The sequence below is a fragment of the Marinobacter sp. L-46 genome, from assembly GCF_056859535.1.
In genome coordinates this window covers 1-53,200 of record NZ_JBSXOP010000025.1, presented here as the reverse complement: position 1 = coordinate 53,200, position 53,200 = coordinate 1, and the positions used below count along the sequence as shown (strand labels likewise).

Below are 53,200 nucleotides of genomic sequence, written 5' to 3'. Positions count from 1 at the left end.
GATGCCTGCCAGTCTTCGATACGTTGCTGCCAGAGCCGTCTGCGTTCGATGTGTGTCATACTGATTTCTCCTGGGTTGACGAGGAAATCAGTGTGGGCAATCTTGGTAACCGAAAGTAGGTGCTGGTTTATTGGCGCTTACCCTTGCTTACCTGCTACTCTGAAGTTCAGGTTCATTCACCGCAATTTTGGCGGTGGTTTTAATCACAGTGCATCAGCGGTAGCTGGTGCCAGGGGGCGTCGGTGCAGGCTGTCATGTTTGGTTGCCAAAGGTCGGGTTTCATTCCGGTTCGGTTGTTCGCAGCTAACAAGGCGCATCAATACGCGGCCTGTGGCCGCCGGACGCCCTTTTCATTGCGGCTGCGCCTCCATTACAAGGGCGCCGTTGTGCGCTGGCGTTAGCTGGTAGTGCCTTTGTCGTTTTTGGTGGCTGGGTGCCATCGGGCCTTGGCCGCAAACGGGTAGCAAAATCGGAAAGTTTTGTGGTTCGCCAAGGCCGTCAGAATCCGTGGTCAGATTGGCAGCTCAATCTGGTTCCGGTGTTGGTATAAAAGTCGGTGCTTGCCTTGTGGGGTCGTTCACCGAAAATTGGGTCTGGGTCGGCTAGTCTGAAGTTCAGGTTCATTCACCGCATCGTTGGCGGTGGTTTCAATCACAGTGCATCGGCGGTTTTCGGTGCCAGGGCAGCGGTGCATGCCGTCTTGTTGGTTGCCAGGTATCGGGCTTCACAGTTACCCCCAGCTAACCAGTCGCTGTAGTTCGCGGCCGATGGCCGCCGGACGCCCGTTTCATTGCGGCGTCGCCTCCATTACAAGGGCGCCGCTAAGCTAAGCGTTAGCTGTGTAGTGCGCTGTTCCTTTTGGGTTGTTCGGTGCCAGTGGCCTTGGCCGTAAGCGGGCAGCAAAACCGGCAATGTTGGTGGCTCGCCAAGGCCGTCGAAATCCGTCGTCAGATTGGCAGCTCAGTCGGTCAGCGGTGATGGTAAAAGCTTGGGTGTTTACCTTGCGGGGCTGTCCGGCGAAACCTGGTTCCTTGCTTACCTGCTACTCTGAAGTTCAGGTTCATTCGCCGCATCATCGGCGGTGGTTTTAATCAAGGTGCATTGGCCAGAGCTTGTGCCCCAAAGAAACGGAGCAGGCTGTCATGCTGGTTGCCAAAGATCGGGTTTCATTCCGGTTCGGTTGTTCGCAGCTAACAAAGCCATCAAATTCGCTCCCTACGGTCGCCGGACGCCCTTGTCAGGGCGCCGTTTATGGCCGGCGTTAAAAGGTAAGGATAGACCCCATGGGTGAGTTGTTAGTTGTAGTGCTGGATGCCTTAGTCGGCGGCGTGGTTTTGTGGCTTGCCGCAAAGATTACCCTTGTCGACTTAGCATTGAGTGAGACTGTCATTGCGGCGGGTGGGGCCGCTGCCGTTGCTTTGGTGCCTACGATTGGCTGGTTATTGTCGCTTGTCGTGCTTTTTGTTCTGCTCAAAAAATTCAGCAGAGCAAATATCTGGCCGGATATAATTCTGATGGTTATCGTTAGCAGGTTGGTATCGTTCGTTGCTCTCATGGCCTTGGGTGGCCTGCGATAGCTTTTAACAAGTCGCTGTAGTACGCGGCCGATGGCCGCCGGACGCCCTTTTCATTGCGGCTACGCCTCCATTACAAGGTCGCCGCTAAGCTCATTCGTTAACTGTCACGGAAGATCTCAGTGAAATTTGAAGTATCGAGCAATCTTAAAATCAGTCCCGAAGATGTTGCTGGGCTACTCACCATGAAGGGCGTAAATAGGGAATTGAGCCCTCTCATCCGTATGACGGCTCCCTCAGAATGGTCAAGCAAACCGATCTTCGAATGGCCCTCCGGTAGGGTGCTCTTTTCGAGCTGGATACTCCTTTTCGGTATCCTTCCCATTGATCGGCACACGTTCTTTTTTCAATCCATTGATCGCCAACGGGGTTTTGTGGAGGTGTCCAGTACTTTAACCAATAAGCTGTGGCACCATCGGCGGGACATCAATCGGAACGGGGCATTATGCTGGGTCACCGATACCGTCGAGTTCCAGTGTAGGTTGCCAGTGTTGGCAGACGTTCTGGCACCTGTCTACCGACTCATCTTCAAGCACCGTCATCAGGTGCTAAGGTCATACTATGGTGGCAGCGCCAGTTAACCAGTCAATTAAGTTCGTTCCGGCCTGCGGCCTCCACCGGACGCCCCTGTCGGGCCGCCGCTTATTTCAGCGTTAACCCTTGTGACCAGCATCTTGCAAAACTCCGTCAATGACGTATATTGACTGTCATGTTTACCATCATCGAAACCCCTACATTTGAAGCAGATGCCAGAAAAATCTGGACTGAGGAAGAGCGAAGCGCTTTCTTTGCCTGGCTTGCGGCAAGTCCGGAAATTGGTGACCCCATTCCGGGTAGCGGCGGATGTAGAAAGGTTCGTTGGTCGGTAGCGGGTTCAGGGAAGCGCGGTGGGGTGCGAGTCATTTACTTCACCAAGTTGGCAAATGGTGAGATCTGGTTATTGGTGATCTACAAGAAAGCCGTCAGGGGCAATATACCCGCTCATATCCTGAAGTCGATTCGTGAGGTATTGGAAAATGAGTGACGAGACACTAAGTGCTGAGGAGCTTGGCAACAAGTTGCTTCAGTCTGTTAAAGAAATGAAAGCGGGCAAAACTGCACGAGTCAGTCGTGTTGAGCCTAACGAGGTGGCAGAGGCTCGAGGCAAAACCGGACTGACTCAGGTCGAGTTTGCTGAGGTACTGCATATTTCCGCGCGAACCCTGCAGGAGTGGGAGCAAGGTCGACGTGAACCCTCTGGTCCAGCAAAAGCGCTCATTGAGATTGCTTCCCGTCATCCCGAGGTCATTCGAGAAGGCCTCGAGCTACGGGGTTAACAAGCGGCTGTTGTCGGACGCGCCTACGCTGCGCTCCGGCACGCCGCAAAGCCGGGCGTTAGAGCACGAAACCAAGGGTAGGTAAATGACTCAGCTCGTCACTTTACAGAACATCGCTAGAGAACGGATGAATAAGTGCTCTGATGTGCTTTCACGAAAATTTTTGCGCTCTGTAAGACCCATATATGGAAGTACGGAGCGTGGTGAGCCGGAGCATATCGGTAGCTGTGTTTTGGTGGATTTTGCAGGGAAGAAATACCTTGTTACGGCTGCGCACGTAATTGATAACAATGAACAGACGACTCTTTATGTTGGTGGCGAAAGAAATTTGGTTGAAGTGGTAGGTGAATTTCTCATTACTGCGCCTCCAAAAGGCCAGAGAAGTAACGACAAACTGGACTTCGCAATCCATGAAGTGAAAGATGAGTTTGAAGCGTCACTTGGGAACTTGGATTTTATCAACGAAAGCGAATGTCTTATTCAGCCTCAGGAAGAACCCCCAAAATTCTGCTTAGCGCTTGGCTATCCCAACTCGAAAAATAAGAAATTTAATAGGAACGCAAAAACCGTAAAAGAGGTTCCTTTCGTCTATTCATCATCCCTCAAGCACGAGGGCGATATTTTTTCGACTGTTGGCGCAAGTGTTTGGCACCATTTTCTCCTAGACTTCTGTGGGAGATATTCTAAAAACGAGAAGGGCGAGAAAGTCCACTCGTGGTCACCGATCGGGGTCAGTGGGGGTGGCCTTTTCTCAATTAAGGGACTAGATCTCAATAGTGTCCTTGATGACAGTGATTGCCATGGTGAGCTAATCGGCATTTTTATTGAGTTCCACAAGTCTCAGAAAGTTTTGCTAGCCATTAAATTTTCCACAATTTATGCAGCTCTAACAAATGCAGGCAAGGGATGCTCCTGACGTCGCGCCCCTGCTGCAAGCGTTATGCAAGGAAGACATAGTTTTGAGAAATCTGTTTGAGGAACAGCTCTACGTTAAGGTTTCACGGAATCGCTTCGAAATAGCGAGAGTGACCGGTGATCCCTCGGCCGAAATTGTTTCTTCACCGGAGCCTTTCAGTACCGCTCGTCTGCTTGTTGGAGAGTTTTCACGAGCAGAACACGAGCTGAGAAAGGGCATAAGGAAGGTGCTGCCTAAAACTTTTATCAAAAGAAGCGCTGCGGTTCTGATTCACCCTTTGGAAATGACTGAAAACGGCCTCTGCCGAGTGGAAGTCAAGATATTGCGTGAGCTAGCACTTGGTGCTGGCGCATACAAAGTAGAGGTATGGGAGGGGGAAGAGCTAACTCCCTCGCAAGTCGTTGAAAAATTAAAAAATGCATAACAAGGCGCATCAGTACGCGGCCGATGGCCGCCGGACGCCACTGTCGTGGCGCCGGTTACCTCAGCGTTATGTGTGAGGAGTATGGATGAGTCCTACAGTATTCCGAGAAAAAGGATATCGTTTCTTTTTCTTCTCGCGAGAGGAGTCTCGCATGCATGTTCATGTAGTATCGGGTGATGGCGAGGCAAAATTCTGGCTTGAACCAGATCTTGAGCTGTCCAAAAATTACGGATACAACCGGCAGCAACTGAAAGAAATCGAATTATTGGTGGAGGATCACCGAGATGAGCTTGTCAGCGCTTGGAAACAGCACTTCGGCAGTTGAGGTGACGAACATTTCTGCGCATGGCGTGTGGCTTCTGGCGCACGACCGAGAGTTTTTCATGCCCTACAACAGTTTTCCCTGGTTTAAGGAGCAGCCGGTCAGCGCAATTGTGAACGTTGAGGAACAATCTCCAGGCCACTTCTATTGGCCTGACCTTGATGTCGACCTGACGGAAGAAATTATAGAGCATCCCGAGAGGTTCCCGAACGTCGCTCACTGCACATAACCATCGCAGGCACGGCGACGTCTTTTCCATTGCGGCTTCGCCTCCATTCCAAAGCCGCGCATGCAGCTGGCTGCTCTGGATACGGCGACTTCAGTGGAAGATATGGATATCCCTGGCTTTCGGCTTCACCCATTGAAGAGAAAAGACAAGGGGCGGTGGTCGATTCGGGTTAACGGAAATTGGCGCATGACGTTCGAATTTCAGGACGGCAATGCCTACATTCTTGATTATGAGGATTATCACTAATGACTATGCATAATCCGCCGCATCCTGGTGAATTCATTCGCGAGGTTTACCTGGAGCCCTTCGGTATCAGCTCTCGTCAGCTTGCTTCCAGTCTGGGCGTTTCACCTTCTACATTGTCGCGGCTGCTCAAAGGAGATAGTGGTATTAGCCCGGAAATGTCATTGCGGCTATCCAAGGTTCTCGGGCGCACTCCTGAGAGCTGGTTGGCAATGCAGGACATGTACGATCTTTGGGTGGCCCGCAATACGGTCAATCTGGATGGCATTCATCCCTTGGACTTCGAAGCAGCTTAACCAGTGGCTGTTGTCGGACGCGCCTGCGCTGGCGCTCCGGCACGCCGTTTATTGCGGGCGTCATGCAATACGTTCGTCTTGACGTACGTACCCAGAGGCGTACACTTTGGTGAAAAGATAAACACACAAGAGGTGCGTCATGACCGGAATCACAGCAACTGAGGCGCGCAGCAACCTATATCGGTTGATTGACGAGACCGCCGAGTCCCACCAACCAATCGTCATCATGGGTAAGCGGAACAAAGCCGTCCTGGTTTCCGAGGAAGACTGGTCTGCAATTCAGGAAACACTTTACCTGCTCTCCGTACCAGGTATGCGGGAGTCTATTCGTGAGGGGATGGATACCCCCGTGGATGAATGTGACGAGGAGCTGGACTGGTGACATGGAAGTTGGTTTACACCAAGCAAGCCCAGAAAGATGCAAAGAAGTTGGCCTCCAGCGGCCTTAAACCAAAAGCCCAGGAACTGTTAGCGCTGATAGCGGAAGATCCATACCGCAAGCCGCCTCCGATTGAGAAGCTCATTGGTGATCTTTCAGGGGCCTATTCACGCCGCATCAATATTCAGCATCGTCTGGTCTACCAAGTACTCGAGGAGGAGCGAGTGGTGAAAGTTCTCAGGCTCTGGAGTCACTACGAATAAGGCATAGCCAGGCGCTGTTGCCGGACAAATTTTCCACCGCTTCGCGGCTCCAAAATTGGCGCAAAGCTTCGCGTTTTAGCTGTGATTGTCTCACTCGAAAAGTGATACTATAGTGTCACTATTAATTTGGATCAGGGTGGGCCCATGAAAGTTGAGCTGGTTACGAACCTCAAGCGCCAAGCCACAAAGATTCTGGCAGATCTGCACCTGACTAAAGAGCCGATACTGATCACGGAGCACGGTCAGCCATCCGCATACCTTGTTGATGTGCAAGATTACGAGTTTATGCAGCGCCGACTTGAGCTGCTTGAGGGGCTCTCACGAGGAGAGCTGGCTGTACTTGAGGGAAGAACGTACAGTCAAAGTGAGGCCAGGGAGAAAATGAGTAAATGGCTGAAGTAATCTGGACGGAGCCCGCCCTTCAAGAACTGGATGCGATCGCTGAGTACATTGCTCTAGATAATCCTGCAGCCGCAAGTCACCTGGTCCAAGAAGTTTTCGATAAGACCGGGTGTTTGGAAGATTTCCCCCAATCCGGACGGATTCCTCCAGAGCTCCCTTCTCCGCTTCGCTAGGTCAAAGTCACCGGTGCGCCAGCACACTGCTGAGCCAGGCGCTTTCAGCGCCCCTTAAACAAAGACCCCAACAACCCCCGCAAAATACTCCGGGTCATCTCCCGCCCTGCGGTGCGGGCTACGCTTTTTGCCATGGTTTCAAAAACGCCCTGGCGCGACGATGTTCTTGCTCGCGCCGGGGCTTTTCGTTTGCTGGTTGGCGCTTTGTACATCTGGCTGTCATCAAGCGCTGCCTGTTCGGCTTCCCTGGCAGCTTGTTCGGCTCGTTCTTTCAGTTTCCCGTAGGCCGATTCGCGGTCAATGGTGGTGTTGTACCTTGGGCCAAACTCGCTGGCATTGATGATTTGCCTGCGTTCTTCGGCCGTGGCCGGGCCCAGGCGGGAGGAGGGCGGCCGGATCAGGGTCTGGTCCACTATCGATGGCATGCCTTTGGCGTCCAGTGTGGATACCAGGGCTTCGCCGATACCCAGTTCGGTGATGACCTTTTCAGTATTAAGGTTAGGGTTTTGCCGGAAGGTGGAGGCGGCAGAACGAACGGCTTTCTGGTCTCGGGGGGTAAAGGCTCTGAGTGCGTGTTGTACCCGGTTGCCCAGCTGGCCCAGCACGGTGTCCGGGATGTCTGTGGGGTTTTGGGAGACAAAATAAACGCCTACTCCCTTGGAGCGGATCAGCCGAACAACCTGTTCAACCTTCTGCAGGAGAGCTTTCGGGGCATCATCAAACAGCAGGTGCGCTTCGTCGAAAAAGAACACGAGTTTGGGTTTGTCGGGGTCGCCGACTTCCGGTAACTCTTCAAACAGTTCGGCAAGCAACCAGAGCAGGATGGTGGCGTAGAGCCGTGGGCGTTGAATCAACTGGTCTGCTGCCAGCAGGTTAATGTGTCCGTGCCCTGCAGTGTCGCAGCGCATGAGGTCGGCAAGCTCCAGTGCGGGCTCACCGAAAAACCGGTCTCCGCCTTCTTGCTCAAGTTGAAGTAACCGGCGCTGTATGGCGCCCACAGAGGATTTGCTGACGTTGCCGTAGATTGCCGTAAGCTCTTGTGACTGCTCGGCTACGAAGGTCATCAGGGCTCGCAGGTCTTTCAGGTCCAGCAGGGCCATGCCGTGCTCGTCCGCCACTTTGAATGCGATGTTCAGAACGCCCTCCTGGGTGTCGTTGAGTTCCAGCAGGCGAGACAGTAAAAGTGGCCCCATATCTGAAATGGTGGCCCGCATGGGGTGGCCTTCGGCGCCGAAGACACCCCAGAAAACGGTGGGGAAACCATGGAAGGTGTAGGGTTCAAGGCCTATCTTCTCTGCACGCTTGAGCAGCGCAGGCTTGGGCGTGCCGGGCTGGGAGATGCCAGACAAGTCGCCTTTTACATCGGCCATGAACACCGGCACACCCTGGGCGGAAAAGCCTTCCGCCAGAATCTGCAGGGTGACGGTTTTGCCGGTACCTGTGGCGCCGGCAATCAGGCCATGACGGTTAGCACGGCTTAGCAGCAGGCTCTGAACGTGACTGCCCCCTCGCAGGATCGCCAGAAGCGGTATCTGCGCCAGATGGACATTTACTTTTCCTGGTTCGTGGAGCAGTTCTTTCTTGAATGCATGACCCGCGAAAGCTTTTCCGCACTGGACGAGGCGCTCCGCCAGAGCATTACGGATTTTCTCCAGCAGGAGCGAACTCATCGCAAAGAGCAGGATTACCTGCGTGATTTTCTGGGCACGCCTACCGCGCTTTGGAATCGAATGAGCCTCTACGACCGGTTACTGTAGTACCCCATCTCGCTGCGGCCAAAGGTTGCCGAACTCGGCTCCGGTACGCGCAAGCTGGTGAAGGCTGCCACCACAATGTTCATCATGTCGATACTGACCTACATGCTGTTTAATGTGCGCAATGCCAGCGAAACGCTTTCCATCACGTTGTTGCTGGTTATCGCGTTGATGTACGGCGTTCGTGACATGGTGCGCGAAGACATGATCAACGTGATTACCCGCCGGTTACGCCGGGGCAAGCCCCGTTGGCGGATTCGCCTGCGAATGCCTTACACCAGGCAGCAGGTGGCCAGGCAGCTGGTGTGGGTGGATTATCGGAATCTCCAGGAGTTGCCGCAGGTGGTCGTCAGTGCCATCGGACGCTCGGCCAACAACGATGATGCACAAGTTATCTGTTACCGGTCTCTGCTCAAACCGGACAAAGACACCCTGGAACACGATGAGATCAGGGAGCGTATAACGCTGGATTTCGAAGCTCTGTGTGAAATGATCAAGGTAAGCCGGGATCGACTGCATGTGTGTGAGGAGGATGAGGAGTCCGGGTTTTCGGTACAGGTTCATCCGATCGAGAGGCAGCAGGACTTCCATTTATTGCTGGTGTCTGAGCAGCCAGGGCAGGATCAGTCGTCGGCCCAGCTGTGGCGCCTGCGGCTGGGTAACAGTGGCATTGTGCAGAGCAAAAGCAAGGATCCAAACTGGCCCAGCCCTGAAGAGCAGATGAAGCGCAGTTGGTGGGATCGGATAACGGCTGTGTTCAAGAAAAACTAGGTTGTGAAATCCCGGGGGGTGCCTGTGCGTTATCGCAGCCGAAATACCGCGTGCCCGCCGTCATGCCGAAACAGGGCTGAGGCGGGTGTCCAGCCCAGGCTTCAGTTTGGTGGCATCAAAGCTGAGTACGTCGATCACCACTTCCGGGGCACTCGGGTCGCCCACCTACAGGATGGCTTCGCCGGCCTGGGTCACACCTTCATTCCGGTGTAAGCCATTGTTTGTAGGGCCGAGTATAGTTCATGGGTGCTTTCCTGTGCCGGATTCAGTTACAGTCATGCCACGCATCTTTCAACGTAAAGGGGAGAAACAACTGATGAGCGATCCGACCTACACGCCACCGAAAGTCTGGAAATGGGAGCAGGGCAACGGCGGCAGGTTTGCCAGCATCAACCGCCCGATTGCCGGTGCCACCCATGATAAAGACTTGCCGGTGGGCGAGCATCCGTTCCAGCTGTATTCCCTGGCAACGCCCAACGGTGTTAAAGCCACCATCATGTTTGAGGAATTGCTGGAGAAAGGCATCAAGGAAGCCGAATACGATGCCTGGCTGATCCAGATTATGGAAGGTGACCAGTTCAGTAGCGGTTTTGTGGAGGTTAACCCCAACTCCAAGATCCCCGCGTTGCTGGATCGCAGTGAAGACCCGGCCGTGCGGGTATTCGAATCCGGTTCTATCCTGTTCTATCTGGCAGAGAAGTTTGGAGCCTTCCTGCCAACGGACCGTGCCCGGCGTGCAGAAACTATGAACTGGCTGTTCTGGCAGATGGCCAGCGCACCGATTCTGGGTGGTGGATTCGGGCATTTCTATGCCTATGCCCCGGAAAAATACGAGTACCCCATCAACCGCTACACCATGGAGGTGAAGCGCCAGCTGGATGTGCTGGATCGGCAGCTGGCGGACAACCAGTATATTGCCGGTGACGAGTACACCATCGCCGATATGGCGGTGTGGCCCTGGTATGGTTCGCTGGTGAAGAATACCGTGTATGAGGCCGCCGAATTCCTGGAAGCCCATACTTATACCAACGTGCTGCGCTGGACGAATGAACTGGCCAAGCGCCCGGCAGTGCAGCGTGGCCGCATGGTGAACCGTGCCTGGGGCGAGTTGTCCTCCCAGCTGCTTGAGCGCCACGATGCGAGCGATTTTGACTTACGCACCCAGGATAAACTCGAAGGCCAGCAATCTTAAGGAGCAAGAATGGCTGTGCCTGCGGCGTTAACCGAGGACCAGGTTAACCTGCTGCGCACGGCGGGGTACGGCTTTGCCCGGTAAGTGGGTGGCAGTTCCGGCCTGGTTCGGCCGGTGGTGGCGTCTGGTCTTGTCCTTGCTTTTCAGGTTCCATTACTACGTTCCTGTCTGATTAGAAGCCCATGGCGGATGAAGTGCTTCGCCTGGGGTCGGCGCCGCCAAACAGAGTGCCGTCTTCGCCGATCATGATGCTCTGAATGGCGCCCATGGCGGTACTGGTATTCACCACATGGCCCCTGGACTCAAGCAATTCGATAGTGTCCTGGCTGATGCCCTGTTCGATGCGAATCTCATCTGGCAGCCACTGATGGTGCATGCGCGGGGCGCTGACGGCGGTCTGTATGTTCATATTATGGTCGATCACATTCATCACTACCTGCAAGGTGGTGGTGATAATACGAGAGCCGCCCGGGCTGCCGGTGACCAGAACATTCTTGCCGTCTTTACGCACGATAGTGGGCGACATGGAGCTGAGCATACGCTTGCCCGGTTCAATCTTGTTGGCTTCGCCACCAATCAGGCCGTAGGCGTTGGCAGCGCCCGGCTTGGCGCTGAAGTCGTCCATTTCATTGTTCAGCAGAAAGCCTGCGCCGGCCACGGTGATGCCGGAGCCGTAGCTGAAATTGATGGTGTAGGTGTTGGATACGGCATTGCCCCAACGGTCCACCACCGAGAAGTGGGTGGTTTCCGGGCTTTCAAATACCGCGGGCTGGCCGGGCTTGATCTCGAGGGACGGGCGGGCCTTGTCCGGGGCAATGCCTTTGCGCAGTTCTGCGGCGTAGTCTTTGCTGGTCAGCCCGGCCAGGGGCACCTCCACAAAGTCCGTGTCGCCCAGGTATTCGGCCCGGTCGGCGTAGGCCAGCTTCATGGCTTCTGCCATGTGGTGCAGGGTGTTGGCGGAGTTGTGCCCCCATTCGCCAATGGGGAAGTGCTCAAGAATATTCAGGATCTGGACGATGTGGGTGCCGCCGGAAGAGGGCGGTGACATGGAGAAAATATCGTATCCCCGGTAATTACCCTGCACCGGCTGGCGGACCGCGGGCTGATAGCTGGCCAGGTCCTCCAGGGTAATCAGCCCGTTGCCGCGCTGCATTTCTTCCACAATCAGCCGGGCGGTTTCGCCCTGGTAAAAGCCCTCGATGCCTTGATCAGCAATGCGTTGAAGCGTAGCGGCCAGCTCCGGCTGCCTGAACGTTTCCCCCGGCTGCGGTGCGGAGCCGTCTTCCTTATAAAAGGTATCGCGGGTGGCGGGCCAGCGTTGCAAGCGATCCCGCGCCTGTTCCAGCCCCTTGGTAAACCGGTGTGGAACCACAAAGCCATCCCTGGCCAGGCGTATGGCCGGCGCCAGGGCTTCTTTCAGTGATAGGGTGCCATGGCGTTCAAGGGCCATGGCCAGGCCAGCCACGGTGCCGGGAACACCCGCGGCTTTATGGCTGAACCGGCTGCGCTCGTTCACCACATTGCCGTCTTCATCCTGGAACATGGTTTCGGTCGCGGCCGCCGGTGCGGTTTCCCGGTAGTCGATGGCTTCCGGTGCGGAGCCATCGCCCGGTGCGTAGAGCAGGAAGCCGCCACCACCGATGTTTCCGGAGCGGGGCTGGGTGACGGCCAGGGCAAAGCCGGCGGTAACCGCAGCATCTGCGGCGTTACCACCGTTTTTGAGAACCTGCAGGGCCACTTCCGAGGCCAGCGTGTGGCTGGTGGCCACCATGCCCTGGGTGCCTTGAACGGGATGAAAGCGCTCGCCTTCCAGAATGGCCTGGTTGCTGGCTGCCGCAGCAGTGGTTGCAACTGCGAACAAGCTTGCGGCTGTAAGGCGCCACAGGCCCCTCAGAGGGATTTTCTTTAAAAGGCTGTGGTTGACTCTGTCCATGCGCTCACTCCTCGTTTCTGGCTTTCAGATAGGCTATCATAGCCGGTCATTTTTAACGGTGCGTTCCGATCGTTTGCCGCAAACTTTGTTTTGCCGGTTCCCCGTCGCACCCGCTTTCCCGGATTCAAGTTAAGGAAAGGCTTCATGGAGCATACCTATCGTCTTGTTATTTCCTGCCCGGACCGGGTGGGAATTGTTGCCAAGGTGAGTAATTTCCTGTCCACCTACAATGGCTGGATTACCGAGGCGAGCCACCACTCAGACACCCAGTCCGGCTGGTTCTTCATGCGGCACGAGATCAAGGCCGAATCGATTCCGTTCGGGCTGGACCAGTTCCGCGCAGCCTTCGAACCGATTGCCCGCGAGTTCAACATGAACTGGCACATTGCCGATTCTGCCCGCCCCAAGCGGGTGATCCTGATGTGCAGCAAGGAATCCCACTGCCTGGCCGACCTGTTGCACCGCTGGCACAGCAAGGAACTCAACTGCGAAATCGTGGCGGTTATCTCGAACCACGATGACCTGCGCCGGATGGTGGAATGGCATGACATTCCCTACCACCATGTGCCGGTAAGCAAGGAAAACAAGGCCGAAGCCTTCGCCCACATTGAAGAGCTGTTCGCACAGTACGAAACCGATGTGGTGGTGCTGGCCCGTTATATGCAAATCCTGCCGGCTGCCCTGTGTGAAAAGTATGCGGGCAAGGTGATCAATATCCATCACAGCTTCCTGCCGTCTTTCGCTGGTGCCCGGCCATACCACCAGGCTTATAGCCGTGGTGTGAAGCTGATTGGTGCAACCTGCCACTACGTAACCCAGGATCTTGATGAGGGCCCGATCATCGAGCAGGACGTTATTCGCATCAGCCATCGCGACTCCATCGAAGACATGGTTCGCCTGGGTAAGGATGTTGAGAAGAACGTACTGGCCCGCGGGCTCCGGTCGCATGTTGAAGACCGCGTGATTACCTATGAAAACAAGACCGTAGTGTTTGATTAAGGCTTTACCACAGTTGCCCCGGCGAGGGGTGGACTGTGGTATGCTTGGCGGCTTGTTGAAGAATAAATGTGGGTGCGGAAAAAGGCCCCGTAACGACTTCCAGATAACGCAAAGGAACCTTTCTCGATGGGTGAGTTAGCCAAAGAGATCCTGCCGGTCAATATTGAAGACGAATTGAAACAGTCCTACCTCGATTACGCCATGAGCGTTATCGTTGGCCGGGCCCTGCCGGATGTGCGCGACGGCCTCAAGCCGGTGCACCGGCGGGTTCTGTTCGCCATGTCCGAGCTGGGTAACGACTGGAACAAGGCGTACAAGAAGTCTGCCCGTGTGGTGGGTGACGTTATCGGTAAATACCACCCCCATGGCGACTCTGCGGTATACGACACCATCGTTCGTATGGCCCAGCCGTTTTCGCTGCGCTACCCGCTGGTTGATGGCCAGGGTAACTTCGGTTCCATCGACGGCGACAACGCGGCCGCCATGCGTTACACCGAAATCCGCATGGAGAAGATGGCGCACTCGCTGCTGGCGGACCTGGAAAAGGAAACGGTCGACTACGTAGACAACTACGACGGCACCGAGCGTATTCCGGAAGTCCTGCCCACCCGCGTACCGAACCTGCTGGTGAACGGCTCCTCCGGTATCGCCGTGGGCATGGCCACCAACATTCCGCCCCACAACCTGACCGAAGTCGTTAACGGCTGCCTGGCGCTGATTGATAACCCGGACCTGACCATCGATGAACTGATGGAATACATTCCGGGCCCGGATTTCCCGACCCAGGGCATCATTAACGGCCGTGCAGGCATTGTCGAGGCCTATCGCACCGGCCGTGGTCGTATCTACATTCGTGCCCGTCACGAGATCGAGCACGACAACAAGACCAACCGCGATGCGATCATCATCACCGAGCTGCCTTACCAGCTGAACAAGGCGAAGCTGATCGAGAAGATCGCCGAACTGGTCAAGGAAAAACGCCTTGAGGGCATCACCGAGCTGCGTGACGAGTCCAACAAGGAAGGTATCCGGGTTGTTATCGAACTGCGCCGTGGTGAAAACCCGGAAGTGGTGGTGAACAACCTGTTCGCCCACACTCAGCTGCAGACAGTGTTCGGCATCAATATGGTTGCGCTGCTGAACGGCGAGCCGAAGATCCTGAACCTGAAGCAGATGCTCGACGCCTTCGTGCGCCACCGTCGCGAAGTGGTTACCCGCCGGACCATCTATGAGCTGCGCAAAGCCCGTGAGCGTGGTCACATCCTGGAAGGCCTGACCGTAGCCCTGGCCAACATCGACGAGATGATCGAACTGATCAAGGCTTCTCCGAGCTCTGTTGAAGCCAAGGAAAAGCTGATGTCCAAGGGCTGGGCGCCCGGCGACGTCCTGGCCATGCTGGAACGTGCTGGTGAAGATGCCTGCCGCCCGGATGACCTGCCGGAATTCTACGGCCTGCGTGATGGCCTGTACTACCTGTCACCGGAGCAGACCCAGGCGATCCTGGATATGCGCCTGCACCGCCTGACCGGCCTGGAAACCGAAAAGCTCCAGAACGAGTACAAGGAAATCCTCGAGAAGATTGCCGGCCTGCTGGAAATCCTGGGTGATCCGGACCGCCTGATGCAGGTTATCCGTGAAGAACTGGAAGCCGTGGTGTCCGAGTTTGGTGACGAGCGCCGTACCGAAATCACCAGTTCCCAGCGTGACCTGACCATCGCAGACCTGATTGACGAAGAAGACCTGGTGGTCACCATTTCCCACAGCGGTTATGCCAAGACCCAGGCGGTTGAAGATTACCAGGCCCAGCGCCGTGGTGGTCGCGGTAAGGCCGCCACCTCGATGAAAGATGAAGACTTTATCGAGAAGCTGCTGGTCGCCAACTCCCACGATACCATTCTGTGCTTCTCCGACCGCGGCAAGGTGTACTGGCTGCGGGTGTTCGAGATTCCACGTGGCAGCCGTGGTTCCCGTGGTCGCCCGATGGTCAACATCCTGCCGCTGGACGAGGGTGAGCGTATTACCACCTTCCTGCCGGTGCGTGATTATCCGGAAGACCAGTTTGTGCTGATGGCCACTTCTGCCGGTGTGGTCAAGAAAACCCCGCTGCCGAACTTCTCCCGTCCGCGCAGCAGCGGCCTGATTGCCCTGAACCTGGATGAAGGCGATACCCTGATTGGTGCAGCCATCACTGACGGTTCCGCCGAGGTAATGCTGTTCTCTACCGCCGGCAAAGCGGTGCGGTTCCGCGAGGACCAGGTGCGGCCCATGAGCCGGACTGCCCGTGGTGTGCGCGGTATCAAGATGCCGGAAGGCCACCATGTGGTGTCGCTGATTATTCCGCAGGACGGCGGCGTAATTCTCACCGCCAGTGAACACGGCTACGGCAAGCGTACCGCCATCGACGAATTCCCGGCCTACAGCCGTGGCAGTCAGGGCGTTATCGCCATGCAGTGCTCCGAGCGTAACGGCAACCTGGTAACCGCTTTGCAGCTGTTCGAAGGCGACGAGATGATGCTGATTTCGGACAAGGGCACGCTGGTGCGTACCCGTACCGATGAGGTCTCTGTACTCAGCCGGAACACCCAGGGTGTGCGCCTGATTCGCCTGGCGCAGGAAGACGAGCGCCTGGTGGGTGTTGAGCGGATTGCAGAATCTGATGATGACGATGCCGATGCGGAAGATACCGATGCGGGCGTTGACGTAGACGTTGAAGGCGAGGAAACCGAAGAATGAGCAGGGCGTTTAATTTCTGTGCGGGTCCGGCCACCTTGCCGGAGGCTGTGCTGAAGCAGGCTCTGAGCGAAATGCTCGACTGGCGCGGCACCGGCATGTCGGTGATGGAGATGAGTCACCGCAGTGACGAGTTTGTGGCGATTGCCGAAACGGCTGAAAAAGACCTTCGGGAACTTGCAGGAATATCAGACGATTACGCCGTACTCTTCATGCAAGGTGGAGCTTCCAGCCAGTTCTCTACCATCCCGCTGAACCTGCTCGGTGAAAAGACCTCTGCCGATTACGTGAACACCGGTATCTGGTCCAAGAAAGCCATCGCAGAAGCCAGCCGCTACGGTGATGTGAACGTGGTGGCCAGCTCTGAAGGCAGCGGTTTTACCACCATTCCGGACCAGGCGGTATGGACCACGAATGCCGATGCGGCGTACCTGCATTACACGCCGAACGAAACCATTGGTGGCCTGGAATACGATTTCATTCCGGACGGCGGCAAGGTGCCGCTGGTGGCGGACATGTCTTCCACCATGCTGTCGCGCCCGGTAGACATCAACAAGTTCGGGCTGATTTACGCCGGCGCCCAGAAGAACATCGGGCCTTCTGGCCTGGTGGTTGTGATTATCCGTAAGGACCTTCTGGGCAAGGCACGCAAGGAAACGCCGACGATGATGAACTATCAGGTCATCGCCGATAACGATTCCATGTACAACACGCCGGCTACCTATTCCTGGTACCTGTCCGGCCTGGTGTTCAAGTGGCTGAAAGAGCAGGGCGGCGTGAAGGCGATGGGCGAGTTGAATGCCCGCAAGGCGAAGAAGCTGTACGACTTCATTGATACCAATGATTTCTATGCCAACCCGATCGAACCGCGTTTCCGTTCCTGGATGAACGTGCCGTTCACCCTGGCAGACGATGCTCTCAACGGTGAGTTCCTTAAAGGTGCTGAAGCCCGGCACCTGCTGAACCTGCAGGGCCATCGTTCGGTAGGCGGCATGCGGGCGAGCATCTACAACGCCATGCCGGAAGAGGGTGTGGATGCGTTGATTGCCTACATGGCGGAATTTGCGAAGGAGCGGGGCTGATCATGACGGACGAGAAGACCCGTCTGGGTGAGCTGCGGGATGAAATAGACAGCCTTGATCAGCAGATCATGAAGCTGATCAGCGCCCGTGCCAAATGCGCCCAGGAAGTGGCCAACGTGAAGATGGCAGCCAATCCGGGGCAGGATGTGTTCTTCTACCGTCCGGAGCGGGAAGCCCAGGTTCTGCGCCGTATCAAGGAGCAGAACCCGGGGCCTTTGCCGGCGGAAGAGATGGCCCGCCTGTTCCGGGAAATCATGTCGGCCTGCCTGGCCCTGGAAAAGCCGATGCACATCGCGTTCCTCGGCCCCCTGGGCACCTTCACCCAGGCTGCGGCACTCAAGCATTTTGGTCATTCCGTGATCAGTGTTCCGCTGCCGGCTATTGATGCCGTGTTCCGTGAAGTGGAATCTGGTGCGGCACAGTACGGCGTGGTGCCGGTGGAGAACTCCACCGAAGGCATGGTTAACCACACGCTGGATATGTTTATTGGCTCACCGCTGAAAATCTGCGGTGAGGTGCAGTTGCGGATTCACCATCATTTGCTGGTCTCGCCCAAGCACAAAGACCAGGAAATCACCCGGATTTATTCCCACCAGCAGTCCTTTGCCCAGTGCCGCCAGTGGCTGGATACCCACCGCTATGGCATTGAGCGGATTACCGTTTCAAGCAACGCAGAAGCGGCCCGCCGTGCGGCTGAAGAGCCGGGCACTGCCGCGATTGCCGGTGATATGGCTGCAGAGCTGTACGGCCTGGAAAAGCTGTCCAACAGTATTGAAGACCGGCCGGACAACACCACCCGCTTCCTGATTATCGGCCAGGAAGAGGTGCCTGCCAGCGGCCAGGATAAGTCATCAGTACTGGTGTCCATGCGGAACAAGCCGGGTGCGCTTTACGCCGTGTTGGAGCCCTTCCATCGCCATGGCATCAGTCTGACCCGTATTGAAACCCGTCCGTCGCCCAGTGGCACCTGGGCCTATGTGTTCTACATCGATTTCGAAGGGCACATGGACGACGAACAGGTGAAAAAAGTACTCGCTGAAATTGACCAGGAAGCTGTGGAGCTCAAACGCCTGGGCTCATACCCCATTGGTGTTCTTTAAGATTTCACAGGCCGGAACCGGAGGAAAGTTGAATGGCAGTGGATTACCAGAGTCTTGCGGTGAAAGGTGTTCAGGCTCTGTCTCCGTATCAGCCGGGCAAGCCCATTGAGGAGCTGGCTCGTGAGCTGGGATTGAACCCCGCGGAGATTGTTAAACTGGCCAGCAACGAGAATCCCCTGGGGCCCAGTGACAAGGCAATGGCTGCCGCCCGTAAGGCGCTGGAAGAAATGTGCCTGTACCCGGACGGCAACGGTTTCGACCTGAAGCAGGCGCTTTCGAAGCGTTTCGGCCTGGGCATGAACCAGATCACGCTGGGCAACGGTTCCAACGATGTGCTGGAAGTGATCGCCCGCTGCTTTGCCGATAGCGATAGCGAAGTGGTGTTCTCCCAGTATGCCTTTGCCGTTTACCCGATTGTCACCCAGGCTATCGGGGCCAGGGGCGTTTCAGTACCTGCCAGGGACTGGGGGCATGACCTGGACGCCATGGCCGCTGCTGTAACAGACCGCACCAAGCTGGTGTTCGTGGCCAACCCGAATAACCCCACCGGAACCGTGCATGAAGCGGATGCCCTAGAAGCGTTCCTGGATCGCATTCCGGAACGGGTGCTGGTGGTTCTGGACGAAGCCTACTGCGAGTATCTGACCGGCGATGAATACCCGGACGGCATCAAGCTGCTGGCGCGATACCCGAACCTGATCGTCTGCCGCACCTTCTCCAAGGCCTGGGGGCTGGCAGCTCTGAGGGTTGGCTATGCCATCAGCTCGCCGGAAATTGCCGATATTCTCAACCGCGTGCGCCAACCGTTTAACGTAGACACCGTCGCCCTGGCGGCTGCCACCGCGGTTCTGGAAGACGAAGCCTATCTGAACCGTTCCCGCGAAGTGAACGAAGCCGGGCTGCGCCAGCTGTGCGAAGGCTTTGACCGGATGGGCCTGCCTTACATCCCGTCTGCCGGCAACTTTGTGGCGGTGGAAGTGGGTGAGCGGGCGGCCGGTGTGTACCAGGCCCTGCTGACCCACGGTGTTATTGTGCGTCCGGTAGCCGGCTATGGTATGCCGTGTCACCTGCGGGTTTCTGTGGGCCTGCCGGAAGAGAACGATCGTTTCCTGGATGCCCTTGCCGAGGCGCTGGTATCAGCGGGTGAGGGAGGCTGAGTTGACCGCCCGTGAGCCTGTTTTCCGTCGTGTTGCCGTTATAGGCCTGGGCCTGATCGGCGGTTCACTGGCCAGCGCAATGCGCAAGTACCGGCTGGCCGGTACCGTAGTGGGATTCGACCGCAAAGCGGAAGATGCGGCTTTGGGGGTTGAACTCGGCGTTATTGACGAGGCCGCTGGAAGTCTTGAGCAGGCGGTGCAGGGCAGTGACCTTATCGTGCTGGCGGTTCCGGTTCGGGCCACCCGTGCTGTGCTCGAGCAGATTCAGCCGTTTCTTGCAGAAGATGCCGTGCTGACCGACGTCGGAAGCACCAAGTCGAGCTTTATTGCGGATGTGGAGGCCGTTTTCGGCACCTTGCCCGCAAATGTCATTCCCGGGCATCCCATTGCCGGCTCAGAGAAGAGCGGTATTCGTGCCGCTAACCCGGAGCTGTTTGCCCACCATAAAGTCATCCTGACGCCAGCCGATAGCGCGATTCCTTCAGGTGTCAGCAGGCTCACGGCACTGTGGGAAGGCACCGGAGCCACGGTGCTGACCATGTCTGTGGCCTATCATGACGAAGTGCTGGCGGCTACCAGCCATTTGCCGCACCTGATCGCTTTCTCGCTGGTGGACACGCTGGCGGGTGAAGATGAGAATATGGACATCTTCCGCTATGCGGCGGGCGGTTTCCGGGACTTTACCCGGATTGCGGCCAGCGATCCGGTCATGTGGCACGACATTTTCCTGTCAAACCGCGATGCGGTTCTGCGGGTGATCGACCATTTTACCCAGGACCTAGGCCAGCTTCGGACTGCCATCGCTGCCGGTGATGGTGCTACGATGCTCCGGGTATTCAGTCGCGCCAAGGCGGCGCGTGAACATTTTTCCAAGATGCTTTCAGGGCAGGCTTACGTGACGAATAACAGTGACAAGCAGGTGACGTTCTTAATGCAACCCGGTGGTTCTGTCCGGGGTGATATCCGGGTTCCGGGTGACAAATCCATGTCTCACCGCTCCATCATGCTGGGCGCCCTGGCTGAGGGAATTACCGAGGTTAAAGGTTTCCTCGAAGGCGAAGACAGCCTGGCGACTTTGCAGGCGTTCCGGGATATGGGTGTAACGATTGAAGGCCCGGAAGACGGGTTTGTCCGCATCCATGGTGTTGGCATGAATGGCCTGCAGGCGCCCCGGGGCCCGCTGTATCTCGGCAATTCCGGTACCGCGATGCGTTTGTTTGCCGGACTGCTGGCTGCGCAGCCGTTTGACTCTGAACTCTCCGGAGATACCAGCCTGTCCAAGCGCCCAATGGGCCGAGTAGCCGACCCGTTGCGCGCCATGGGTGCGGTGATTGATACCGCAGAAGGTGGTCGTCCGCCCCTGAAGATCCGGGGCGGGCAGCACCTCACTGGTATTCACTACGACATGCCGGTGGCCAGTGCCCAGGTGAAGTCGTGCCTGTTGCTGGCAGGGCTGTACGCCGAAGGTGTGACCTCCGTAACCGAGCCTGCTCCTACCCGCGACCACACCGAGCGTATGTTGCAGGGTTTCGGCTACCACGTGCACCGTGATGGCGCCACGGCCAGTGTTACCGGCGGTGGCAAGCTGACTGGCGGTGCAATCGATGTGCCGGCGGATATTTCCTCGGCAGCGTTCTTCCTGGTGGCGGCAAGTATTGCCCCGGATTCCGACCTGACCCTGCGCCATGTTGGTATGAACCCGACCCGTGTTGGTGTGATCAATATTCTGCGCCAGATGGGCGCGGATATAGAGGTGCTGGAAGAGCGGGTGATTGGTGGCGAGCCGGTGGCTGACTTGCGGGTTCGCTCCGCGAGCCTGAAGGGTATTGATATCCCGGAAGACCAGGTGCCGCTGGCCATTGACGAGTTCCCTGTGCTGTTCATTGCCGCCGCCTGCGCTGAGGGTCGCACCGTGCTGCGCGGCGCCGAGGAATTGCGGGTGAAGGAAAGCGACCGTATTCAGGTGATGGCTGACGGCCTGGCTGCGCTGGGCGTGGAAACCACGGTAACGCCGGATGGCATCATTATTGACGGCGGCCAGACTATTGGTGGCGGTACGGTCGAAAGCCATGAAGACCACCGGATTTCCATGTCGTTTGCAGTCGCCTCGTTGCGGGCTACCGGCCCGATCCGGATCAACGATTGCGCGAACGTGGCTACGTCGTTCCCAAGCTTCGTTGAGCTGGCAAAGCAGACAGGAATTCAGATCAGTACAGAAGGTGTTCAGTAATGACCCAGACCAAGGCACCGGTAATTGCCGTTGATGGCCCGGGGGGCTCCGGCAAAGGCACCATTACCCAGATGCTGGCCCGGAAACTGGGCTGGCACCTGCTGGACAGTGGCGCGCTGTACCGGCTGACCGCCCTGGCGGCAACCCGGCAGGGCGTTGCCCTGGATGATGAGGCCGGGTTGGTGAAAGTAGCGGCAACCCTGGATGTGGCGTTTGAGCCGACCGGGGAAGGGCACCCGGTTAAAGTGGTTCTGGCCGGCGAGGATGTTACCTCGGAAATCCGTACCGAAACCTGTGGTGATAACGCCTCGAAGGTTGCGGTTATGCAGCCGGTTCGCGATGCCCTGCTGCAGCGGCAACGGGATTTTCGCCAGTTACCGGGCCTGGTGGCAGACGGCCGTGATATGGGAACCGTGGTGTTCCCGGACGCGCCGGTCAAGATCTTCCTGACCGCCAGTGCCGAAGAACGGGCCAGGCGACGCTACAACCAGTTGATGCAAGCGGGTGTCGATGTTAATATTGACGCCCTTTTGGAAGAGATACGGGTACGTGACGAGCGGGATATGAACCGTTCAGCGGCCCCTCTCAAGCCTGCAGATGATGCGCAAGTCATTGATTCTACGGGTTTGAGTATAGAAGAGGTGTTAGACAGGTGTATGGCCGCAGCAGGTCAGGCCTGACTACACCTTTTTGTCGTTGGAATGCCGGAAGCAGCGCAAATTGCCAGCCGCTGGCTGATTCCGGAAATCACTAACAGACCGTGTTGCTGGCGGCACGGAGCACACTTGCGTTGATCATATAGGGCACATAATGAGCGAGAGCTTTGCGGATCTTTTCGAAGAAAGTTTGAAAGAAATCGATATGCAACCGGGTTCCATTGTTCAGGGAACCGTTGTAGACGTCGATAACGACTGGGTCACCGTTAACGCCGGACTGAAGTCCGAAGGCGTTATCCCCGCCTCCCAGTTCCTGAACGAAAAAGGCGAGTTGGAAGTAGCTGTCGGCGACGTTGTCGATGTGGCTCTCGATGCAGTTGAAGACGGTTTCGGTGAAACCCGTCTGTCCCGTGAGAAGGCCAAGCGCGCTGAAGCATGGAAGGTACTCGAGAAGTCCTTCGAAGCTGAAGAAGTTGTTAAGGGTATCATCAACGGTAAGGTCAAGGGTGGTTTCACTGTTGATCTGGCTGGCATCCGTGCCTTCCTGCCGGGTTCCCTGGTAGACGTTCGTCCGGTTCGCGACACTGCGCACCTGGAGAACAAAGAACTCGAATTCAAGGTTATCAAGCTGGACCAGAAGCGTAACAACGTGGTTGTTTCCCGCCGCGCCGTTCTGGAAGCTGAAAACAGCGAGCAGCGTGAAGCTCTGCTGGAAACCCTGACCGAAGGTCTGGAAATCAAGGGTATCGTCAAGAACCTGACTGACTACGGCGCGTTCGTAGATCTGGGCGGTGTTGACGGCCTGCTGCACATCACTGATATGGCCTGGAAGCGCATCAAGCATCCGAGCGAAATCGTGAATGTGGGCGACGAAATCAATGTTAAGGTCCTGAAGTTCGATCGCGAGCGTAACCGCGTATCCCTGGGCCTGAAGCAGCTGGGCGAAGATCCGTGGGTCGACATCAAAGGCCGTTACCCGGAAAGCTCCAAGGTTACTGCACGCGTAACCAACCTGACTGACTACGGCTGCTTTGCCGAGCTGGAAGAAGGTGTGGAAGGTCTGGTTCACGTATCCGAAATGGATTGGACCAACAAGAACATCCACCCGTCCAAGGTTGTTCAGGTAGGTGACGAAGTTGAAGTGATGATTCTGGATATCGACGAAGAGCGTCGTCGTATCTCCCTGGGTATCAAGCAGTGCGTATCCAACCCGTGGGAAGATTTCTCCAGCAACTTCAACAAGGGTGACCGCATCTCCGGTAAGATCAAGTCAATCACTGACTTCGGTATCTTCATCGGTCTGGATGGCGGCATCGACGGCCTGGTTCACCTGTCCGATATCAGCTGGAACGAGACTGGCGAAGAAGCCGTTCGCGAGTACAAGAAGGGCGACGAAGTTGAAACCGTTATCCTGTCTGTTGATCCCGAGCGTGAGCGTATCTCTCTGGGCATCAAGCAGCTGGAAAGCGATCCCTTCGCCGAGTTCGTTCAGCTGAACGACAAGGGCTCCATCGTTAAGGGTACTGTTTCTGCAGTTGACGCCAAAGGCGCCACCATTGCCCTGAACGAAGAAGTTGAAGCGGTACTGAAGGCTTCCGAAATCAGCCGTGACCGCGTAGAAGACGCGCGTAACGTTCTGAAGGAAGGCGAAGAAGTTGAAGCGAAGATCATCAGCATCGATCGCAAGAACCGCGTCATCAACCTGTCTGTTAAGTCCAAAGATGTAGAGGACGACAAGCAGGCCCTGGAAAATGTACGCAGCAAGGCTGCTGAGTCCTCAGGTGCCACCACTATCGGTGACCTGATCAAGGAACAGATGCAGCAGCAGAACGCCAACAAGGAATAAAATCCGATTGGTGTCAAAAAAACGGGCTCTAAGAGCCCGTTTTTTTTGTGTTTTTTTCTGGTTTGGCTAAACTAGAGGCATTGGAATCCGGTAAGTGACCACGGAATAATAATGACAGAGGGAGACGCCTCATGACGAAGTCCGAACTGGTAGAACTGATTGCCTCGAAGCAGACTCAGCTCTCCGTCAAGGATGTTGAGCTCGCGGTTAAAACGGTCATCGAGCATATGTCCCAGGCTCTTGCTGATGGTCAAAGAATTGAAATCCGGGGGTTTGGTAGTTTTTCCCTGCATCACCGGGAAGCCCGCACCGGTCGCAACCCGAAAACCGGGGAAGCGGTTCAATTGCCTGCCAAGTTTGTGCCCCACTTCAAGCCTGGTAAAGAGTTGCGTGAGCAGGTGAACGACAGTCTGAAAAAAGGCTTCTGAACCACGCCCGCACTGATCAAAGGACACCGTAGCATCGGGCGAACTGCCCGTCTGGAGCGCAAACGACATGGCTGGACTGCAGAAGATCCTTATCACCGTTCTGGTTCTGCTTCTTATTTTGTTGGCGCTGGTGTTCTCGCTCAACAACCAGATGGCGGTCTCGCTCAATTTCCTGTTGTTCGAGACCCAGCCTCACGGTGTGGCAGTCTGGATTATCATGTCCTTTGTGATTGGCGCGCTGATTGGCGTGCTGATTACCATGCTCGCAACTTTCCGCACCTCGGTATCCCGCCGTAACCTTCAAAAACGACTTGATCGTGCCGAGCAGGCACTTGAAAAATCCAGGGCCGAAAACGACCGGACGCTGTAATGGAGATGGTGTTTAACTGGCTGCTTCTGACAGTAGCGGTTGCCGCCGGCTGGGTCGTTGGCCGCTACAGTAAGCAGCGCCATCGTTCCCGCAAGAGCATTGATAACGAAGATTCGGTTCGGGATCGTCTGCAGTTTCTCTTTACCAACTATTCTGACCAGGCGGTCGAGAACTTCGTGCAGTCCCTGGCTGTTAACCGGGACACCGTCAGCCTTCATCTCTCTATTGGCAGTCACTTCCGCAACAAGGGCGAGACTGACCGGGCGATTCTGATACACCAGAACCTGCTTGCCCGTCCGGAGCTGCCGGCACGCTACACCCCCCAGGTTACCTTTGAGCTGGCCATGGATTACCTGAACGCAGGTCTCCTTGACCGGGCCGAGGCGCTGTTTCACCAGTTAATGGGCGATCGCGAGTACGGCCGCAGGGCTGCCCGGGAACTAATCGAGCTGTACCAGCAGGAGCGGGAATGGGAGAAAGCCGCCCAGGTGGCCCAGACGCTGACCCGCTCCGACGCTGACCCCGCCATGTTCAAGACCCTGGCCTATATAACCTGCGAACTGTCCGATGCGGCTTTGAGCAAAGACGACCGCTGGACATCCCAGAAGCTGGCCAAGGAAGCCCTCGATTACGATCGCTCCTGTGTCAGAGCGACCCTTCTGCTGATGAAAATGCAGATACGCCAGGGCAACTACCGGGAGGCCGGCAATCAAAGCCTGAAAGTATTCGAGCAGAATCCGGACTTTGGCCCGGAAGCCGTGGACCGTCTGATGAAATTAGAGCGGGAGCATGGCGACGTAGGCCGGTTGGTGAAGAAACTGCGCAAACTCTACGAGCAATATCCCGGCACCAGTTTGCTGCTGGCGCTGGTAGAATCCGTCGAGCGCTCGGCAGGGCGGCCGGCAGCGATTGACCTGCTGCGCCAGGAGCTGGAACTCCGGCCCTCCGTTCGCGGCTTGCTGCGCCTGGTTGAAATTGCCGGATATGAAAAGGGCATGACCACCGATGAAGGCCGGTTGGTAAGCCGGATAGGGCACCTGATCCTCGCCAACCGGCCAGTATACCGGTGCGTAAGCTGCGGTTTCTCCGGCCAGCAACTGCACTGGTTGTGCCCGAGCTGCAAGCAATGGGAAACCGTCAGGCCCATTCAGGGCGTCGAAGCGGAATAACGAACTTAATTTACCGAATGCGGAACTCTACTGTGCAAACCCTTAACGACCCGAAAATCATCGTCGCCCTGGACTTTCCCTCCCAAGGCCCTGCGCTGGCCCTCGCTGACCAGCTGGACCCGGCCAAGTGCCGCCTGAAAGTCGGCAAGGAACTGTTCACCCGCTCCGGCCCGGAACTGGTCAAGTCGCTGCAGGGCAGGGGCTTCGACGTGTTCCTGGACCTGAAATTCCACGACATCCCGAACACCACTTCTGCGGCCGTTGCTGCTGCGGCTGATCTTGGCGTCTGGATGGTGAACGTGCACGCCTCCGGCGGGGAAAAAATGATGGTGGCCTGCCGCGAGCGCCTGGAGTCCTTCGGTGCCGACAAGCCCTTGCTGATTGCCGTTACCGTGCTTACCAGCATGTCTGACGCCGACCTCGCCGGCATCGGCATCACCGACTCTGCAGAAGCCCAGGTATCCCGCCTGGCAGCCCTCACCAGGAACTGCGGCCTGGATGGCGTCGTCTGCTCCGCCCAGGAAGCCCCGCGCCTGAAAGCCGAGCAGGGTGCCGACTTCCAGCTAATCACCCCGGGAATCCGCCCCCTGACTGCCGACAAAGGCGACCAGCAACGCATCATGACCCCAACCGATGCCCTCAAAGCCGGCTCCGACTACCTCGTCATCGGCCGCCCGATTACCCAGGCATCTGACCCCCTGGCTGCCTTGGAGGCCATTCACGCTGAGGTGGTGTCAGTCTAACTTCGGTTAAAGCGCCTACTCCGCACCTAGCCTGCCGGGTTCGCGGGTAGGGCGCGGATGGGTGTCCCTCCCGAAAACCGCTCCTTACGGCACATCCCTGTGGCGCTTCTCTCCGGCCATCCATGGCCTCCGAAATTTTCGGGAGGGACACCCATCCGCTCCCTTCTGGCAAATGCGAGCATAGTCGTTAAGAGATCCAAGTGGTCTTGCTTGTTATTTGCGGTGTTAGGGGTGGGGACCTCACTACACTGTTCCGGGCTTTTGGCTGCCTATACTGGCAGTGTCCAAATGGCGGGGTGGGGAAGACCTTTCCGAAAATTTGCGGAGCCATGGATGGCGGAGCAGAAGCGCCACAGGGATGTGCCGTAAGGAGCGGTTTTCGGAAAGGTCTTCCCCACCTCGCCATACTCCAGGCCCTGCCGGCTAGGGCCAGAACCAGACAATGCCACCATTAGCCCCAGGAAGAAAACCATAAACGAGGCATGACAAAAAAGCCCGCTAATTCAGAGAACTAGCGGGCTTTCGAAATAGTGGCTCCCCGACCTGGGCTCGAACCAGGGACAAACGGATTAACAGTCCGTTGCTCTACCAACTGAGCTATCGGGGAACGTCGTCATGTGACGAGGCGCGTATATTAAGTTGGCTATACCGCCTCGTCAACCCCCTGACTAAAATTTTTAGCCAAGGGCTTTCTGCAAACGCTCGATGGCCTTTCGCAGGTTATCCATGCTGGTGGCGAAGCTCAAACGCATATGGCCGGGGCTGCCGAAGGCAGAACCCGGAACCAGTGCAACGCCGGCTTCGGTCAGCAGTTTTTCGGCGAATTCTACGTCTGTACTCACGCCTTCAGTGGCGTCGATAGCGCCCTGGAAGCTCGGGAATACATAGAAAGTGCCGTCGCCGTAGGGGCATTCAACGCCCGGCAGTTTGTTCAGGGCGTCTACCAGCCAGTCGTGGCGCTCTTTGAATGCCTTGACCATTTCACCCACGCAAGCCTGGTCGCCATCCAGGGCGGCAGTCGCGGCAGCCTGGGAGATGGAGCAGGGGTTGGAGGTGCTCTGGGACTGGATTTTCTTCATGGCGCCGATGATTTTCGCCGGGCCGGCCGCGTAGCCGATACGCCAGCCAGTCATGGAGTAGGCCTTGGACACGCCGTTCAGTACGAAGGTGCGGTCGTACAGTTCCGGGCAGGCGTTCAGGATGTTGCAGAACGGCTTGCCGGTCCACAGGATCGGCTCGTACATGTCGTCTGTGGCGATCATGATGTTGGGGTGCTTTTTCAGCACTTCACCAATGGCCTGCAGCTCTTCCAGGGAGTAGGCCATGCCACTCGGGTTGGACGGGCTGTTGATCACGAACAGGCGGGTGCGCTCGGTAATGGCGTTTTCCAGCTGTTCCGGGGTGATTTTGAAGCGGGTGTCTACGGTGGTTTCGATGATCACCGGCTTGCCTTCCGCTACCAGCACCATGTCCGGGTAAGACACCCAGTAAGGCGCGGGGATGATGGCTTCGTCGCCTTCGTTCAGCGTGGCCAGTGCCAGGTTGAAAAAGCTCTGTTTGCCACCACTGCTTACCAGTATCTGGTTGGCTTCGTAATCCAGGCCGTTGTCCCGTTTGAACTTCGCAATAATCGCTTTCTTCAGGGCCGGCGTACCATCAACGGCGGTGTACTTGGTCTGGCCGTTGTTAATGGCTTCAATGGCTGCCTGTTTGATGTGCTCGGGGGTGTCGAAGTCCGGCTCGCCAGCACCCAGGCCAATGATGTCCTGGCCAGCCGCGCGGAGTTCTGCGGCTTTGTTGGTGACTGCGAGGGTGGGGGAAGGCTTGATCGCCTGTACTCGGCTGGAAAGTTGAAGGTCCAAACTTGAGCTCCTTAAAGCTGCGTCTTATGGGCTGCGATCGGCCGGGCAACTGTGGAGCCAGAGGTGCAGGCTGTTATTTCTACCCAGCCGTCGATCGCACAGATGGTATCATGAAGCTGCCAGAACACTAAATTTCTTGTAGGGGTTGTGCCGTATTGCGGCCAGCGCCAAACCCGGAGGTTAACCGCCCGTTATGGCCAGTAAAGCATCCAGTGTCGCCCGTGAAGGAGTGTTCCGTGTCGACTCTCCCTATCAACCTGCCGGCGACCAGCCCAAGGCGATTGCCGGGCTGGTGGACGGCATTCACTCAGGGCTGGCGCACCAGACCCTGCTGGGGGTAACCGGCTCCGGTAAGACCTTCACCATTGCCAATGTGGTGCAGGAAGTTCAGCGGCCCACCATCATCATGGCCCACAACAAGACCCTGGCCGCACAGCTATACGGCGAGTTCAAGGAGTTCTTCCCGGATAACGCGGTGGAGTATTTCGTGTCTTACTACGATTACTACCAGCCGGAAGCCTATGTGCCGTCTTCCGACACCTTTATCGAGAAAGACGCCTCCATCAACGAACACATCGAGCAGATGCGCTTGTCTGCCACCAAGGCGCTGCTGGAGCGGCCGGATGCCATTATCGTGGCCACGGTGTCTTCCATCTATGGTTTGGGTGATCCCGAATCCTACCTGAAGATGATGCTGCACCTTGATCGCGGCGATCAGATTGATCAGCGCTCGATCCTGCGCCGGCTGGCCGAACTGCAGTACACCCGTAACGATATCGAGTTCCACCGCGCCAATTACCGGGTGCGCGGAGATGTGATCGATGTGTTCCCGGCTGAATCCGAGCGCGAAGCCATTCGCATTGAGCTGTTCGACGACGAGGTGGAAAACCTCAGCTACTTCGATCCGCTCACCGGGGAAGTGCTGCGCCGGGTGCCCCGGGTGACCATTTACCCGAAATCCCACTACGTGACGCCCCGGCAAAAGGTGCTGGATGCGGTGGAGAATATTCGAGCGGAGCTGGAAGTGCGCCTGCAGCAACTTCGGGACAACCACCGGTTGGTGGAAGCCCAGCGGCTGGAGGAACGCACCCGCTACGACATGGAAATGATGATGGAGCTGGGCTACTGCAACGGCATCGAGAACTACTCCCGCTATCTGTCGGGCCGTGCCCCGGGCGAGCCACCACCCACCTTGTTTGATTACCTGCCACCCAATGCCTTGCTGGTGGTGGACGAGTCCCACGTAACCATTCCGCAGATCGGCGCCATGTACAAGGGCGACCGCTCCCGGAAGGAAACCCTGGTGGAATACGGCTTCCGGCTGCCGTCGGCACTGGATAACCGGCCCATGCGGTTTGAGGAATGGGAGAGGATTGCACCGCAGATGATCTTTGTGTCTGCCACCCCCGGCAACTACGAGGCGGAACACGCCGGCCAGGTGGTGGAGCAGGTGGTGCGGCCTACCGGCCTGCTGGACCCGGAAATCGAGGTGCGCCCGGCGTCTACACAGGTGGACGATTTGCTGTCGGAGATTCACAAGCGGGTGGCGGTGCAGGAGCGGGTACTGGTGACCACCCTGACCAAGCGCATGGCGGAAGACCTGACCGACTTCCTGATGGAACACGACATCAAGGTCCGGTACCTGCATTCGGACATCGATACCGTGGAGCGGGTGGAGATCATCCGTGACCTGCGCCGGGGCGAGTTTGATGTACTGGTGGGCATCAACCTGTTGCGGGAAGGCCTGGATATGCCGGAGGTGTCACTGGTAACCATTCTGGATGCAGACAAAGAAGGCTTCCTGCGCAGCGAGCGTTCCCTGATTCAGACCATTGGTCGGGCAGCCCGTAACCTGAACGGCAAGGCGATTCTGTACGGCGACCGGATAACCGGTTCCATGCAGCGGGCCATTGATGAAACTGAACGTCGTCGCGCGAAACAGTTGGCTCATAACGAAGAACACGGCATTACCCCCAAGGGGCTGAACAAAAAGATTGCCGATGTGATGGAAGGCGCCACCGGTGGTGGTCGTGGCCGGCGCAAGGCGGAGCGCCCGGGCCAGAAGGCGGCGGAAGAAGCAGAAAGTTACCTGGTGAAGGCGGGCAAACGCTCACCGGAAGACCTGCTCAAGGAAGTCGCGCGCCTTGAAGATGATATGTACAAGGCCGCCGCAGACCTGGACTTTGAAACGGCCGCCCGTCTGCGGGACCAGATTTCCGAACTGAAGGAAGCGGCTATTCGTACTGGTTGATCAGGACCGCTTCGGCCCGACGATCACCGCAGCCTGCAAGGGCTGGTTGCGGCCATAGCGAGACATCTTGTCGAATACCCGGCGGTCGATGGGCAGGTATTGCTTATCGGCTACGGTTTCGCCTTCTTCGGTATCGATTTCCGGGTCGTGCAGGTACACGAAGTCCTCGTCTATGGCACACACGGTCACCCAGTGCGGTACCCGGCTGCGGTTCAGCTGCCAGGTGCTGATCAGGATCACCGGAATACGGCCTTGGTGCAGGGCTGTTTCCATGGCGTCCAGCGTTAGCGGGTCGTGGTGCAGCTGGATATCGGTCTGGCCTATGTCGTACAGGAAGCCTTCGTGCACCAGTTCCAGTACCCGTTTCTTGTCCTCGTTGCGGACGGTGTCCTTGAACAGGGCGCCTTCCTGGCTGATCCACGCGCTGGCCTCGAAGCCCCGGTGCCAGGCGGACAACGCCAGGCCGTGGGGCCCGCAACCGCCGTGGCCGGCCAGCATGAAAATGGTGGTGGCTTCGCGCCAGATTTGCAGCTCTTCCAGCGTGCTGACCGGCTGCTGCTCATCCAGCGCGGCCATGGCCATGATCAGTGCCGACGGCCCGCAGGTGAATTCGGTGGTCTGGGGGTAGTAGGGCACCGGCAGGAATTCCCGGGACGGTTCGTAGTACAGAATGCGCCGTTCGAACCGCAGGGCGTTGCCGTGGTCTTCGTAGTAATCCCGATAGGTGCCGAACTGGCGATAGCCCAGCCGCTTGTAAAGATTGATGGCGCCGGTGTTGTCTTCCCGAACTTCCAGGCGCATCAGAATCCGGTCTGCTTCTACCGCTTCTTTCTCTGCCTCACGAACCAGCTTCTCGCCCACGCCCCGGCCGCGAACCGAGGGTGATACCGCAATGGAATAGATGCGGGCCAGGCGGGTGGCCGCATTCATCAGCACCAGGCAGTAGCCCACCAGTTCAGATTCCTGCCGGGCGACTATCAACCGGTCTCTGGGCATGTCCAGGAAACGCTTGAAACTGCGGCGGGATATCCGGTCTTCAGAGAAGCACCGCTGTTCCAGTTGAACCAATGCATCAAGGTCTTTAGCGACGGCTTGTCGGAGAATTACATCGGTCATGTTTCTGGGTGTCCCGGGTGTATCAGGCGGAAATGGCGGGCGCCGTTCCTGCAGCTATTATGGTAGAGAGCGCGGTGTTCCGATAGCCGGCCGTGATGCGTAAAAGCACGCATCGAAAGCCGATTGTGAAGTACTGTGCGCCGGCGTATTGTTGCGCGAAATAACCCCGGCTGAACCTTCAGGGAGGAATGCCGCTGATGTCCCGCTTGTTGATTGTTGTGGACCGTGCCAAAGACTGGGCGCCGTACTACCCCAGCGAAGATGTGCTCACTTTTGACCAGTACTTGCAGTTTACCGCGCCGGCTAACAGCCGGGTGCGGGTGATCAACCTGTGCCAGAGTGGCAAGTACCTGAGCCGGGGTTACTACTGCTCCTTGCTGGCCGAAGCCCGCGGCCATCATGTGGTGCCGTCGGTGATGACGCTGAATGACCTCAGCCGCAAGGGACTTTTCTCCCTGGAGCTGGAGGAACTCGACAGCAGTGTTATCCAGTGGCTGGTAAAAGAGGCCAGGGAAATTGACCCGTCTACCGATGCCCGTGAAGCGACCCATGAGGTTCGGATTCGCACCTATTTCGGCCAGGCCGAGCATCCGGACCTGAAGCCTGTCGCCCGCGCCCTGTTCGAGCGTTTTCCCTGTCCGATTCTTGAAGTGGTGTTCCGGCACCGGAAACAGTGGCAGATCGAGTCCATGAAGCCGGCGTCTCCGTCTGACCTGGGCGAGCCTGAACAGGATGTCTTTGCCGCTGCACTGGATCGGTTCAGCAGCATGGTCTGGCGCAAACCCCGCACCCGCCGGCGTTACCGGTTCGACCTGGCCATGCTGGTGAACCCGGATGAGGAAATGCCGCCCAGCGATGAGGCTGCCCTGAAACGCTTCGAGAAGGCAGGGCGCAAGCTGGGTATCAATGTGGAGCGGATTACCCGGCGGGACTATATGCGGCTGCCGGAATACGACGGCCTGTTCATTCGGGAAACCACCGCCATTGACCATCACACCTACCGGTTCGCCCGCAAGGCAGAAGCCGAGGGCATGGTGGTGATTGATGACCCGGTTTCCATTCTGCGCTGCACCAACAAGGTGTTCCTGGCGGACCTGTTGAAGAACAACAAGGTGCCCACGCCAAAGACCCTGATCCTGTCGAAAGACCAGAAAAACGCGGTTGAGCAGGTGGTGCAGGAGCTGGGCTTTCCGGTGGTGATCAAGATACCGGACGGTGCTTTCTCGCGGGGTGTGGCCAAGGCCCGGGATGAGAAGGAGTTGCGGGCGGGTCTGAAGGAGTTGTTCAAACAATCTGCCTTGGTGCTGGCCCAGGAGTACTTCTATACCGATTACGACTGGCGTATTGGTGTGCTGGGCGGCCGGGCGATTTACGCGTGCAAATACATGATGGTGAAAGGCCACTGGCAGATTTACCAGCATGGTGGCGCGTCGGTGGAGAGTGGTGGCTTTGAAACCATGCCCACCTACGAGGTGCCGCGCAACGTGATTCAGGCGGCGCTGAACTCCACGCGCCTGATCGGTAACGGCCTGTACGGTGTAGACATCAAACAGGCCGGTAACCGGGTTGCGGTGATTGAAGTGAACGACAACCCGAGCATCGATTCCGGCGTTGAGGACAAGTTCCTGGGCGGTGAACTGTATACCCTGATCATGCAGGAGTTTTTGTCCCGCATGGAGGAAAACCGCCGCCGCTGATCCCGGTTAAGCGAAGCTGCCGGGTCAGGTGGCCGCCACCCAAACCCGGACGCTGCCAAACCAGGGGTAATCGGCAAGAACCTGGCGGACTGTTTCGTTGGTCAGTTCCGGGGTGGGGTGATCCTCGTCCAGGAACAGTTCCAGGTGCACCCGGTTTTTCAGGTAATGAAGTCGGAGCTTGCTGTGATGGGGCAGCTCGCCCAGGGCGTTCTGAAGGTATTCCCGCACCTGCTCGCGGGAAGGAAGGTCCGGCTCGGCAGGGTGGGGGTACTTCTCGTCGTTCTCGGCATCGATGTGAAAATTGATATCGAGGATGTTACCAAGGGCCTCGCGCATACCGGCAACCACCTTCATGCCAATCTGATGGCCTTCCGACACGCTGATCTCCGGGCGTACCACCAGGTGAACGTCCAGCAGGATATCGTGGCCCATCCGGCGGCTGCGCAGTTCGTGAACGTTTAGAACGCCATCGGTCTCCATGGCAATGTTCTTAAGCATGCGGGTATCTTCTTCAGAGAGACTGGTATCGACCAGTTCTTTCACGCTGTCCCAGGTGAACTTCCAGCCAATGTGGATAATGATGCCGGCAATCACCACCGCGGCGACGACGTCCAGCCACACAAACCCAAGCATCGCGCCGATGGTGGATACCAGCACCACAACCGATGAGAACGCATCGGTGCGACTGTGCCAGGCATTGGCAATCAGCAGGTCAGAACGGATGCGGATACCAACGCGCCGGGTGTAGCGGTAAATCCATTCCTTGCTGCCAACGGAAATAGCCGCCGCGACCAGTACCGGCCAGCCGGGAACTGCCAGGTCTTCGCCGGACAACAGGCGCAGAATGTTCTCCCAGGCCAGGGCTGCACCTACGGCAATCAGAATGCTGCCCAGAAGCAGGGTGCCCAGGGTTTCGATGCGCTGGTGGCCGTAGGGGTGGTCGGCATCCGGGCCTTTCCGGGATAACCGCATGACCGCCAGTACCACCCAGTCAGAGACCACATCGGTAAAGGAGTGGATGCCGTCGACGACCAGGGCCTGGGAATGGAAAAGAGTACCGCCAATGACTTTCATGACACCGAGAAAGGCGTCAAGAAACATCCCGATCAGGGTAACCCGGGAGGCAGCATGCTTTTCCTTTTCCAGGTCGGGCTGTGGGCGGTGATGTGTTGGGGAAGGCTGTTCCATTATCCGTGGCTCCGGGGATTTCTGACAGTGGCCAGTATAGCGTGAACAAGCGCTTGACAGGGCCGGATTAATCAAGAAAGACGGATCGATTTATGCACATGATGACCAAACAGTTACCCGCTAGCATTTTGCTCCAACTTTCGTCAAATCTTATTTGGATCATTATAAATCATTGAAAAATAACAACAAAAAGACTGGTTAAAAAATGATCATTTTGTAGGCTGGCGCAGTTATCAAGGGGTAGAAACGTTTGCCCCGACGTTTTCAACAGGGTTATCCACAGATTCCGTGGAAAAGCCGCGCAAGCCCTTTGAGCATGGGGCTTAAGGATACATTTACCGGTTCAGGAGGATGGTGTGGAAAACTTCCGGTATACTCCGGCCACCCTCTGGCAAGGAGTTTTCTGATGTACGGCGTTGTTCGAAACCTGCTTTTCCGGCTGCCCCCGGAAACCGCTCACAATGTGACACTTAATAGCCTGGATGTAGCCCATAAACTGGGTATGTTGAATGTATTTTCAAAGCATCCTGCACCTTGTCCGGTCAATGTCATGGGGCTGGAATTTCCGAACCCGGTCGGGCTGGCCGCAGGTCTCGACAAAAATGCCGACCATCTTGATGCCCTGGGTGCGCTGGGCTTCGGTTTTATTGAAGTGGGCACGGTTACGCCCCTGGCCCAGCCGGGTAATCCTCAACCCCGTATGTTCCGTTTGCCGGAACACCAGGCCATCATCAACCGCATGGGCTTTAATAACGAAGGGCTGGAGCACCTGGTTCACAAGGTTCAGCACCGTCGTTACCGGGGTGTATTAGGCATTAATGTGGGCAAGAACAAAGACACCCCCAACGAAGACTCCGAGCTGGATTACCGCAAGGGGATTGCAGCGGTCTATGGACACGCCGACTACATTACGGTGAATGTGTCTTCGCCGAATACGCCGGGCCTGCGGGACCTGCAATTTGGTGACTCCCTCAAGCAGTTGCTGCATGCCATCAAAGACGAGCAGACCAGGTGCCACCAGGCCCTGGGCCGCTATGTGCCCGTTGCTGTCAAAATTGCGCCGGATATGGACGATGACGGTATTCGTTTTGTGGCTAGCGCGCTGCTCGAGGCGGGCCTGGATGGCGTGATTGCCACCAATACCACGATCAGCCGTGAGGCAGTGCGCGGCCACCAGCACGAACAGGAAGCGGGTGGTTTGAGCGGTGCCCCGGTGCGCGAGGCCTCCCTGAGGGTGATTCAGGGTTTGTATGCCGAGCTGGGTGAGCGGTTGCCCATTATCGGCGTGGGCGGCATTACTGATGGCGAGAGCGCAGCAGAGAAAATCCGGGCAGGGGCGAAACTGGTACAGATCTACACAGGCTTCATCTATAAAGGCCCTGCGCTGATTAACGAAGCGGTAGAAGCGATCAGGAAAGAACAGCAAAAACGGTGAGGCCAGAAAGAAGGTGGGCCCGCTGAGCGGGCCCTTGCGGGGGATGAACCCCGTAGCGCTTCTTCGCATGGTACGGGGCGGGAGGCCCCGTTTTGGTTGCTCTGGTTACTGCTTTGATTGTTGTGTTGGTGTGTGAAAAAAACAGATCAGGGTTAAACGGGGTCTGCCAACACCGCAGTTACGTGGCGGTTACGTTGGCAAGCTTGTGGATGCCGGATACGCCGGTCATGCCCTCCCAGTTATCTGTGCGGCCTTCGCGCCACCCGTTCAGCCATTCCTGACGTACTTCTGGCTGATCAATGGGGCAGCTGTCTTTGGATTTGCCGGACACGCCAGCGAGATAACCCCGCTTGAATGCACGAGCGTACATGTCTCTCTTCTGTCTTTTCATGCCGTTCCTCACTGATGGATTAACAGAACAAGCGTGTACACATCTGCAGTGACCGTGGCATGGGTACCCAGTCCGGGATATCCCCCTATTGCCAGCTCGGGCCAGAGCAGTCAGGATCCTGTTAACGGAAGCACTTTCTACTGGCTTCCGGAACGACGCGTCATGTACAAGGTAAGACGAACCTTGAGCGGAAGTACACTACTTATTTCATCTATGTGAACCCTTTCTTATAGGTTTATTGCATATCGATGACAGGCCGAAATCGGGTTTTGCTGCCAATCCGGCGGCTTACCGGCTTCATCAGGAAAACCAGGAGTTTATTTTGTCCAAACATGTATTTTTCGTAACCTGCCCGAAGGGCGTTGAGTATCTCCTGGCTGATGAACTGGAAAGTTTTGGTCTGGCACAGGTGCGTAATGCGCCGGCGGGAGTCTGGGTAGAGGGCACGCTGGAGTCGGGCTACCGTGCCTGCCTGTGGTCGCGCCTGGCCAACCGGGTAATGCTGCACATCGCCGAGGTAGACGCCCGCAGTGCCGAGGAACTGTACGAAGGCGTGGTGTCGCTGGACTGGCAGGCCCATATCCCTGCGTCTGGCAGTTTCCGCGTGACCTTCCTGGGCCAGAATGAAGAAATCCGTAACACCCAGTTTGGTGCCCAGAAAGTTAAAGACGGTATCGTTGACAGCATCCGCGGCGCCGGCATGCCACGGCCGTCCGTCGCTCCGAAAGACCCGGACGTGACCATTTCTGCTCGCCTGAACCGGGGCCGGTTGGCGGTGGGGCTCGACCTCAGTGGCCACAGCCTGCACATGAGGGGCTATCGCACGGAGAAAGGCCTGGCACCCCTGAAGGAAAACCTGGCGGCCGCCTTGCTGATGCGTTCCGGCTGGCCGGACATTGCCGCTGCCGGTGGTGACTTTGTTGACCCCATGTGTGGTTCCGGCACCCTGCTGATTGAAGCCGCTTTGATGGCCCTGGATATCGCTCCGGGCCGCCGGGTCGAGCGTTTCGGGTTCGAAAAATGGCCTGACCATCAGCCGGAACTCTGGCTTGGACTACGCCAGGAAGCGGAGCGCCGCGCCCACGAAGGCAAACAGAAACGGATACCGGCCTTTGCCGGTTTCGACCAGGACAGCCGTGTTATCGATACCGCCCGAAACAACATCCGCCGGGCCGGCCTGGATGACCTTGTGCAGGTTGAGGTTCGGCCGGTTACCGGATTTGAACGGCAGGAAAGCTGGGCCGAACAGGGCCTGGTGCTGACCAACCCTCCATACGGCGAACGCCTGAGCGAGCGCAAAGAACTGGCCGGCCTTTACCAGGCCCTTGGCGAAGTGGTGCTGCGTGAACTGCCCGGCTGGCGCCTGGCCGTGTTTACCGGTGCTCCGGAGTTCGGAAAGTCCATCGGCCTGCGCAGCTTCAAGCAATACAAGCTCTTCAACGGCAAACTGCCGGCACAACTGCTGTTGTTCGAAATCCAGCCCGAAAATGCCCGCACCCCCCGGGACCCTGCAGCGCCGGGCCAGGTGATGCCTCGGATCGCCAATCCCGAGCGGGCAGACATGCTGCGCAACCGCCTGAAGAAAAACCTGAAAACCATCGGCCAGTGGGCCCGGAAACAGAACATTGGCTGCTACCGTCTGTACGATGCGGATATGCCGGAGTATGCCCTGGCTATCGATATCTACGGGGGCAGGGTGCATGTGCAGGAATACCTGGCCCCGAAATCTATAGACGAAAAAGCCGCCAGGGAACGCCTTGCCGAAGCCATGGCGGTCATCCCGGAAGTGCTGGAAGTTGCGCCGGAAAACCTGGTGTGTAAACAACGCCAGCGCCAGACCGGCACCAAACAGTATGAAAAACAGGCTGCAACCGGTGAATACTTCAATGTGCATGAACACGGCTGCACCCTGAAAGTAAACCTGAAAGACTACCTGGACACCGGCCTGTTCCTGGATCACCGACCGGTGCGCTACTGGATACAGCAGCATTCCCGGGGCAAACGCTTCCTGAACCTGTTCTGCTACACCGGCGCAGCCACCGTTCACGCAGCCGTTGGCGGTGCCAGCCGGTCCCTGAGCCTGGATATGTCCAAAACCTACGTTAGCTGGGCGCAGGACAACCTGGCCCTGAACCGGGCAGACGCCCGCAAGTACGTAGTGGAACAGGCCGACTGCCTGGCCTGGCTGGCCGACCGCAAAACCGCCAACCAGACCTTCGACCTGATCTTCATGGACCCGCCCACCTTCTCGAACTCCGCCAGAATGGCCGGCGTTCTCGACATCCAGCGGGATCACGGCGCCATGGTTCGGCAGTGTATGGAGCGGTTATCCAGTGATGGCTTACTGATCTTCTCCAACAACTTCCGGAAATTTAAGCTCGATGAAGATCTGGAGCAGGAGTTCGAAGTAAAAGAGGTTACGGCGAGCACGCTGGACAAGGATTTCCAGCGGAATCAGAAGATTCACCGCTGCTGGCATATCCAACATAAACTTACTGATTAAGCGTCAGTTTAGTGGCGGCCTGCACCGGAAACGGGCCGCCAACTCAGAACTCGAAACGAATACCAGAAGAAAACTGGAAAGCATTGGCACTGGTATCGGTATCTTTGAACAGCTTGCCACCTTCCAGCACCAGGTACGTGCTATCCAGCAGTTCAAAATCGATACCGGCAAGCCAGCTGAAGCTGAAACTGCTTGAAGGGTAATCTCCCACGTAATCCCGGAACTGCCCGTTGGCATCGGCGTCCGGGTTGTCCAGTGTTGCCTCACCGCTCACGTGGGTGAAACCTGCCTGCGCATAGACGTTACCAAGCTCACCAATCGGGTAATGCAGCCCCATATACCAGCTGCCAAAGTAGTCGATCGCCAGGCTCAGGTCACCTCGGGAGATCTCGGCATCCTTGTAGCCACCGCCCAGGCGGATTTCAGCGTGGATCAGGTCATTCAGGTGGCCACCGATCACCAGCGTACCCGCCTGGCCCCAGCCGTCTTCCTTGGAAATGCCGATGGAGCGATGTTCCAGTGCCGTGGCCAGTAATCCGATGTAGTGTTTGTCCGAGCGGGGAGTTTCTGACGCGGCACCTTCCTGGGCGCATACAACCGGCGGGAATAAAACCGCGGTCACGAGGCTGGCGCAAAGCAGGGGCGATGTGATTTTTTTCATTATGGTCCGGCGTCCTGTCGTCATGGATACTGACGCCAGATTCTGCCTTGTGTAACGGGTTGTTACGCAGACGCCGGTCACACTTCCCCGCCTGAAGGCCGGTTTTACAGGTCGTCCAGCAGGCCTTCTTCCTGGGCCAGCAGGAGCAGGGCATAGACGCCGTTTTCCGGGAGCTGTGGTTCAAGGCCTTCATCGAACAACAGCTGGCGCCGGCGGTCCTCGATGGCTTCGCTGTCCAGGCCGGTGATCAGTTCGGAAACAGGGGCGACTTCAAAGGGGGCATCCTGGCTTACGGCGCTGAAAATCAGGTCGACCAGGATTTCATCCGGGTCTATGCCGTCTACGTAAACTGTCTGGTCCGGCAGGTCCTGGTGCAGCTCTTGTACCAGTTCCAGTAGCGGCACACCCTGTTCTTCCAGGTACAGCAGATCGATATCCCCCAGACCCCCGTCTTCCGGAAGCCAGGATTCTTCCGGCGTGATCACCACGGTTTTCATCTGGCCATCTGCCAGCGACCAGGCAATGGCAACGGGAAACAGGGCGTCTTCGGTCTGGCAGTATTCGATGTCCAGAAAGCGGGGTATCGACACGGGCGACTCCGGTAAATATTGTTGGGTGAGTATAGTCACTGACGGCGCGCGCTGTAGGAGCATTGCCGGCTTCGTGCCATACTGTAGCGGCCATTATCATGCAATCAGGAAGATCATGGAACACACTGAATTTAATAATGACTTGATTGAATTTCTGAACGCCTCACCCACGCCCTGGCATGCCGTGAATACCATGAAAACCCGCCTCGATGCCGCAGGTTTCCAGCAACTGGATGAACGTGAAGAGTGGGCGCTGGAGCAGGGCAAAGGCTACTACGCCATTCGCAACGGCTCATCCATTATTGCCTTCCGTACCGGAAAGAACGACGTGGTCAGCTCCGGTGTACGTATGGTCGGTGCCCACACCGACAGCCCCTGCCTGAAGGTAAAGCCGACACCGGAAATCCGCCGCAAAGGTTTCTTCCAGCTCGGGGTAGAAGTCTATGGCGGTGTGTTGCTGAACCCCTGGTTTGACCGGGACCTGTCCCTGGCCGGCCGGGTAACCGTGCTGGATGAGTCCGGCAAGGTGCAGGACACCCTGGTGAACTTCCGTAAGCCTGTGGCCATTATCCCCAGCCTGGCCATTCACCTGGACAGGGAGGCCAACAGCAATCGTTCGGTCAATGCCCAGGCTGACCTGCCACCGGTCGTCATGCAGGTGCCAGAGACGGATACCACGGCTTTTACCGACCTGTTGCGGGAGCAGATTGCCAGTGAATCCGGCCTGAAAGTCCGCAAGGTGCTGGGTTATGAGCTGAGCTTCTATGACGCCCAGGGCGCTTCCTATGTTGGCCTGCGGGAAGAGTTCCTGGCCTCTGCGCGGCTGGACAACCTTCTGAGCTGTTACATCGGCCTGAAGGCGTTGCTGGAGACGTCCGGAGACCAGGCGGCCTTGCTGGTATGCAACGACCACGAAGAAGTGGGCAGCATGTCGGCCGAAGGCGCTCAGGGGCCATTCCTCGGTTCCGTGCTGGAGCGCTGGTGTGGTGCCGGCAAGGGCAGGGCCATCGCCCGTTCCATGATGATCTCGGCCGACAACGCCCACGGCGTGCATCCTAACTTTATGGACAAGCACGATGAGAACCATGGTCCGATCCTGAACCAGGGCCCGGTGATCAAGGTTAACCACAACCAGCGTTACGCCACCAACAGCCGCTCAGCTGCGTTGTATCGTCATATCAGTGACGAACTCGGCCTGCCGCACCAGACCTTTGTGGTGCGCAGTGACATGGGCTGTGGCAGCACCATCGGCCCGCTGACTGCCGGCAATCTGGGGGTAACGACCCTGGATATCGGTGTGCCGCAATTTGCCATGCATTCCATTCGGGAACTCATTGGTACCCAGGACGGTTATACCCTGTACCAGGTGTTGAAGGAATTCATGCAGCGGGAAGAAGTATTCTGAGACAGAAAGTAAAAAGCCGCTGATTGAAACAATCAGCGGCTTTTCGGAATAAGTGGCTCCCCGACCTGGGCTCGAACCAGGGACAAACGGATTAACAGTCCGTTGCTCTACCAACTGAGCTATCGGGGAACATCATCAACGTGGCGCGCATATTAAGCGCTTTGATCAGGTTCGTCAACCCTCTGAAATGAAAGGTCAAAATTTGCACAGAAGTGCCAAAAGCCGTTATCGCCCACCGGTCTGGCTGCGTAACGGACACGTGCAGTCCATCTGGCCCACGCTGTTCCGCAAGGTACAGATGCCGGAGCCACAAACCGAAGTGATCAGCACCCCGGATGACGACCAGCTCCACCTGGACTGGTACCGCCAGGACAGCAACCGTCTGGCTATTATTTCCCACGGACTGGAAGGCCACAGCCGGCGCCCCTATGTATTGGGCCTGGCCCGGGCTCTGATGGCGGCTGGCTGGGATGTGCTGGCCTGGAACTTCCGCTCCTGCGGAGGCGTGATGAACCGTCAGCCGCGGTTTTACCACAGCGGTGCTACGGAAGACCTGGAAATCGTGATCAACCACGCCCTGGGCAAAAGCTACCAGAACCTGTTCCTGAGTGGTTTCAGTATGGGCGGCAACCTGACGCTCCTGTATCTGGGCCAGCAGGGTGAACAGGTAGACAGCCGCATCAGTGGTGCGGTGGTCTATTCAGTCCCGGCAGATCTCGCCGGCAGCGCCGACATGCTCGCCTTGCCCAGTCGCAAGATCTACATGCAGCGATTTTTGAACGATCTGCATGGGAAAATGCAGGAAAAATCGGAATTATTCCCTGATCTGATCGATGTGAGTGGTTTCAGGGATATCCGTAACTTCCATGAATTCGATAACCGCTACACCGCCCCCCTGCATGGTTTCAAAGATGCGCAGGACTACTGGGAGAATTGCTCGGCCCTGTTCCGGCTGAAAGATATCCGTGTACCTTCGCTGATGATCAACGCCGCAGACGACCCTTTCCTGTCTCCGGCCTGTTTCCCGGATTCAAAGAAAGTGCTGGGTTCCTATGTGAAGCTGGAAGTGCCCAAGTGGGGAGGGCACGTGGGCTTTGTGGAGCATGCGAAGGACGGTTACTACTGGTCAGAGCGACGGGCGTTAATGTTTGTTGGAAGTTAATCGGCAACCAGGGGTTCCAGCCGCGGCCAGATATTGTCCAGCAACAAAGGCTGGGCCTCCTCGGTAGGGTGAATGCCATCGCCCTGCATTAATCCGTCCTGGTCGTAGATTCCGTCAAGGAAAAACGGAACCAAAGGGACCCCGTAACGGTCAGACAGGGTCGGGAACAGATCGGCAAACATCCGGGTATAGCGCTGGCCGTAGTTTGGCGGAATCTGCATTCCCACCAACAACGGAACCGCGCCGGAATCCTGTGCCAGCTCAATCATCCCGGCCAGGTTGGACTCGATCACGTTTGGCGGAAACCCCCGGAGGCCATCGTTACCACCCAGCTCGATCACTACGATATCCGGATCATTCTTCTCCAGCAGCCCCGGCAGGCGACGAAGGCCGCCGTCTGTGGTTTCGCCGCTGATGCTGGCATTCACGACCTGCCAGTCCAGCCCTTGTCCGGACAGCCTTTCCCTGAGCAGCTCTACCCACGCGGTTTCAGAGGGTACGCCGTAGGCGGCACTGATGCTGTCGCCGACCACCAGAAGGGTGTTCTGGCTGGCCAGAACCGGCAGCGACACCATGGCAAACGCTGCGATGACCAATGATCTGACGAACGTGGATATCGTATGCATAGTAAAGTCGTATACCCTTAAACAATTCATGAACATCCAGAACCAGACAACGGAGCAACCGTGAACCAGATGACGGATCTCAGTAAAACCGATACCAGCCCGATGCTGCGCGTAACAGAGCTGACCCACAAGGTCAGCCTGGAAGCTGATACGTTGACGATCTTGCAGGGGGTCAATCTGGAAATCAATCGGGGAGAGTCCGTAGCCATTGTTGGCCGCTCCGGTTCCGGCAAAACCACGTTACTTGGATTGCTGGCGGGCCTGGATACCCCCAGCGAAGGCAAGGTCGAGCTGGACGGCTCTGAAATCAGCCGTCTGAGCGAGGACGAACGCGCCAGGCTGCGGGCCCGGCGGGTGGGCTTCGTGTTCCAGTCGTTCCAGCTGTTGCCGGCCCTGAGTGCCCTGGAAAATGTCATGCTGCCGCTGGAGCTTGCCGGCATCGAAGCGCCGGAGAAACGGGCCCGGGAACTGCTGGAACGGGTTGGCCTGGGTGAGCGGCTGAGCCACACGCCCCGGCAGCTCTCCGGCGGCGAGCAGCAGCGGGTGGCGATTGCCCGGGCGTTTGCTTCCGACCCGGTGATCCTGTTTGCCGATGAACCGACCGGTAACCTCGACAACCGCACCGGCCAGGCAGTGTCCGACCTGCTGATGGACCTTAACCGGGAGCAGGGCACTACACTGGTGATGGTCACCCACGATGACCGCCTGGCGGCCCGCTGTGGCCGGCAACTGCATATTGAAGCGGGTGTGCTCACCGAGCCGGAGCTGGTAGATGAGGTGTCTGGCTGATGGCAGCATCACAGAAGCTCATGTCCGTAAGCCGGGACTGGCGCGAACGGGACGTTCGGGTGGTCCTGGTTGCCCTGATTATCGCCGTGGCCACGGTGGCCACCATCGCCCTGTTTGCCAGCCAGTTGCAGCGCACTCTGGTATCTTCGGCCAGCTCCTTCCTGGCGGCTGATCGCCAGCTGGAAGCGGAAAACGGCCGGCCGGTGCCGGCAGGCTGGATTGAGGAAGCGCGTGATCGCGACATCGAAACCGGCCAGATGATCGAATTTTCCACCATGGTGTTCGGTGAAAGCGGTTTTCAGCTGGTGTCGGTAAAGGCGGTCAGCGACGAATATCCGCTGCGCGGTGACATTGAAGTGCAATCCCGTGCCGAGGGTACTCGCTCAATTGTGGGGTCTGGCCCCGCCAAAGGCGAGATCTGGATCAACCCGCGCCTGCTGCGTTTGCTGGAGCTGGACGTTGGCGACACGCTGGAAGTCGGCAACCTGAAACTTGAGATCTCAAACCTGCTGTTACGTGAGCCCGATGGCGGTTTCCGGCTTTCATCGCTGGCGCCCCGGGTGATGATGCACGTAGACGATGTTCCGGCTACCGGGGTGCTTCAGGAAGGCAGTCGGGTGGAATACATCTATCTGTTTGCCGGTGCCGAAAACCTGTTAAACGATTACTACCAGTGGCTGGAGCCGCAACTGGGGCCGAGCCATGAATGGGAAGGCGTGAGGGATGGCGAAACCTTCTCCCGCTCCCTTGAGCGGGCCGAACGCTTCCTGCTGCTTGGCGGCAGCCTGGCGGTTCTGCTGGCAGTGGTGGCGGTTGCCGTGGCCAGTCGCCAGTACGCATTGTCGCAACGGGACACAGTGGCACTGCTGAAGACGCTGGGGCTTACCGGTAAGGGCATCGGCCGGTTGTACCTTCGCCGCCTGGCATTGTGGGGCGTGGCGGGCATTATTGGCGGGCTGGTGCTGGCACTGCCGCTGTTCTGGCTGCTGGCCAGGATGCTTGGCAGTGTGCTGGAGCGCCCGGTTGATATTTATCTCGACCCCGCCGCCCTGGCGCCGGCGCTGCTGACCGCGCTGGTATCCTTGTTCGCCTTCGCGTACCCGCCGGTTCGCCGCCTGCGCAAGGTGCCGGCTATGCGGGTGCTGCGCTCCCAGCCCGGGGAAACCGGCCGGGAAGCCATTCCGGATCTGATCATCGCCGTGCTGGCCATCTTCGGGCTGGTGTGGATGTATGCCGGCGAACTGGCCCTGGTGGCATCGCTGCTGGGCGGGCTGGTGTTATTGCTGGCAGTGCTGGGGCTGGTGGGCTGGTTGATGGTCTCGGTGCTGCGCAAAGTGCGCGGTGGTGGCAACGCCTGGCGTCTGGCCCTTGTTGGCCTTTACCGGCACCGGCAGGCCAGCATGGCGCAAATGGCGGTCTTTGCCATGACCCTGATGCTGGCGGCGACATTGGTGCTGGTCCGTTCGTCCCTGCTGGACGACTGGCAGGCCCAGCTTCCGGACGATGCGCCCAATCACTTCCTGATTAACATAGCGCCGGACACGGTAGATGAGGTTGATGACTATTGGGCGCAGCAGGGATCGCCCCTGGACACCGTCTACCCCATGGTGCGTGGCCGTTTGACCGAACTGAACGACCAGCCTGTGAAAGAGGCGGTCAGTAAGGATGAGCGAATCAACGCGCTTAATCGGGAGCTGAACCTGACCTGGATGGAAGACCTGCCCGAAGACAACCGGATTGTGGAAGGCGAGTGGTTTGCTGGGGGCGTAACCGAGGGGGTCTCGGTGGAAGCCGAGCTGGCGGAGAGGCTGGGGCTGGAACTTGGCGACCGGCTGACCTTTACCATAGGCTCTGAACAGGTCACCGAGCCGGTCGTCAGTATCCGTACCGTGCAGTGGGACAGCATGAAGCCGAATTTCTACATTGCCTTTCCCCCAGACGGCGGCCTGACCGACATGCCGGCTACCTGGATTACCAGTTTCCATCTGGGGGCCAGCAACAAGGTGGCCCTGAACGAATTTTCACGCCGTTTTCCCACCGTGTCGGTGCTGGAGATCGATCACATTATCGAGCGCATCCAGGATATCGTCCGCCAGGTCACCCAGGCCATTGAAGCCATTCTGGCGCTGATTCTTGCGGCGGCACTGGTGGTGATGGCGGCGGTCGTCAGCGCGACCTTGCGGGACCGTCAACGTGAAGGCGCCCTGTTGCGAACGCTGGGCGGTCAACAATCTCTGCTGGTGCGCAGTACCATGCTCGAGTTTGCCTTGCTTGGGTTCGTTGCCGGGATATTGGGCGTGCTGGCGGCGGAAGCGGCGGTTTATGCCTTGCAGGTGAGAATGTTTGAGGGCAGTTTTCAGTGGCATTGGGAAGTGATGCTGCCGGTGCCATTGATCAGCGCGTTGCTGCTGGCCCTGTTTGGCCGCTGGCAGTTGCGGCCGGTACTCAGCGTGTCACCCATGCTGTTGCTGCGCCGGCTCGAGTGAGCCGGCAATGACGGCGTTTTAGCGGTAATTGGCGAGAATGGCGTCCAGTTCGCCATTCTCGCGAATCAGTTCCAGTTCCCGGTTGAAGGATTCGGCGAAGTCCGTCCAGTCAGGCCGCAACATCAGCCGGAATCCGTACTGGCTGATGGCTTTGTCCGAGCTTCTGAACTCATCCGCCATGCCTTCATTTCTCAGTATCCACTTGCCCAGCAGGCGATCTGCCAGCGCAGTATCGAATCGGTCGCCGTGTTGTAGGAAACGGAACATGTCGCGGTCACGGGAAACGTCAAAGCGCCGGATACGCTGGTCTTCGAAATAGGGGGTCAGGGTGGGATAGAGGTAGCCCAGGTGAGTTACCACGGTTTTCCCGAAAAGGTCGCTGGGATGTTCGAAATCCAGGTCTGAAACTTCAGGAAAGAAAAACACTTCTTCCACATTCACAACAGGATCCGTGAACAGAAACTTTTCCGGTTCTTCGGTCCATTCGATGGCTCTGAGCGTGCCATCGATGTACCCGTCTTCCAGCATCTGGTCTACCCGTTTGCGCGGTATCTTTCGTGGCTCGACCTGGTAGCCGAGCCGCGGAACGATCAGTTCCACCACATCCCACATGATACCGGCAGGCTCTGAGTCCTGGACGATCAGGTATGGAGGGTAGCCGTTAGGGGATACGTTGAAGTGGAAAACCCCCGGGCCGGTTTCTCCGCTATGGGCTGCCATGGAAAAGCAGCCTGCGGTTATCAGCCCCGAGAGTGTCCGGAAACCAATACTCTTGAGGTGTTGGATCAGTTTAGTCATCGCAAGAAACTCTGGTGGAAGCGGCCTATGCTTTGAAAATGCACTTATCCGGCCAACTCCCTGCCAGTGCGCTTGCCAAATATTACCGTTTTATCCGTTTGTTTCAATGATTTTGAGTCCGTGTTCAGGCCCAGGCCCGGCGGAGAACGCTCAATGCGTCCTCGAGGGTCACCTCTCTGGGGTTGAACATGATGGAGCCGTCGTCCAGTGCCTGGCGGGCAATCGCCTCCATTTGGGTTTCCAGTACCTTGCCGGTTTCCTTCAGGGTACGGGGCAACTCACAGCGCTTGTGCAGGGCATCACGAAGCTTGCGGATGGCGGAGATGCTGGCTTCGGCACGGCGGGAAGCCGGAGTGGCAGAATAGACCTCCGGGCCTTCCAGATACAGCAGCAATTCGCCCAGAGACTCACGGATGCTTTCAAGGTTGAACTCCAGCACGTACGGCAGGTACAAGCTCATGCACAGGCCGTGAGGCAGATGGCAGATGGCACCGGTGGCGTGCCCCAGGGAGTGCACCAGCCCTACCATGGAGTTGGAGAAGGCGATACCGGCCATGGTTGAGGCCTGTGCCAGCTCTAACCGGCCGTCCTGGTCTTTCGGGTTGTCCATCACCGCCAGCAGGGACTGGCTGATTTTCTTGATGGCGGCGGTGGCGTAGGCATCGCTTAACGGATTCTTGGCCATGCAAGTGAAGGCTTCAACGGCATGGGTAAGGGCGTCCATGCCGGTGGCGGCGGTAATGTGCGGCGGCAGCGTCAGGGTCATGCGCGGGTCTATAATCGCGGCATTCGGCAGCAGGAAGCTGGAGGTGAACGGCAGCTTGACGCCTTTCTTTTCGTCGGTAATGACCGCCACCGAGGTAACCTCGGAGCCCGTGCCGGCAGTTGTGGGTATTACGAAAAAGGGCTTGAGCGGATGTTTGAGCACGCCCGCGCCGGTGTACCTGGCAATGTCATCGCCACCCTCGGACACCAGGATGTTGACAGCCTTTCCGGTATCGATGGCGGATCCGCCACCGACGGCAATGATGGAGTCGCATTTTTCCTTGCGATAAACAGCGGCAATGTCCCGTACCACGGTCGTGGAGGAATCCGGCGGCACATCGTCATAGATAGAGACAATCTCCAGCCCGCTCTCTTCACAGGCTGCAATCACCAGATCCAGCAGGCCGGCGGCCCGCACACCCTTGTCAGTAATAATCATTGGCCGCTTGGCAGCAAGTCCGGTCAGTTCGTACGGAATATGTTCCAGGGCGGCTTTACCGGCAATCACTTTTACCGGGCAGAAGAACTCGTAGTATTTGTTAGTCATTATGCTCTCACTGTCTCGACAAATTGGGTGGCAACTTTCAGGTAGATGCGGGCTGAGCTCATGAGCTTCTCCGGCAGGTGGAGGTCTGCGGGGTATTCCTTGACGGCCCGCTGTGCCACCAGTTTCGGAAGGATGAACGACTCAAGGCGGTTCAGCACCCGGGTCATACGCACGGCGTAGCTGACATCGCCATCTACCAGCATGCGGTCGTTGGCGAAGGCAACGGAGGTTTTCTCCTGGAACGACAACACCAGGAACGCGTGGGCCATGTGTTTGAACTGGATAGACAGGTCTACGGGGCGCGGGGCGGTGTCACCGTGAAAGTGTAATTTGCCGTCGCCGGTGTGTTCCACAATCAGTTTCGGCCCGTTGGGCATAACCTGCATCTCGAACAGAAAACCTTCGGGCAGGGCGCGGACTTCTTCGCGGGTGGGTTCGTCTACGTCACTGATCGCCTGCAGTGCCCGGCCCATTACCTGGAACATCAGTTCCACATAATTACGCCTGGCCTGAAACATCATCGGTTGGAGTCGCTTGAGGAGCATGTTCGCAATCCGGTTGTTGTTGGTTTTAGTGATTTTTAGAGTTATTGCTCTAGAAGTCAATGCATTCAGTGACACGAACTCCGCGTCAGGCTGGCAAATTGACCGGGCACAAAAAAACCGGAGGCTTGTGGCCTCCGGTTCCCGGGCTTGCGGCGTGGCCGTCAGTTGGTCATGGCGGCGAGTTTGCGCTTGGCTTCCTCGCCCACATCACCACCGGCTTCGGCAGCGGCTGAATAGTATTGCACCGCCTCATCCCTACGCCCTTGCTGTCTGGAAATATCGCCCAGCCGCAGGTAGGCGATAGAGGTGGGCACCACCTGATTCGCCCGTTCAAGATGTTCGCGGGCTTTGGTGAGGTTGTTCAGTTGCAGTTCGTTCAGGCCGTTGTAAAGCTGGTACTCGAACATTTCCGGGTACAGCGAAACGGCTTTGTCGAAGTCTGCACGGGCTTTCTCAGCCTGGTCCTGTGCCTTGTAGATGCGGCCACGCAGGGCGTAGAACATGGCTTCACGGGGTTCTGCCTTGATGGCCTGGTTTACCGAAGCCAGGGCGGCATCGTAATCCTCCTCAGACGCCAGTTTCATGGCTTTGTCGTGGGCATCGTAGGCGGGTTGAAGTTGCCTGATTTTGGCAATTCGGCGCTGGTACACGTCCCGGCCCCGGTAGCCGCCCCCACCGAGTTTCTGCACCAGTTGCTGGTTCGCCTCTACCCGACGGGCGGAGGGCGGGTGGCTGGCAAACAGGCCGCTCAGCCAGTTGCTCTCCCGGCCTTCAGAAAGTTGCAGGAAAATTTCCTGGAGTTCCACGGCTGCCTGGGGATCATAGCCTGCGGCTTTCATGTATTCGATGCCATAGGCATCCGATTCCAGTTCGTCGCCCTGGCTGTACCGTGCCAGCGCCAGCTGTGCCCCAACGGCGGCGCCTCCCATAATCAGGCTTGCCCACTCGTTGTCAGAGACCGCAATGCCGATCCCCGCCATGCCTGCACTGATGAGCATGCCTTGCTGCATACGCTGAACGCTGTGGCGGGCCGCAGCGTGGACAATTTCATGGCCCAGTACCGAGGCCAGCTGGGCTTCGTCTTCAAGCTTAACCAACAGCCCCCGGTTGATGGCAATCTTGCCCCCCGGCAGGGCCCAGGCGTTGGGCACACTGTTGTTCAGCACCACGAAATCGTAGGGGAGGTCCGGACGATCACTGACTTGCGCCATTTTCATGCCGACTTCCCGAACGTACACCGTCAGCTCAGGGTCAATGTAGAACTGACCGCCCTGGGTTTGTTGGGTAGGGGTGTACTGTTCTGCGCCCAGAGCGAGTTCTTCGCTTTCCGAGATCAGGGACAGCTGCTTCTTGCCGGTCACCGGATTCACGGCGCAGCCCGCCAGGGCAAACAGCAGAGAAAGAACGACACACAAACGGGCGAGAGGTCCGGGATTCACGTTTTACTCCTTGATGGGTCAGTAACCAACGTCCTGTTCAGGGGCCGGCCATTCATGATGCTGTTTTTATAGCACAGCCAGGCGGTGGTTTCCTCGCCTGTACTGGCGGGGATGTGGCCGGGCCACCAGCCTTGGCGTATCATATCAGCACATTAAATAATCACCGAAATTGGCCCGGATACCCCTACCTGTGACAACGCATTACCTGGATTTTCTGGCACTGATCTGGTTTCTGGCTTGCTGGGGTGGCTATACCTGGTACTCCCGCAACCGGGCGGATTCACGGGCTTGCCTTTCCAATACCCTGGACTTGTACCGGGAAGACTGGATGCGGGTGATGCTCAAGCGCGAGAACCGTATCTCGGATGCTTCTGTGGTGGGTAACCTTGAGCGCAACGGTGCGTTCTTTGCCTCCAGCTGCCTGCTGATCCTTGCGGGTATCATCACGGCACTGGGGTACACCAGTGAAGCCATGGAAGTGTTCGCTACCATGCCGTTCGGCGTAGTGCCTTCCCGGGAAATCTGGGAGTTGCGGCTGATGGTGCTTATGGTGGTGTTTGTCTATGCCTTCTTTAAATTCACCTGGTCGATGCGCATGTACAACTTCGTGGCGGTGATGATCGGCAGCGCCCCCATGCCCGACGACAGCAAAACCAGCCCGGCGGCGAGGGAGGCCTTTGCCCGCAGTGCCGGCGCCATCTGCAACCAGGCGGGCGATACCTTTAACCTTGGCCTGCGTTCCTATTACTATGCGCTCGCCGTGGTGGCCTGGTTCATACACCCGCTGGCCCTGATTGCGGCGGCGACGCTGGTGGTATACGTGCTCTACCGCAGGGAATTCCACTCTGATGCGCTGGCATCCTTGCGTGCCGGCAAAGTATTTGAAGAAGCCACCCCCGCCGGCACGGGTGACGATGAAAAAACGAAAAACTGACCTGCAGGATTTTCCTGAATGAATGACGAAACCCGAATTAACCGGGTGAACCGGTTTGTGAACACGCTCAACCAGGCCCGGGAGCTGGGCCTGGCCGCACGGGAAGCGGGTGAGGGCTACCTGGTCATGGAACTGCCCTACAGCGACAAAATCATCGGCAACCCGGACACCGGCGTGATCCACGGTGGCGCCATCACCACCCTGATGGACACCACCTCCGGCTCGGTGATGATCTGCGCACTGGATGAATTCGAACTCTGCCCGACCCTGGACTTGCGGGTAGATTACATGCGCCCGGCAGAACCCCATAAACCGGTCTTCGCCCGGGCCGAAACCTACAAGATCACCAAGAACATCATCTTCACCCGCTGCGAAGCCTACCAGGAAGGCGGCGAAACCATCGCCAACTGCGTGGGCACCTTCATGCGCATCGGCAAAGAAGCTACGCCCAAAAGCTATCGCGACCTGATCACCGGAGGCGCTGAATGACTGACCCGGAAATCCTCAAGCACACCCGGGAAAGCGGCGACTTCTCCAGAATGCTCGACGCCGTACCCTACGCCAAGTGGATCGGCCTGCAGTGCGAGCGCTTCGGTGACGACCTGATTTTCCGCTTGCCCAAGAAAGAAGAAAACCTCGGCAACCCCATCCTGCCCGCCATCCACGGTGGCGTGATTGGCGGCTTCATGGAAATGTCTGCCGCGATCTACCTGATGATGTCCCAGGACACTTTCAGAATGCCGAGAATCGTTGACTTCTCCCTAGACTACCTGCGCGCCGGCCTCAACCGAGAAACCTACGCCGAATGCCGCCTGACCCGCCAGGGCAACCGCGTAGCCAACGTAACGATCACCGCCTGGCAAAAATCCCGCTCCCAGCCCATAGCCACGGCCCGCGCGCACTTCCTTCTCGAAGACTGAATTGGTTCTGGCCGGGGTTGAAATGCCCCGGTCGACCCCCATCTCTGGTTCAAGTTCTGGCCTCGGTGCAGGTAAGCGTGTGGGGGTGCCCTTCCGAAACACGCTGTGAATACGTCCGTGTACGCTCGGCTCCGCCATCCATGGCTCCGCACGGTTTCGGAAGGGCACCCCCACACGCTTGCCCAGACTCCGTGCAAAGCCGGCCTAACTGAGAAGTCCGGTGGTGTGGTCAGGTAGTCCTTTCCAAAACTGTGCGGAGCCATGGATGGCGGAGCAGAAGCGCCACATGGATGATGGGATGAACACCTCTTGTTGAGATCGGCGTCAAAGCGCCACTATTAGATGTGCAAAATCAATAGGTCAACAACAAGAGGTGTTCAGATGAACGTTACC

General features: G+C 57.6%; 51 protein-coding genes and 2 tRNA genes. 38 read left to right on the top strand and 15 right to left on the bottom strand.

The window, feature by feature from the left end; translation table 11 throughout:
- The first annotated feature begins 1,283 nt into the window (after nucleotides 1-1,283).
- The 13 genes from AC13DJ_RS02000 to AC13DJ_RS01940 all read left to right on the top strand — a co-directional run bounded on the left by AC13DJ_RS02000 (nucleotide 1,284) and on the right by AC13DJ_RS01940 (nucleotide 6,537).
- Nucleotides 1,284-1,577 carry a hypothetical protein gene (locus AC13DJ_RS02000; RefSeq protein ID WP_144820884.1) on the top strand — a complete coding sequence of 98 codons (294 nt, stop codon included), beginning with the start codon at nucleotides 1,284-1,286 and terminating at the stop codon, nucleotides 1,575-1,577.
- Between the two features lie 706 nt (nucleotides 1,578-2,283).
- On the top strand, nucleotides 2,284-2,598 hold the full coding sequence (locus AC13DJ_RS01995) for a hypothetical protein (RefSeq protein ID WP_054641851.1): 315 nt from the start codon (nucleotides 2,284-2,286) through the stop codon (nucleotides 2,596-2,598).
- On the top strand, nucleotides 2,591-2,890 hold the full coding sequence (locus AC13DJ_RS01990; RefSeq protein WP_062373489.1) for a helix-turn-helix domain-containing protein: 300 nt from the start codon (nucleotides 2,591-2,593) through the stop codon (nucleotides 2,888-2,890). The genes AC13DJ_RS01995 and AC13DJ_RS01990 overlap by 8 nt, the downstream gene beginning before the upstream one ends.
- A gap of 85 nt (nucleotides 2,891-2,975) precedes the next feature.
- Nucleotides 2,976-3,806, top strand: a complete 831-nt coding sequence (locus tag AC13DJ_RS01985) for a hypothetical protein (protein WP_482934160.1) — start codon at nucleotides 2,976-2,978, stop codon at nucleotides 3,804-3,806.
- Between the two features lie 43 nt (nucleotides 3,807-3,849).
- Complete coding sequence (locus AC13DJ_RS01980; RefSeq protein WP_482934159.1) at nucleotides 3,850-4,230, top strand: hypothetical protein; 381 nt, start codon at nucleotides 3,850-3,852, stop codon at nucleotides 4,228-4,230.
- An 85-nt stretch (nucleotides 4,231-4,315) separates the two neighbouring features.
- Entirely contained in the window at nucleotides 4,316-4,555 is a 240-nt protein-coding gene (locus tag AC13DJ_RS01975; RefSeq protein WP_081697604.1) for a DUF4160 domain-containing protein, read from the top strand.
- A complete protein-coding gene (locus AC13DJ_RS01970; protein ID WP_036219965.1) occupies nucleotides 4,515-4,781 on the top strand; it encodes a DUF2442 domain-containing protein in 267 nt (88 codons plus the stop codon). The genes AC13DJ_RS01975 and AC13DJ_RS01970 overlap by 41 nt, the downstream gene beginning before the upstream one ends.
- A gap of 60 nt (nucleotides 4,782-4,841) precedes the next feature.
- The gene (locus AC13DJ_RS01965) at nucleotides 4,842-5,027 is read left to right on the top strand and encodes a type II toxin-antitoxin system RelE/ParE family toxin (protein ID WP_482934158.1); all 186 of its coding nucleotides are present in this window, start codon (nucleotides 4,842-4,844) and stop codon (nucleotides 5,025-5,027) included.
- Nucleotides 5,027-5,320 (top strand): HigA family addiction module antitoxin, encoded by a 294-nt coding sequence (locus AC13DJ_RS01960; protein ID WP_068436756.1) that lies wholly within the window; start codon nucleotides 5,027-5,029, stop codon nucleotides 5,318-5,320. The genes AC13DJ_RS01965 and AC13DJ_RS01960 overlap by 1 nt, the downstream gene beginning before the upstream one ends.
- Before the next feature lie 139 nt (nucleotides 5,321-5,459).
- Nucleotides 5,460-5,702: a type II toxin-antitoxin system Phd/YefM family antitoxin gene (locus AC13DJ_RS01955; RefSeq protein WP_058092928.1), complete on the top strand. Its 243-nt coding sequence runs from the start codon at nucleotides 5,460-5,462 to the stop codon at nucleotides 5,700-5,702.
- Nucleotides 5,699-5,962, top strand: coding sequence for a Txe/YoeB family addiction module toxin (locus AC13DJ_RS01950; RefSeq protein ID WP_199457280.1), 264 nt, complete (start codon nucleotides 5,699-5,701; stop codon nucleotides 5,960-5,962). The genes AC13DJ_RS01955 and AC13DJ_RS01950 overlap by 4 nt, the downstream gene beginning before the upstream one ends.
- 144 nt (nucleotides 5,963-6,106) lie before the next feature.
- On the top strand, nucleotides 6,107-6,364 hold the full coding sequence (locus AC13DJ_RS01945) for a type II toxin-antitoxin system Phd/YefM family antitoxin (RefSeq protein ID WP_022990007.1): 258 nt from the start codon (nucleotides 6,107-6,109) through the stop codon (nucleotides 6,362-6,364).
- A complete protein-coding gene (locus AC13DJ_RS01940) occupies nucleotides 6,352-6,537 on the top strand; it encodes a type II toxin-antitoxin system RelE/ParE family toxin (RefSeq protein WP_482934157.1) in 186 nt (61 codons plus the stop codon). The genes AC13DJ_RS01945 and AC13DJ_RS01940 overlap by 13 nt, the downstream gene beginning before the upstream one ends.
- Before the next feature lie 44 nt (nucleotides 6,538-6,581).
- On the opposite strand, the gene AC13DJ_RS01935 is transcribed toward AC13DJ_RS01940, so the two are convergent.
- Nucleotides 6,582-8,207 carry a helicase HerA-like domain-containing protein gene (locus tag AC13DJ_RS01935; RefSeq protein WP_482934156.1) on the bottom strand — a complete coding sequence of 542 codons (1,626 nt, stop codon included), beginning with the start codon at nucleotides 8,205-8,207 and terminating at the stop codon, nucleotides 6,582-6,584.
- 162 nt (nucleotides 8,208-8,369) lie between these two features.
- Between AC13DJ_RS01935 and AC13DJ_RS01930 the strand changes: the two genes are divergently transcribed.
- Nucleotides 8,370-9,062 (top strand): hypothetical protein, encoded by a 693-nt coding sequence (locus AC13DJ_RS01930; protein WP_482934155.1) that lies wholly within the window; start codon nucleotides 8,370-8,372, stop codon nucleotides 9,060-9,062.
- Between the two features lie 316 nt (nucleotides 9,063-9,378).
- Nucleotides 9,379-10,254, top strand: a complete 876-nt coding sequence (yghU, locus tag AC13DJ_RS01925; RefSeq protein ID WP_482934154.1) for a glutathione-dependent disulfide-bond oxidoreductase — start codon at nucleotides 9,379-9,381, stop codon at nucleotides 10,252-10,254.
- Nucleotides 10,255-10,426: 172 nt separating this feature from the next.
- On the opposite strand, the gene ggt is transcribed toward yghU, so the two are convergent.
- On the bottom strand, nucleotides 10,427-12,187 hold the full coding sequence (ggt, locus tag AC13DJ_RS01920) for a gamma-glutamyltransferase (protein ID WP_482934153.1): 1,761 nt from the start codon (nucleotides 12,185-12,187) through the stop codon (nucleotides 10,427-10,429).
- 144 nt (nucleotides 12,188-12,331) lie between these two features.
- Here ggt and purU point away from each other — a divergent pair, with 144 nt between their 5' ends.
- The 12 genes from purU (at nucleotide 12,332) to pyrF (ending at nucleotide 26,697) form a co-directional block, all read left to right on the top strand.
- On the top strand, nucleotides 12,332-13,186 hold the full coding sequence (gene purU / locus AC13DJ_RS01915; RefSeq protein WP_022990017.1) for a formyltetrahydrofolate deformylase: 855 nt from the start codon (nucleotides 12,332-12,334) through the stop codon (nucleotides 13,184-13,186).
- A gap of 126 nt (nucleotides 13,187-13,312) precedes the next feature.
- Nucleotides 13,313-15,919, top strand: coding sequence for a DNA gyrase subunit A (gene gyrA / locus AC13DJ_RS01910; protein ID WP_058340480.1), 2,607 nt, complete (start codon nucleotides 13,313-13,315; stop codon nucleotides 15,917-15,919).
- Entirely contained in the window at nucleotides 15,916-16,998 is a 1,083-nt protein-coding gene (gene serC / locus AC13DJ_RS01905; RefSeq protein ID WP_482934152.1) for a 3-phosphoserine/phosphohydroxythreonine transaminase, read from the top strand. The genes gyrA and serC overlap by 4 nt, the downstream gene beginning before the upstream one ends.
- A gap of 2 nt (nucleotides 16,999-17,000) precedes the next feature.
- The gene (pheA, locus tag AC13DJ_RS01900; protein WP_482934151.1) at nucleotides 17,001-18,098 is read left to right on the top strand and encodes a prephenate dehydratase; all 1,098 of its coding nucleotides are present in this window, start codon (nucleotides 17,001-17,003) and stop codon (nucleotides 18,096-18,098) included.
- A gap of 32 nt (nucleotides 18,099-18,130) precedes the next feature.
- Nucleotides 18,131-19,255: a histidinol-phosphate transaminase gene (gene hisC / locus AC13DJ_RS01895; protein WP_482934150.1), complete on the top strand. Its 1,125-nt coding sequence runs from the start codon at nucleotides 18,131-18,133 to the stop codon at nucleotides 19,253-19,255.
- A gap of 1 nt (nucleotide 19,256) precedes the next feature.
- Nucleotides 19,257-21,485, top strand: coding sequence for a bifunctional prephenate dehydrogenase/3-phosphoshikimate 1-carboxyvinyltransferase (locus AC13DJ_RS01890; protein ID WP_482934149.1), 2,229 nt, complete (start codon nucleotides 19,257-19,259; stop codon nucleotides 21,483-21,485).
- Nucleotides 21,485-22,165, top strand: coding sequence for a (d)CMP kinase (gene cmk / locus AC13DJ_RS01885; protein ID WP_022990023.1), 681 nt, complete (start codon nucleotides 21,485-21,487; stop codon nucleotides 22,163-22,165). The genes AC13DJ_RS01890 and cmk overlap by 1 nt, the downstream gene beginning before the upstream one ends.
- 130 nt (nucleotides 22,166-22,295) lie before the next feature.
- Complete coding sequence (gene rpsA, locus AC13DJ_RS01880) at nucleotides 22,296-23,987, top strand: 30S ribosomal protein S1 (RefSeq protein WP_022990024.1); 1,692 nt, start codon at nucleotides 22,296-22,298, stop codon at nucleotides 23,985-23,987.
- Nucleotides 23,988-24,118: 131 nt separating this feature from the next.
- On the top strand, nucleotides 24,119-24,415 hold the full coding sequence (locus AC13DJ_RS01875; RefSeq protein WP_022990025.1) for an integration host factor subunit beta: 297 nt from the start codon (nucleotides 24,119-24,121) through the stop codon (nucleotides 24,413-24,415).
- A 67-nt stretch (nucleotides 24,416-24,482) separates the two neighbouring features.
- Nucleotides 24,483-24,785: a LapA family protein gene (locus tag AC13DJ_RS01870; RefSeq protein WP_058340484.1), complete on the top strand. Its 303-nt coding sequence runs from the start codon at nucleotides 24,483-24,485 to the stop codon at nucleotides 24,783-24,785.
- Nucleotides 24,785-25,954 carry a lipopolysaccharide assembly protein LapB gene (gene lapB, locus AC13DJ_RS01865; protein WP_482934148.1) on the top strand — a complete coding sequence of 390 codons (1,170 nt, stop codon included), beginning with the start codon at nucleotides 24,785-24,787 and terminating at the stop codon, nucleotides 25,952-25,954. Before AC13DJ_RS01870 ends, lapB begins: the two co-directional genes overlap by 1 nt.
- Before the next feature lie 32 nt (nucleotides 25,955-25,986).
- A complete protein-coding gene (pyrF, locus tag AC13DJ_RS01860; protein WP_323126993.1) occupies nucleotides 25,987-26,697 on the top strand; it encodes an orotidine-5'-phosphate decarboxylase in 711 nt (236 codons plus the stop codon).
- A 531-nt stretch (nucleotides 26,698-27,228) separates the two neighbouring features.
- Here the strand turns inward: pyrF and AC13DJ_RS01855 are convergent.
- Nucleotides 27,229-27,304: transfer RNA gene (locus AC13DJ_RS01855), tRNA-Asn, on the bottom strand.
- Nucleotides 27,305-27,374: 70 nt separating this feature from the next.
- Nucleotides 27,375-28,559 (bottom strand): pyridoxal phosphate-dependent aminotransferase, encoded by a 1,185-nt coding sequence (locus AC13DJ_RS01850; protein WP_022989147.1) that lies wholly within the window; start codon nucleotides 28,557-28,559, stop codon nucleotides 27,375-27,377.
- Nucleotides 28,560-28,752: 193 nt separating this feature from the next.
- On the opposite strand from AC13DJ_RS01850, the gene uvrB reads away from it, so the two are divergent.
- On the top strand, nucleotides 28,753-30,810 hold the full coding sequence (uvrB, locus tag AC13DJ_RS01845) for an excinuclease ABC subunit UvrB (protein WP_022989148.1): 2,058 nt from the start codon (nucleotides 28,753-28,755) through the stop codon (nucleotides 30,808-30,810).
- On the opposite strand, the gene rimI is transcribed toward uvrB, so the two are convergent.
- Nucleotides 30,811-31,926, bottom strand: a complete 1,116-nt coding sequence (rimI, locus tag AC13DJ_RS01840) for a ribosomal protein S18-alanine N-acetyltransferase (protein WP_474543801.1) — start codon at nucleotides 31,924-31,926, stop codon at nucleotides 30,811-30,813. It abuts the gene before it with no gap.
- A 197-nt stretch (nucleotides 31,927-32,123) separates the two neighbouring features.
- On the opposite strand from rimI, the gene AC13DJ_RS01835 reads away from it, so the two are divergent.
- Entirely contained in the window at nucleotides 32,124-33,623 is a 1,500-nt protein-coding gene (locus tag AC13DJ_RS01835; protein WP_474540090.1) for a RimK family protein, read from the top strand.
- Nucleotides 33,624-33,647: 24 nt separating this feature from the next.
- Here the strand turns inward: AC13DJ_RS01835 and AC13DJ_RS01830 are convergent, their stop codons facing one another.
- A complete protein-coding gene (locus AC13DJ_RS01830; RefSeq protein WP_474540091.1) occupies nucleotides 33,648-34,811 on the bottom strand; it encodes a cation diffusion facilitator family transporter in 1,164 nt (387 codons plus the stop codon).
- Nucleotides 34,812-35,217: 406 nt separating this feature from the next.
- Between AC13DJ_RS01830 and AC13DJ_RS01825 the strand changes: the two genes are divergently transcribed.
- On the top strand, nucleotides 35,218-36,246 hold the full coding sequence (locus AC13DJ_RS01825; protein WP_474540092.1) for a quinone-dependent dihydroorotate dehydrogenase: 1,029 nt from the start codon (nucleotides 35,218-35,220) through the stop codon (nucleotides 36,244-36,246).
- A 178-nt stretch (nucleotides 36,247-36,424) separates the two neighbouring features.
- On the opposite strand, the gene rmf is transcribed toward AC13DJ_RS01825, so the two are convergent.
- Nucleotides 36,425-36,637 carry a ribosome modulation factor gene (gene rmf, locus AC13DJ_RS01820; RefSeq protein WP_036219531.1) on the bottom strand — a complete coding sequence of 71 codons (213 nt, stop codon included), beginning with the start codon at nucleotides 36,635-36,637 and terminating at the stop codon, nucleotides 36,425-36,427.
- 322 nt (nucleotides 36,638-36,959) lie between these two features.
- Here rmf and rlmKL point away from each other — a divergent pair, with 322 nt between their 5' ends.
- Entirely contained in the window at nucleotides 36,960-39,140 is a 2,181-nt protein-coding gene (rlmKL, locus tag AC13DJ_RS01815) for a bifunctional 23S rRNA (guanine(2069)-N(7))-methyltransferase RlmK/23S rRNA (guanine(2445)-N(2))-methyltransferase RlmL (protein ID WP_482934147.1), read from the top strand.
- Between the two features lie 43 nt (nucleotides 39,141-39,183).
- Here rlmKL and AC13DJ_RS01810 read toward each other — a convergent pair whose 3' ends face one another.
- Nucleotides 39,184-39,801, bottom strand: a complete 618-nt coding sequence (locus tag AC13DJ_RS01810) for an outer membrane beta-barrel protein (protein WP_022989155.1) — start codon at nucleotides 39,799-39,801, stop codon at nucleotides 39,184-39,186.
- Nucleotides 39,802-39,905: 104 nt separating this feature from the next.
- The gene (locus AC13DJ_RS01805) at nucleotides 39,906-40,391 is read right to left on the bottom strand and encodes a hypothetical protein (RefSeq protein ID WP_474540094.1); all 486 of its coding nucleotides are present in this window, start codon (nucleotides 40,389-40,391) and stop codon (nucleotides 39,906-39,908) included.
- Between the two features lie 115 nt (nucleotides 40,392-40,506).
- Between AC13DJ_RS01805 and AC13DJ_RS01800 the strand changes: the two genes are divergently transcribed.
- Complete coding sequence (locus tag AC13DJ_RS01800) at nucleotides 40,507-41,796, top strand: M18 family aminopeptidase (RefSeq protein WP_482934146.1); 1,290 nt, start codon at nucleotides 40,507-40,509, stop codon at nucleotides 41,794-41,796.
- Between the two features lie 53 nt (nucleotides 41,797-41,849).
- Here AC13DJ_RS01800 and AC13DJ_RS01795 read toward each other — a convergent pair.
- Nucleotides 41,850-41,925 (bottom strand) — tRNA-Asn (locus AC13DJ_RS01795).
- Nucleotides 41,926-41,998: 73 nt separating this feature from the next.
- On the opposite strand from AC13DJ_RS01795, the gene AC13DJ_RS01790 reads away from it, so the two are divergent.
- Nucleotides 41,999-42,958 (top strand): YheT family hydrolase, encoded by a 960-nt coding sequence (locus AC13DJ_RS01790; RefSeq protein WP_474540096.1) that lies wholly within the window; start codon nucleotides 41,999-42,001, stop codon nucleotides 42,956-42,958.
- On the opposite strand, the gene AC13DJ_RS01785 is transcribed toward AC13DJ_RS01790, so the two are convergent.
- Nucleotides 42,955-43,584: an arylesterase gene (locus tag AC13DJ_RS01785; RefSeq protein ID WP_036219534.1), complete on the bottom strand. Its 630-nt coding sequence runs from the start codon at nucleotides 43,582-43,584 to the stop codon at nucleotides 42,955-42,957. The genes AC13DJ_RS01790 and AC13DJ_RS01785 overlap by 4 nt on opposite strands.
- A gap of 69 nt (nucleotides 43,585-43,653) precedes the next feature.
- Between AC13DJ_RS01785 and AC13DJ_RS01780 the strand changes: the two genes are divergently transcribed.
- Entirely contained in the window at nucleotides 43,654-44,373 is a 720-nt protein-coding gene (locus AC13DJ_RS01780; RefSeq protein WP_474540102.1) for an ABC transporter ATP-binding protein, read from the top strand.
- The gene (locus AC13DJ_RS01775) at nucleotides 44,373-46,859 is read left to right on the top strand and encodes an ABC transporter permease (RefSeq protein ID WP_474543797.1); all 2,487 of its coding nucleotides are present in this window, start codon (nucleotides 44,373-44,375) and stop codon (nucleotides 46,857-46,859) included. The genes AC13DJ_RS01780 and AC13DJ_RS01775 overlap by 1 nt, the downstream gene beginning before the upstream one ends.
- Before the next feature lie 18 nt (nucleotides 46,860-46,877).
- Here AC13DJ_RS01775 and AC13DJ_RS01770 read toward each other — a convergent pair whose 3' ends face one another.
- From AC13DJ_RS01770 to AC13DJ_RS01755, 4 genes are all read right to left on the bottom strand, one after another.
- Nucleotides 46,878-47,657, bottom strand: a complete 780-nt coding sequence (locus tag AC13DJ_RS01770; RefSeq protein ID WP_474540098.1) for a substrate-binding periplasmic protein — start codon at nucleotides 47,655-47,657, stop codon at nucleotides 46,878-46,880.
- Between the two features lie 124 nt (nucleotides 47,658-47,781).
- Complete coding sequence (locus AC13DJ_RS01765) at nucleotides 47,782-48,969, bottom strand: iron-containing alcohol dehydrogenase (protein ID WP_474540099.1); 1,188 nt, start codon at nucleotides 48,967-48,969, stop codon at nucleotides 47,782-47,784.
- Entirely contained in the window at nucleotides 48,969-49,514 is a 546-nt protein-coding gene (locus AC13DJ_RS01760) for a hypothetical protein (protein WP_058340500.1), read from the bottom strand. Before AC13DJ_RS01760 ends, AC13DJ_RS01765 begins: the two co-directional genes overlap by 1 nt.
- A 161-nt stretch (nucleotides 49,515-49,675) precedes the next feature.
- A complete protein-coding gene (locus AC13DJ_RS01755) occupies nucleotides 49,676-50,953 on the bottom strand; it encodes a M48 family metalloprotease (protein ID WP_474540100.1) in 1,278 nt (425 codons plus the stop codon).
- 190 nt (nucleotides 50,954-51,143) lie between these two features.
- Between AC13DJ_RS01755 and AC13DJ_RS01750 the strand changes: the two genes are divergently transcribed.
- From AC13DJ_RS01750 to AC13DJ_RS01740, 3 genes are read left to right on the top strand one after another with little or no spacing between them, the layout of a single operon-like run.
- Nucleotides 51,144-51,887, top strand: a complete 744-nt coding sequence (locus AC13DJ_RS01750; protein ID WP_288370466.1) for a DUF599 domain-containing protein — start codon at nucleotides 51,144-51,146, stop codon at nucleotides 51,885-51,887.
- A gap of 18 nt (nucleotides 51,888-51,905) precedes the next feature.
- The gene (locus tag AC13DJ_RS01745) at nucleotides 51,906-52,376 is read left to right on the top strand and encodes a PaaI family thioesterase (RefSeq protein ID WP_094625029.1); all 471 of its coding nucleotides are present in this window, start codon (nucleotides 51,906-51,908) and stop codon (nucleotides 52,374-52,376) included.
- Nucleotides 52,373-52,807, top strand: a complete 435-nt coding sequence (locus tag AC13DJ_RS01740; protein ID WP_482934145.1) for a PaaI family thioesterase — start codon at nucleotides 52,373-52,375, stop codon at nucleotides 52,805-52,807. The genes AC13DJ_RS01745 and AC13DJ_RS01740 overlap by 4 nt, the downstream gene beginning before the upstream one ends.
- Nucleotides 52,808-53,200: the final 393 nt, after the last annotated feature.

What these genes read in the sequence shown, in the direction of transcription:
- AC13DJ_RS02000 (WP_144820884.1), top strand. Translation starts at nt 1,284, where the DNA reads ATGGGTGAGTTGTTAGTTGTAGTGCTGGATGCCTTAGTCGGCGGCGTG.
- AC13DJ_RS01995 (WP_054641851.1), top strand. Translation starts at nt 2,284, where the DNA reads ATGTTTACCATCATCGAAACCCCTACATTTGAAGCAGATGCCAGAAAA.
- AC13DJ_RS01990 (WP_062373489.1), top strand. Translation starts at nt 2,591, where the DNA reads ATGAGTGACGAGACACTAAGTGCTGAGGAGCTTGGCAACAAGTTGCTT.
- AC13DJ_RS01985 (WP_482934160.1), top strand. Translation starts at nt 2,976, where the DNA reads ATGACTCAGCTCGTCACTTTACAGAACATCGCTAGAGAACGGATGAAT.
- AC13DJ_RS01975 (WP_081697604.1), top strand. Translation starts at nt 4,316, where the DNA reads ATGAGTCCTACAGTATTCCGAGAAAAAGGATATCGTTTCTTTTTCTTC.
- AC13DJ_RS01970 (WP_036219965.1), top strand. Translation starts at nt 4,515, where the DNA reads ATGAGCTTGTCAGCGCTTGGAAACAGCACTTCGGCAGTTGAGGTGACG.
- AC13DJ_RS01965 (WP_482934158.1), top strand. Translation starts at nt 4,842, where the DNA reads ATGCAGCTGGCTGCTCTGGATACGGCGACTTCAGTGGAAGATATGGAT.
- AC13DJ_RS01960 (WP_068436756.1), top strand. Translation starts at nt 5,027, where the DNA reads ATGACTATGCATAATCCGCCGCATCCTGGTGAATTCATTCGCGAGGTT.
- AC13DJ_RS01955 (WP_058092928.1), top strand. Translation starts at nt 5,460, where the DNA reads ATGACCGGAATCACAGCAACTGAGGCGCGCAGCAACCTATATCGGTTG.
- AC13DJ_RS01945 (WP_022990007.1), top strand. Translation starts at nt 6,107, where the DNA reads ATGAAAGTTGAGCTGGTTACGAACCTCAAGCGCCAAGCCACAAAGATT.
- AC13DJ_RS01940 (WP_482934157.1), top strand. Translation starts at nt 6,352, where the DNA reads ATGGCTGAAGTAATCTGGACGGAGCCCGCCCTTCAAGAACTGGATGCG.
- AC13DJ_RS01935 (WP_482934156.1), bottom strand. Translation starts at nt 8,207, where the DNA reads ATGAGTTCGCTCCTGCTGGAGAAAATCCGTAATGCTCTGGCGGAGCGC.
- AC13DJ_RS01930 (WP_482934155.1), top strand. Translation starts at nt 8,370, where the DNA reads ATGTTCATCATGTCGATACTGACCTACATGCTGTTTAATGTGCGCAAT.
- yghU (WP_482934154.1), top strand. Translation starts at nt 9,379, where the DNA reads ATGAGCGATCCGACCTACACGCCACCGAAAGTCTGGAAATGGGAGCAG.
- ggt (WP_482934153.1), bottom strand. Translation starts at nt 12,187, where the DNA reads ATGGACAGAGTCAACCACAGCCTTTTAAAGAAAATCCCTCTGAGGGGC.
- purU (WP_022990017.1), top strand. Translation starts at nt 12,332, where the DNA reads ATGGAGCATACCTATCGTCTTGTTATTTCCTGCCCGGACCGGGTGGGA.
- gyrA (WP_058340480.1), top strand. Translation starts at nt 13,313, where the DNA reads ATGGGTGAGTTAGCCAAAGAGATCCTGCCGGTCAATATTGAAGACGAA.
- serC (WP_482934152.1), top strand. Translation starts at nt 15,916, where the DNA reads ATGAGCAGGGCGTTTAATTTCTGTGCGGGTCCGGCCACCTTGCCGGAG.
- pheA (WP_482934151.1), top strand. Translation starts at nt 17,001, where the DNA reads ATGACGGACGAGAAGACCCGTCTGGGTGAGCTGCGGGATGAAATAGAC.
- hisC (WP_482934150.1), top strand. Translation starts at nt 18,131, where the DNA reads ATGGCAGTGGATTACCAGAGTCTTGCGGTGAAAGGTGTTCAGGCTCTG.
- cmk (WP_022990023.1), top strand. Translation starts at nt 21,485, where the DNA reads ATGACCCAGACCAAGGCACCGGTAATTGCCGTTGATGGCCCGGGGGGC.
- rpsA (WP_022990024.1), top strand. Translation starts at nt 22,296, where the DNA reads ATGAGCGAGAGCTTTGCGGATCTTTTCGAAGAAAGTTTGAAAGAAATC.
- AC13DJ_RS01875 (WP_022990025.1), top strand. Translation starts at nt 24,119, where the DNA reads ATGACGAAGTCCGAACTGGTAGAACTGATTGCCTCGAAGCAGACTCAG.
- AC13DJ_RS01870 (WP_058340484.1), top strand. Translation starts at nt 24,483, where the DNA reads ATGGCTGGACTGCAGAAGATCCTTATCACCGTTCTGGTTCTGCTTCTT.
- lapB (WP_482934148.1), top strand. Translation starts at nt 24,785, where the DNA reads ATGGAGATGGTGTTTAACTGGCTGCTTCTGACAGTAGCGGTTGCCGCC.
- uvrB (WP_022989148.1), top strand. Translation starts at nt 28,753, where the DNA reads ATGGCCAGTAAAGCATCCAGTGTCGCCCGTGAAGGAGTGTTCCGTGTC.
- rimI (WP_474543801.1), bottom strand. Translation starts at nt 31,926, where the DNA reads ATGACCGATGTAATTCTCCGACAAGCCGTCGCTAAAGACCTTGATGCA.
- AC13DJ_RS01835 (WP_474540090.1), top strand. Translation starts at nt 32,124, where the DNA reads ATGTCCCGCTTGTTGATTGTTGTGGACCGTGCCAAAGACTGGGCGCCG.
- AC13DJ_RS01830 (WP_474540091.1), bottom strand. Translation starts at nt 34,811, where the DNA reads ATGGAACAGCCTTCCCCAACACATCACCGCCCACAGCCCGACCTGGAA.
- AC13DJ_RS01825 (WP_474540092.1), top strand. Translation starts at nt 35,218, where the DNA reads ATGTACGGCGTTGTTCGAAACCTGCTTTTCCGGCTGCCCCCGGAAACC.
- rmf (WP_036219531.1), bottom strand. Translation starts at nt 36,637, where the DNA reads ATGAAAAGACAGAAGAGAGACATGTACGCTCGTGCATTCAAGCGGGGT.
- AC13DJ_RS01810 (WP_022989155.1), bottom strand. Translation starts at nt 39,801, where the DNA reads ATGAAAAAAATCACATCGCCCCTGCTTTGCGCCAGCCTCGTGACCGCG.
- AC13DJ_RS01800 (WP_482934146.1), top strand. Translation starts at nt 40,507, where the DNA reads ATGGAACACACTGAATTTAATAATGACTTGATTGAATTTCTGAACGCC.
- AC13DJ_RS01785 (WP_036219534.1), bottom strand. Translation starts at nt 43,584, where the DNA reads ATGCATACGATATCCACGTTCGTCAGATCATTGGTCATCGCAGCGTTT.
- AC13DJ_RS01780 (WP_474540102.1), top strand. Translation starts at nt 43,654, where the DNA reads ATGACGGATCTCAGTAAAACCGATACCAGCCCGATGCTGCGCGTAACA.
- AC13DJ_RS01775 (WP_474543797.1), top strand. Translation starts at nt 44,373, where the DNA reads ATGGCAGCATCACAGAAGCTCATGTCCGTAAGCCGGGACTGGCGCGAA.
- AC13DJ_RS01770 (WP_474540098.1), bottom strand. Translation starts at nt 47,657, where the DNA reads ATGACTAAACTGATCCAACACCTCAAGAGTATTGGTTTCCGGACACTC.
- AC13DJ_RS01765 (WP_474540099.1), bottom strand. Translation starts at nt 48,969, where the DNA reads ATGACTAACAAATACTACGAGTTCTTCTGCCCGGTAAAAGTGATTGCC.
- AC13DJ_RS01760 (WP_058340500.1), bottom strand. Translation starts at nt 49,514, where the DNA reads ATGCTCCTCAAGCGACTCCAACCGATGATGTTTCAGGCCAGGCGTAAT.
- AC13DJ_RS01745 (WP_094625029.1), top strand. Translation starts at nt 51,906, where the DNA reads ATGAATGACGAAACCCGAATTAACCGGGTGAACCGGTTTGTGAACACG.
- AC13DJ_RS01740 (WP_482934145.1), top strand. Translation starts at nt 52,373, where the DNA reads ATGACTGACCCGGAAATCCTCAAGCACACCCGGGAAAGCGGCGACTTC.